A 57,671-nucleotide genomic window follows, 5' to 3' on the forward strand; every position below is an offset into this window, starting at 1 on the left:
GTGTCGCGGATGCGTTCGAAGTGCTTGCCGATGGCGACGTCGCCGGCGCAGAAGCGCGCGCGCGTGAGCGCCTGGTGTTCCCAGACCCAGGCCGCGCTGCCCTGGTAGCGCTCGAATGCCTGCACGCTGGAAACGAGCATACCCGAGGCGCCATCGGGGCGCAGGGCGATATCGATGTCGAACAGGATGCCGGCCGAGGTGTGCGAGGTCATCCAGGTGATGAAGCGCTGCGCCAGCTTGGCGTACAGGCCGGGCGCTTCCTGGTCGTCGTCGTCGAACAGGAAGATGACGTCCAGGTCGGAGACATAGCCCAGTTCCTTGCCGCCCAGCTTGCCGTACGCGATGACGGCGAATTTCGGCACCTCGCGGTGGCGCGCAGGTAACGTTTGCCACACGGCTTGCACGGTGGCGGCGACGATGATGTCGGCCAGCTGCGACAGGTAGTCGGCCAGCTTTTCCACGCTCAGGTCGCCCGCCAGGTCTTGCGCCAGGCACTGGAACAGCTGCGCATGGTGTGTTTCGCGCAGGATATCCATCTGCCGCTCCGTGTCGCCGGGCGCGTCGTCGAGCTGGCGCTGCAGGTCCAGCGCCAACGCGGCCGGGTCCGGCACCGTGTTGCGGATGCGTTCATCGAGCAGTTCGTCGAGCAGGATAGGATGTTGTGTGAGGAAGGTGGCGGCCCAGCCGCTGGCGCACACCATGCGCACGACCCGTTCCAGCGTATGGGGATATTCCGTCAGCAGCGACAGATAGGCCGAGCGGCGCGCAATCGCTTCCAAAAAGTCGAGCAGGCGGCCCAGCGTGGCCAGCTGGCTGGCGTTACCATTGGAAACGGAGCAATCGGTGATCAGGGGCAGGGCGGAATTGACGAGGGCCACCAGCCGCGTGCGGCTGGCCTCGGGCAAGGATTGCAGCCGCGGTGCCTGCCACGTGGCCAGCAAACGGCGCGCGCAGGCGGCTGGCTCATGGAAACCCAGCGCGGCAAAGCGCGCCTCGATGGCTTCCTGCTGGTCCGAGGCGGCGCAGTCGTTCGACGTCTGCGGGTCGATGCCCGTGTCGGCGGGCGGCGTGCCGCTGCTCTTGTCGCTGAACATTTCGTCAAATTGTCCCGCGACAAACACGCGGTGCGCTTCCAGCCGGGCCAGCAGGGTGGGTGTGTCGGGCAAGCCCATCATCTGCGCCACGATGAGGCGGTCGGCGTCATTCGCGGGCAGGGTATGGGTTTGCGCATCATCGAGGTATTGCAGCCGGTGTTCGAGGTTGCGCAGGAAAGTATAGGAGCCGAGCAGTTGTTCCACGATGGCCGGTTCCAATAAACCCTTGTCCGCCACCGTGCGCAGGGTGGCGCGCGTGGAACGCTCGCGCAGCTCCGCGTCGCGCCCGCCGCGTATCAATTGAAACACTTGCGCCAGGAATTCGATTTCGCGGATGCCGCCGCGGCCCAGCTTGACGTTGTTGCTGCGGTCGGGGTGCAGCCGCTCCTGGCGGTTGACCTCGGCGCGGATCTGGCCGTGCATGGTGCGGATGGCGTCGATGACGCCGAAATCGAGGTAGCGGCGGAAGACGAAGGGGCGCACGATGGCGTCGAGCGAGGCGATGTCTTCCGGCTTGCCCGTCACGGCGCGCGCCTTGACCCAGGCATAGCGCTCCCATTCGCGTCCTTGCACGATCAGATATTGCTCGACCATGCCCAGGCTGGCGGCCAGCGGACCCGAGTTGCCGTTCGGGCGCAAGGCCATGTCCACGCGGAAAGTAAAACCGTCTTGCGTGATTTCGGCCAGGGCGGCGATCAGTTTCTTGCCCATGCGAATGAAAAACTCGTGATTCGACAGGCTGCGCTGGCCCGGCACGGTGACTTGCGTGTCGCCATCTTCCGGGTAGACAAAGATCAGGTCGATATCCGACGAGACATTCAGTTCGCCGCCGCCCTGCTTGCCCATCGCCAGCACCATCAAGGCCTGTTCCTCGCCCGATTCCTCGCCGACGGGCATGCCGTGCAGGGCCACCATCTCGGCCATGATGGCGTCCACATGCGTGCGGATGGCGAAATCGGCAAAGCCCGTCATGGCTGTCACGACTTCGTTCAAGTCGGCCTGGCCGCCCAGGTCGCGCGCGATCAGGCCGCAGACGAGCAGGTTGCGCAGGCGGCGCATGGCCCGCTCGGGCGGCAGCGGCGGCGTGGCGGCGTTCGCCTGCTCGGCCAGCGCGGCGGCAAAATCGAGCCCGTCCAGCGGCGCGCGCACCAGTTGCGCTACCTGCGCGGCGCGCTCGGGGGCGGCGTCCAGCCAGCGCTGGTAGAAACGGGAGGCGGAGATCAAAGGCTGTGTGCTCATGGTATCGGTAAGGGTCTCGTGGATGCTGCGTGCATGTTCTTGTTTAACTTGGCTGCGAACGGCGGGGGATGCGGTAAAATTGTGCCGCCGGCCCCACCGCCGGTAGTGCGTGCCCTTCCGGACGATGGTAAGGGAGGCTTTGCTCAGACGCAAGCGCAAGGATGCAGGCGCGCACCACGAATGCAGACGATTTTTGCCATTATTTGACGCCGGGCCAGTTTATTAGCTTATTGATGCAAAAACCGCCAGAAGCAAGCGTGACAGAACATGTGCCATTGGCCCTGCGCTGGCAGCGGCTGCGTGCCGCCTATCGCATGGCGAATCTGGCCACCCACCATGTGTTGGGTTTTACCGTCAAACTGGTGCTGCTCGCGTATTTCGCCTTCGCCGTGCTGTTTTTATTCCTGCGCTACGCCATCTTGCCGAATATCGATTATTACAAGGGCGATATCGAGCGGGCGGCCAGCCGCGCGCTGGGCAACCCTGTCAGCATCGCGCGTATTTATGCCTCCTGGCATGGCGTGCGGCCGAATCTCTTCCTCGGCGACGTGAGCCTGCGCGACCAGGCGGGTCGCCAGGCGCTGAGCCTGCCGAGCATCTCGGCCACCGTGTCGTGGTGGAGCGTGCTCGGTTCCGTGCGCTTCGATACCCTGGAAATCACGCGGCCCGACCTGGACGTACGGCGCAGCAAGGATGGCAAGCTGTATGTGGCCGGGGTGCTGGTCGACAGCACGCAAGGCAGCGATGGCAAGGGCGCCGACTGGCTGCTGTCGCAGCATGAGATCATCATCCGCGACGGCAAGGTACGCTGGACCGACGAAGCGCGCGGCACGCCGGAGCTGGCTTTAAGCCAGGTCAACTTGCTGCTGCGCAACCACTGGCGCAGCCACCGGCTGGGCTTGCAGGCCACGCCGCCCGCCAGCCTGGCCGCACCCATCGATGTGCGCGCTCACTTCAGTCATCCGCCTTTCAGCACGCGCATCTCGGATGTGTCGATGTGGAAGGGCGAGTTGTACGCCGACCTGAAAAACGCCGACCTGGCCGCCTGGCGCCGCTACCTCGATTATCCGTTCGAGCTGAGCCAGGGCAAGGGCGCACTGCGCGCCTGGCTGAGCCTGGATCACGCGCGCCTGGCCGGTTTCACGGCCGACGTGGGCTTGACGGATGTGCAGGCGCAGCTGGGCCAGCATATCGCCCCGCTCGACTTGCTGTCGGTCAGCGGGCGCATTTCAGCAAAGGAAGAGCTGTCGGCGCAGGTGCCGGACGGCAAGCCAACCTTTGGCGCGAATGGACACCAGGTGGAGTTGACGAATTTTGCGGTGGAAACCCGCGATGGCCTCAGCTTGCCGCCCACGACCTTGTCCGAGCGCTACATTGCTGCCACCAAACGTAAGCCGGCGCGTACGGAAATCACGGCCAAGTCGCTCGATTTGCACACCCTGGCCACGCTGGCCGACAAGCTGCCGCTGGGCGAGCAGCAGCGCCAGCGCCTCGATACCCTGGCGCCGCGCGGGCGGTTGCAGGATTTTTCAGCGCAATGGGAAGGCGACATGGCCACGCCCGCCAGTTACCGCCTGCGTGGCAAGCTCATCGATCTTGGCCTGAATGCGCAGCCGGCGCGCCTGGCCGTGGCGAAGACGGCGACCAGCCCCGCACAGGCGGCGGCGCCGGCCATTCCCGGCTTCGACCACTTGACCGGCAGCATCGACGCCAATGACAAGGGCGGCAGCATCAGTATCGACGCGCAGGACCTGGTGTTGCAGTTCCCCACCTATCTGAGCGAGCCGGCCTTGCCGTTCGAACAATTCGCCATGCAGGCGCGCTGGACCTTCGAAGCGGGCAATATGCTGCAAGTCGGGCTGGACAAGCTTGATTTCGATCAGCAAGGCTTGCGCGTCGCCCTGCAAGGCACGCACCGCATGCCGCTCGACGGCAAGAATCTGGGCCAGGTCGACTTGACGGGCACGATCGATAATTTCCAGATCAACACCATCGGCCGCTATCTGCCACTGCAAACGCCCGAGCACCTGCGCCACTGGCTGACGGGCGCGCTGGAAGGCGGCGTGGCGCGCGATGTCAACCTGCGCCTGCGCGGCGAACTCGAACATTTCCCCTTCAAGGGCGATACGCCGGCTCAGCGCAGCCGGGGCGACTTCCGCGTGGCCGGCAAGCTCGAGAATGGCATCCTGAATTATGCACCGGGCGAATTGGCGGAAAACGGACCGCTGGCGGGCAAGGCGCCCCGGTGGCCGCAGGCGGAAAAAATCAAGGGCAGCTTTGTTTTCGAGCGGGCGCGCATGGAAATTCGCGGCGACACGGCCACCACGGGCGGCGTGGCTCTGACGAATGTCAAAGCCGTGATTCCCGACCTGACCGTGTTCGACACCTTGCTCGACATCGAGGGCAATGCGGCCGGCCCGATGCAGGAATTCCTCAAGTACGTGACGGCCAGTCCCGTGCTGGGCTGGATCGAGCATTTCACGGATGAAACGACGGCGACGGGCAACGCCAAGCTGGCCCTCAAATTGCACTTGCCGATCGAGCGCATGCTCGAGGCGACCGTGCAGGGCGGCTTGCAACTGGCGGGCAATGACGTGGTGCTGTTCCGCGACATGCCGCCCGTGCTGGGCACGCAGGGCAAGATCGAATTCAACGAAAAGGGCGTCAACCTGAATGGCTTGAACGGCAGCCTGCTGGGCGGGCCGCTGGCCATCTCGGGCGGCTCGCAGCCGGACAATTCCATCCAGGTGAAAATCGCCGGCAACATGACCGTCGACGGCTTGCGCAAGACGTATCCGGCACCCGTGTTGCAGCGCCTGGCGAAACATTTGAATGGCGGCGCGCGCTACAGCGGCCTGATCACGGCGCGCGACCACCAGGTGGTGGTCAATGTCGAGTCGCCGCTGACGGGCCTGGGCCTGGATTTCCCCGCGCCCCTGAAAAAGCCGGCCGGCGACAGCCTGCCCATAAAATTCACCCTGACGGGCAATGCGGCCAACGGCGCCGGCCTGCGCACGGACGATATCCGCATCGCGCTGGGGACCGGCATCGCCGCCCGCTACCAGCGCCAGAAGCAGGGCAAGGAAGCCTGGCGCCTGGTGCGCGGCGGCATCGGCGTGAACGTGCCGGCGCCGGAACCGGACAGCGGCATGATGCTCAACGTGAATATGAAAACCCTGGACGTGGACAGCTGGATCGCCGTCGGCAGCGAAATCGCCGGCAACGCCACGGCGCCAGCCGATGCGGGTGGCAATGCCGACGACGCACCCGATATCGCGCAATATGTGGTGCCGGACATGATGGCGGCGCGCGCCAGCGAACTGATGCTGGGCGAGCGCAAGCTGGAAAATGTGGTCGTGGGCGCCACGCATCAAAAGGATGTGTGGCAAGCCAATATTGACGCGAAACAAGTGTCGGGCTATGTGACGTGGCTGGAAACGCCGTCCGGCCTGGGCAAGATGACGGCGCGCCTGTCGTCGCTGATCATTCCGGAATCGGCCGCCAACGATGTGAAGAGTTTGCTGGAAGGCAAGAGCGGCGCCCAGTCGATTCCGTCGCTCGATATCATCGCCGAGCACTTTGAACTGTTCAACAAGAAGATCGGCCGGCTGGAGTTGCAGGCCTATAACACCATGGCGGCGGGCGGGCGCGAGTGGCGCGTGGGCAAGTTGCAATTGTCGAATCCCGATGGCGCGCTGAGCGGTAATGGCAAATGGGTCATCAAGGATGGCCAAAGCACGACCAGCCTGCGTTTCGGCCTCGATATCGTCGACGCGGGCAAGTTGCTCGACCGCTTCGGCTTTGCCGACACGGTGCGCCGCGGCAAGGGGCGCCTGAGCGGCGACATCGCCTGGAACGGCTTGCCGTATTCGCTCGACATTCCCACCCTGTCGGGGCAGATCGAGATGAATGTGGAATCGGGCCAGTTCCTCAAGCAGGATCCGGGCGCGGCCAAGCTGTTGGGCGTGCTCAGCCTGCAAGCCTTGCCCCGTTTGCTGAAACTCGATTTCCACGATGTGTTTTCCGAAGGGCTGGCCTTCGACGGCATCACGGCCAACGCCAGCATCAAGCGCGGCGTGGTGAGCACCGACAACCTCAAGATGCACGGCGTGGCGGCCACGGTGCTGATGGATGGCAAGGCCGACATCGCCAATGAAACGACGAATTTGCACGTGGTGGTGATCCCGGAATTTAACCTGGGCACGGGGCCGCTCGTGTATGCGCTGGCCGTCAACCCCGTCATCGGCCTGGGTAGTTTCCTGGCGCAATTGTTCCTGCGTGCCCCCGTGATGAAGGCGCTCACCTATCACATGCAGATCGCCGGCCCGTGGAAGTCGCCCGTCGTGACCAAGCTCGATGGTGGTAAATTGGAGCCTGTCGCCGTGCCTGCCGCCGCAGCCGGGGAGGCGGTGGCGAAATAGGCGAAGCGTTCGAATGGAGAAGAATGGCAATGATGCATACAGTGGCAGCAGTACAAATGATTTCCTCGCCGTCCGTGGAAGAGAACCTGGCCACGGCGCGGCGCCTGGTGGCGCAGGCCGCCGCCGCTGGTGCACAGCTGGTGGTGCTGCCCGAATACTGGGCCATCATGGGCCAGCAGGAAACGGACAAGCTGGCCCATGCGGAACAGCCCGGCAGCGGACCGATCCAGGATGGCATGGCGCAGATGGCGCGCCAGCACGGCATCTGGCTGATCGGCGGCACCTTGCCCCTGATTTCCGGCGAGGAGGGCAAGGTCTTGAATACCACGCTGGTGTACGACCCGCAGGGCGAGCCGGCCGGCCGCTACGACAAGATCCACCTGTTCGGTTTTACGCGCGGCACCGAGTCCTACAATGAATCGCGCACCATCGTGCCCGGTGCGCAGGTGCGCGCTATCGAGACGCCGTTCGGCCGCGTCGGCCTGTCCATCTGCTATGACTTGCGCTTTCCCGAACTGTACCGCGCCATGGGCGATTGCGCGCTGATCGTCGTGCCGGCCGCGTTTACCCATACGACGGGCAGCGCCCATTGGGAAGTGCTGCTGCGCGCGCGCGCCATCGAAAACCAGTGCTATGTGCTGGCCTCGGCGCAGGGCGGCTTGCATCCGAACGGCCGGCGCACCTGGGGCCACAGCATGCTGATCGACCCGTGGGGCGAAGTGCAAGCCGTGTTGCCCGAAGGCGAGGGCGTGGTCAGTGGCGAGATCGACCTGGTGTTTTTGGCTGGCGTGCGCGAATCGTTGCCGGCGCTCGCTCACCGCACCATGTAAATTGAATGTTGAGAAAAGATAGCCATGATTCCATTTGAACCCAATCTGTCCAGTCTGGCCGTGGCGCGCGAGATCCTGCTCACGCCGTTTGGCCTGGACGAAGACAAGCTGCTCAAAGCCCTGGGCACGATGTTTACGCACAAGGTCGACTATGCCGACCTGTATTTCCAGTCGACCAAGAGCGAAGGCTGGAGCCTGGAAGAGGGCATCGTCAAGACGGGCAGTTTTTCCATCGACCAGGGTGTGGGCGTGCGCGCCGTGTCCGGCGACAAGACGGCCTTTGCGTATTCCGACGATATTTCCGAGCGGGCCTTGCTGGAAGCGGCAGCGGCCACGCGCACGATTGCGCGCGCGGGTGCCGGCAGAGTCAAGATCGCGGGCCAGATGCAGCCGCAGGGCGGGCGTTCGCTGTACCTGCCCAATGATCCGCTCGCCTCGCTGGATGCCACGGCCAAGGTGCAATTGCTTGAGCGCGTGGAAAAGATGGCGCGGGCGAAAGATCCCAGAGTCGTGCAGGTGATGGCGGGGCTGGCCGGCGAGTACGACGTGGTGCTGGTGCTGCGCAGCGACGGCGTGCTGGCGGCCGACATCCGCCCGTTGGTGCGCGTCTCGCTGACCGTCATCGCGGAGCAGAATGGCCGCCGCGAAACGGGCTCGGCCGGTGGCGGCGGGCGTTTCAGCTATGACTATTTCAGCGATGACGTACTGGAACAATACGCGGCCGACGCCGTCAACTCGGCCCTGGTGAACCTGGAAGCGCGCCCCGCGCCCGCCGGCCCCATGACCATCGTGCTGGGACCGGGCTGGCCCGGCATCTTGCTGCACGAGGCGATCGGCCATGGCCTGGAAGGCGATTTCAACCGCAAGGGTTCGTCTGCGTTTTCCGGATGCATCGGCGAGCGCGTGGCGGCCAAGGGCGTCACGGTGGTCGATGACGGCACCCTGGCTGGCCGGCGTGGCTCGTTGAATATCGACGACGAGGGCAACCCCACGCAGTGCACGACCCTGATCGAGGATGGCATCCTGAAGGGGTACATCCAGGACACCATGAATGCGCGCCTGATGAAGATGCCCGTGACGGGCAATGCGCGCCGCGAATCATTCGCCCACCTGCCCATGCCGCGCATGACGAACACGTATATGCTGGGCGGCGACAAGGACCCGGGCGAGATCCTCGCCTCCGTGAAAAATGGTTTGTATGCCGTCAACTTTGGCGGCGGTCAGGTCGACATTACCAACGGCAAGTTTGTCTTCTCGGCCAGCGAAGCGTACATGATCGAAAACGGCAAGCTCAGCTATCCGGTCAAGGGGGCGACCCTGATCGGCAATGGTCCGGACGTGCTCAACCGCGTCTCCATGATCGGCAACGACATGCGCCTCGATTCGGGCGTGGGCGTGTGCGGCAAGGAGGGGCAGAGCGTGCCCGTGGGCGTGGGGCAGCCGACCCTGCGCCTGGACGGCATCACGGTCGGCGGCACGGCCTGACGTTTTGGATGGTTTGCGTAGGTCGGGTTGGTCGGCTTAGCGCGCAGCGCGTAAGCCGACACCATCAACGGTCGCGTAAGTGTCAACAATGGTGTCGGATTACGCGTGGCTTCGCCCCGCTAATCCGACCTACGCTCCCGCTTTTCCGATTTCTCAGAATTTGTATTTCACCCCTGCACTGAAAAAGCGTCCCGCCGCGCCCGCATAGTCGAGCGGGTTATAGCCCGTGGCGCCATACGTGAGCGGATCGAGCGGGGCGATCTTGTCGAACAGGTTTTGCACCGTTGCAAACACTTCCAGCTTGGGCGTGGCCAGCCAGCGGGCCGTCAGGTCCACCGTGGTGAACGAGGCGATGCGGCAGCCGCGCGGCGCGTCCGTGCCGTCGGCAAAGTGCGTGGCGCAGCCGTCCGGATCGTTCTTGAAGCTGATATTGTCGAGCGGTGCGCGGTAGTTGACATTGGCCGTGACGCGCCAGTTCTGACGCTCCCAGGTGGCGCTCAGGTTGACCCTGTCAGCGGGCGTGCCCATGCAGTTGGAGACATCGCAATTGCCGTGCGTGCCGGCGAAATCGCGCTGCGTGCCGTCCTGCTCCGTGCGCAGCCATTTGTACAGATGCGTCCACTTCACGTCGAACACCAGGTTGCCATAATCGCTGCCCAGGTCGAAGCGCTGGCGGCCGTCGATATCGATGCCGCGCACCGTGGTTTGCGCGGAATTGACATAGCTGGCCAGCACGGCCGTGATGGCGCCCGGATCGCCGGGAATGCCCGTGGCCGTGGATGGGTCGCGCGCCACGTGGCCCTGCGCAATCGCCGTGTCCGTCTGTTCCTGGTTGATCTCATTCTTGCGGCGGATTTGCCACAGGTCGACCGAGAGGCTGGTGCGCGGCAGCGGGTCCCAGATGGCGCCCACGGAATAGCTGCGCGAACGCTCGGGCGACAGTTTGGGATTGGGCGAGGTGATGACGGCGATGGAGGCGGGATCGCATGCCACTTCCACGCCCAGCGCGCAGCGCAGCGGATCGGCGGCGGTGGAAAACGCGGCCAGGCCGCCGACGCCGTTTTCCGCCGCGCTGGGCGCGCGGAAGCCCTTGGCGAAGGTGCCGCGCAGGGCCAGTTCGCGCAGCGGCGTCCATTTCACGCCCACCTTGGGCGTATAGGAATTGCCCACGTCGGTGAAGTGGTCGGCGCGCAGGGCGCCCGACAGTTCCACGGTTTTCAGCACGGGCGCCAGCACTTCGGCATACAGGGCCGAAGCGTTGCGGCTGCCCTTGTAGGCGGAATAGCCGAGGCCGATGATATTGCCCCGTTCCGTGCCTGTGGTCGGGTTGAGTTCCGTCGATTCGTGGCGGAACTCCGCGCCCACGGCCACGCCCAGCTTGCCACCCTCGAGTTGGCCCATTTCGCGGCTGGCCTTGAAGTCGATCTGCGCGATATGCGTCTTGGCGTCGTTCGAGATGCGCGGCGACAGGGCCGCGTACAGGGCGGGCGAATTGAGGCCCGCGTTTTCCGCGATGCGCCATACGCTGCCGGCGGGCAGGGTCGCATAGGCCGGATTCAGGCGGGCCGCGGCGATATTGGCGTCGCTGGGGTTGAGCAGGGCGAAAGCCACGTCGCGCTGCAGGAAGCCGCCTTGCTCGTTCGCGACCTTGTTTTGCGAGTACAACAGGGCGCTGTCGATATCCCAGCCCGCCACGCTGCCCTTGATGCCGGCGACGAAGCGCGCAAAGGTGGAATCGACTTCCGAGGTGCGCGGGCCAACGTCGGCGGCCAGGTAGCGCAGCCGTGCATCGCGGCCGAAGTAGGGATTGTCAGGATGGCCGGCGCCCAGCGCCACTGCCGCATTGCTGACCGGGCCGCCCGGAAAACCCACCGAGCCGCTGACGGTCGACGGCGTGGTGACGGAACTCGATTCGCTGTGATACAGATTCAGTTCCACATAGGTTTGCAGTGCCGGCGTCAGTTGCCAGGCGCCGCGGCCAAAAAAATTGATGTTCTTTTGCTTGGGCTGGATCTGGCCGTATTGCTGTGCCGCATCGGTCAGGCAGCCGCCGCCCGGATCGCCCTGCGGGTGGTTGGTGAAGTTGCCGCAGGCGGCGCCGGGGAAGGTGCGCGTAAAGCCCACGCCGGCCAGGTTGCCGCGGTTGTAGTAGTCGAAGGTGTCGGGATTGCGCACATTGCCGTTGACGGCGCTGCCGGCCGCGTTGTTGGTGGTGATGGCACCGGCGCCGCTGAGGGTTTCCTGCGCGCTGAAGCCCAGGTCGCGCAAGTCGCTGCGGCCGACGGCGCCCCGCCCGGCCCGGTCGCGGTTCGAGATCGCCCCTTTTTCGCTGTATTCGAGGTTCAGCAGCACGTTGTAGCGGTCAGCGTCGATATCGCCGAAACCATGCGTGATGGACGCGCGCGCCTCGCGCCCGTCCCAGTCCTTGGTCTTGCCATAATTGCCCTTCACGGCCGTGCCCTGGTAATCGCGTCGCAGGATCACGTTGACGACGCCGGCGATGGCGTCCGAACCATAGATGGCCGAGGCGCCATCCTTGAGGATTTCCACGCGTTCCACCGCTTCCAGGGGGATGATGTTCAGGTCGGTAAACACTTTCTGGCCGTCGTCGGCCAGGCCGTAGGGCGCCACGCGGCGCCCGTTCAGCAAGACCAGGGTCGACGCCGTGCCCAGGCCGCGCAGCGAGATGCCCGACGCGCCGGCGGCAAAGCCGCCGCTGAAGCTGGTAGGGACGGAGCCCTGGTTGTCGACGGCCAGGGTTTGCAGCAGTTCGGCCACGCTGGCCTTGCCCGATTTCTCGATATCGGCCGCATTCAGGGTTTGCACGGCCGAGGCTGTTTCAGCCTGGGCGCGGCGGATGTTCGAACCGGTGATTTCCACGCGCTGCAGGGGCGCAGGTGCGGCATTGTCCTGTGCCAGGACGGGTAGACTCAGCAGTGCACTGGCCAGTGCCAAGCCCAGGCGTGGTGGCGAAAAGGCAGCGGGCTGAAACAAGGGAGTAGGGCTCATTTTGTTCTCCGGAAAGGTCAGGCAATCAAAGGTTGTCGATGCGTCCTTGAGTCTTGTCCGTCCGGTCTGCCCGGGATTAGATCTTGATCAGTAGTGTGTCGTTTGCCGTCGCCGCCGTGGTGTGTGCGCCACGACGGGCTCAGCACTGGACTGACCATGCCGGTCGAATGGCGCGCAACTTTTTATGCTTTTTTACGCGCTTTGCCGTGTAAAACGGCAGCGGCATGCGGCTTTGCCGACAAATATGCTTGCCAACCGTTGCAATTTAGGTTTATAGTCGTTCATCACTTATGGATGACTCGCATGTTCGCTCGCCACTTTTTTACCGCTTATTTTTACTTTAGCAATTCCAACCCAAAGGCGGTGGAGTAGCGGTCGGTTCACGTAGCAGCAAAAAACGAGATCCCAGCAAATTCTAAAAAACCGCCACTGATGGCGGTTTTTTTTTACCCAGATGTTTTACCCATCCTTAAATTTTGGAGAAAATGATGCCCCGCACCGATGATTTGCGAATTCGCGAAATGAAGGAATTGACCCCGCCGTCCCACCTGATCCGCGAATTCGCCTGCTCGGAGCAAGCCGAACAGACCGCTGCCAGCGCCCGTATCGCCCTGCACCGCATCCTGCACGGCCAGGATGACCGCCTGATGGTGGTGATCGGGCCTTGCTCCATCCACGATACCAAGGCGGCGATGGAATATGCGCGCCTGCTGGTCAAGGAGCGCGCGCGTTTCGCCGGTGAACTGGAAATCGTCATGCGCGTCTACTTCGAAAAGCCGCGCACCACGGTGGGCTGGAAGGGTCTGATCAACGACCCGTACATGGACAACAGCTTCCGCATCAACGACGGCTTGCGCATGGCGCGCGAACTGTTGCGTGATATCAATGAGCTGGGCTTGCCTGCTGGCACGGAGTTCCTCGACGTGATCAGCCCGCAATACATCGCCGACCTGATCAGCTGGGGCGCCATCGGCGCACGCACCACGGAGTCGCAGGTGCACCGCGAGCTGGCCTCGGGACTGTCGTGTCCCGTCGGCTTCAAGAATGGCACGGACGGCAATGTGAAAATCGCCGTGGAAGCCATCAAGGCCGCTTCGCAGCCGCACCATTTTCTCTCCGTCACGAAGGGCGGCCACTCGGCCATCGTCTCGACCAACGGCAACGAGGATTGCCACATCATCTTGCGCGGCGGCAAGACGCCCAACTATGACGCGGCCAGCGTGGACGACGCGTGCAAGGCCATCGCGGCGCAAGGCCTGGCGGCGCGCCTGATGATCGACGCCTCGCATGCGAACAGCTCGAAAAAACCGGAAAACCAGATCCCCGTGTGCGCCGACATCGCCAGCCAGGTGGCGGGCGGCGACAGCCGCATCGTCGGCGTGATGGTGGAGTCGCACCTGGTGGCGGGGCGCCAGGATTTGATCCCGGGCAAGGAATTGATTTATGGCCAATCCGTCACGGATGGCTGCATCGACTGGAGCGCCAGCGTGGCCGTGCTGGAAAACCTGGCGGCGGCTGTCAAGCAGCGCCGCCTGCAGGGCGACAAGGAATGAAATGATGTGGCGCGCTGCATGAAAAAAAACCCCGGAAAGCTTAGCTTTCCGGGGTTTTTCAGTTTTCAGCTGACGGTGAGCTTAGAACTTGTAGGAACCGCTCACATAGAACTGGCGGCCCAGGGCGCTCGAGTACGATGGGTTGTAGCCCACTTGATGCGAACCCGTGTTACGCAAGGTGAACGGCGGGTCGCGGTCGAACAGGTTCAGGATGCCACCCGTGATTTCCACGTTCTTCAGCGGACGATAAGCCGTCTGGAAGTCGAAGGTGGTGTAGCTCGGCACTTCCAGCTGGATGCCATAGCATTCGCCAGGGCTGCCGGCGACGATCACGGCGCAACCATTTGCCGTCTGTTCCTTGTCCGTGTAACCATTGCGGTAGCTGGCGCTCAGCGTATGCGTGAACTTGGCCGTCTCGTACGTGCTGGTGGCACGGATGATGTTGCGGAAGCTGACCTTGTCGTTCGAACCGTAGCGATTCAGGCTGGTTTCCCATTGATCATTGGTGCCTGGCGTCGTGTAGCGCGAGCGCAGCAGGTAGGTACCCATCAGTCGGCTCGTCAGGCGGCCGTCCAGCAGCTTCATCTTGTGGGTGAAGTCGTAGTCGATACCGCGGTTTTCCACCTTGCCGATGTTGATTGGCAGCAGTTTGACGGCCAGCACGTCCTTGCCCGTCGAGGTGATGTGCTTGGTGGTGAACAGGTCGGCGTACTTGGCCGGATTGTTGAAGATCAAGCCTTCGGAGACCGCGGTCACCTGATCGTTGATCTGCACGTTCCACAGGTCGAACGACATCGACAGGCTGTCGATCGGCTCAAATACGGTACCGATGCTCCATTGCTTCGACGTTTCCGGTTTCAATTCCGGATTGCCGCCCTGGAAGGCTTCGAACTGCTGGCGCACCACGCCTTCGCAATAGTTGGCCAGCGGATGGCCGCCCATGCCGTTTGCCGCCGTCAACGGGCATTGGTAGTTACCGCCCGTGACGCCCCAGTCTTCCAGTGGGCCGGCGATTTCCTGCATGCTGGCGGCGCGGAAGCCGGTGCCGGCAGCGGCGCGGAACATCAGGTTCTTGGTCGCGGAATACTTGCCGCTGACTTTCCAGGTGGTGGCGTTTTCTTTCTTGCCTACCGTCTTGCCCGTCAGCTTGTCGTCGATGGCGCCGATCTGGTCATAACGCAGCGAGCCCGTCATTTCCAGTTTTTTCGAGATCGGCAGCATCAGTTCGGCATACGCGCCAGCGTTGTCGCGTGCGTATTCGCTGTCGACCTGTGCATTGTCAAACAGGATTTGCGCCTGCCTGGCGACGTCCGCCTGCTGCACCTTGTACGAAGTGTTGCGGTAGTCGGCGCCCACGCCCAGCATGGCGGTGCCGCCTGGCAGCGAGAACACGGGACGCGAAGCGCGGCCATCGATGCCCTTCATTTCCACGGTTTGCGTGTTGTAGGTGCCGCTGAAACCCGTGCCCATCAATGCCTGGCGCATGGCGTCCGGCATGGAACCTACAGGGTAGGCGAACGGGTCGATATTGCCGGCGGCGATTTGCGCGTCGAACTTGTCGGCCAGCGGGAAACCGCTGACATAGGTCTGCGTTTGCTTGTTTTTCGAGTACGTTACAGCCGAGTTGATATCCCAGCCGAATGCATTGCCATCGATGCCGGCGACAATATGGGTGGCTTTGGTGCCATAGTCGTAGACGCGGTTGCCCATTTCCGACAGGCGGTATTTGGCGACGGCGCCCGTGGCGTTGGCCAACTGCGCCGGCGTCAGGTTCGGCGCCAGGTACTTGTTGAACAGCGGCGAGCCGACATCGACGGAGAAATCGGCCGGGTACGGCGCAATGCTGGCGATGACGCGCGCTTCTGTGTAAGCAAGGTCATAGAAACCCTGGAAGCCGGTCTTGCCCAGTTTGACGGTACCCGAGCTGAAGATGGCGTCGCGCTTCGATTCGGGATTGATTTCGATGGTCGATGGCGAATCGAAATAGCAATTGCCGTCGCCATAGAAATCCATGTTGCTGGCGGCGCACTTGCCGCCATGGGCCAGTGCATACGGGTTCAGGTTGACGGTATCGACGAAAGGCTTGTTGGTCTTCGGATTGATGACCACCTGACCCGTTACCGGGTCGGTACGGTTGTAATCGACAGCCGCATTGCCCGGGGCCGAACGCGAGGAACCGTTGATGAATTGCAGCGCCTTGCCGGTCTTCGGATCGTTGAAATTGATGATGCCGCTTTTCGCGAAGCTGCGCTGCGATGCTTTCAGCGATTTTTGTTCGTCATGGCTGGCCGACACGAAGATGCTGTAGCCGTCTTCGTCGATGTCGCCGAAGCCCTTGCTGATCGAAATGGAATTGCTGGCGCCGCCTTTTTCTTCAGGACGCGAGTACTTGGCGTTGATTTCCAGCGGCGCCGCACCTTTTTTCAGGATGAAGTTGACCACGCCGGCGATGGCATCGGCGCCGTACAGGGCCGAGGCGCCGTCCGTCAGCACTTCGACGCGTTCGATGGCCGACAGGGGGATCGAGTTCAGGTCGATGGTGGTGCCTGAATTGGACGGCGCCACACGGCGGCCGTTCAGCAGCACCAGCGTGTAGGCTGCGCCAATATCGTGGATCGAGGCCGTGGTGACGCCGCCGCCGCCGCCGCCCACCGAATCGGCCGCCACGGAGAAGCCCTGCATCGCCGGGATTTGCTGGATGAAATCGGTGACCGTGGTGACGCCCGTTTTCTTGATATCTTTTTGATTGAACGTCTGTACCGGCAGCGACGCTTCGGAAGCGATGCGCTTGATGCTCGAACCCGTGACTTCCACGCGTTGCATGGTGCCATCTGTTGTTTCTTGTGCATACGCAGCGTGCATGCTCAGGGCCATGCCGCCTGCAAACATCAGGCGCAGCGACCGCGATATTACATTTTCTATCATCATCTGAAATTCCTTGTTATTGTGATAAAGGCGGCAATTATTTTGAAATAACTTGTTGCTTGCCAACAATTTATTTGCCTTTTTGAAAATCTACCAATGAAAATTCTGTAAATTTTCTGGGCCCTCATCAAAACATTCATGATTCAGATTGTCAATTTCGTGCGGACTTTTTGGATGAAATGCAACATATTCCTGTTTTTTTCATAATCCTTCAGTAATAAAATATCGTGAACCCTTGTCAGGCGTGCTCAGATGGGTAAAATAAAACGGCGCACATCATCGCTGATGGCGCCGCTTTTCTGTTGCTGGCACGCTGTTGCCAGCGCTGCCTGTTTTATCTGTCGCCCTGAAAATTCCCCTTAAAACGTATAGCTGCCGCGCAGGTAATACGCGCGCCCGATCGGATCCGTGTAGCGCGGGTCATAGCCTTTCTGGAACAGGGTGCCCTGGTTCGAGAACGGTGGTTCCTTGTCGAACAGGTTTTTCACGCCGGCCGTCAGCAGCAAGCCTTTCCACACGTAGCTGCCCGACACGTTCAGCAGGCTGTAGGAGGGCACATCGTGGCGGTATTGCGGATCGACCTGATTCTGGTCCGTGTAGCCGGACTTGAACGATTGCGACACGGTGGCGCCCCAGTTGCCCTTGCGCCAGTTCAGCGCGGCCGTGTGTTTCCAGCGGAACACGGGATTGTTGTCCGCATAGCGGCCCACGTTGGCGATGAATTCGCCGCCGCGCTCGTTCTGGTAGTCATACTTGTGGGTCCAGGTGCCGTCCACCGACACGCTGAAATCGCCATAGGCGCCGCGTCCCAGGCGTGCATTCAGGCTGACGTCGATGCCGTCGGTTTTCACTTCGCCGAGGTTGTCGTTCAGGTCGAGAATCGCAAAAGGCGAGCCGTCGGGATTGCGCAGGAACAAGGCCTTGTATTTCTCATAGTTGCCATAGATGGATTGCTCCGGCAGCGAAGAAATCTTGTCTTTCAGGTGGATGTTCCAGTAGTCGATGGCAACCGTGACTTCCTTGACCGGTTCGAGCACCAGGCCGAAGGCAAACGTGGTGGATTTTTCCGGTTTCAGCTTTGCATTGCCGCCTTGCAGCTTGAATTGCTGCAAGTCGCAATCGCGCAGCGGATTGGCGCCCGGCTGCGGCACGCCGCCCGGGCACAGAATCGGGTCGTCGTAGGAATCGTTGGTATCGTTCTTCGACGGCGGCGCGTTCTTTTCAAACAAGGTCGGGGCGCGGAAGCCCGTGCTGGCCGAACCGCGCAGCACCAGCGCACTGCTGGCCTGGTAGCGCAGGGCCAGCTTGGGATTGGTGGTGCTGCCCACGTCGCTGTAATGGTCGAAGCGGGCGGCCAGCTGCACTTCCAGATCCTTGATCAATGGCAAGTTGACTTCGCCGAAGACGGCCTGGATGGTGCGCGAACCGCTTTTCGACAGCGAACCGGACAGGCCGGAACTGGCGGCCTGGCTGGCGATATCGCGGTTGACATTGAAGTCGGCTTTTTCACGCCGCAGCTCGCCGCCGAGAGCGATGGCCAGCGGGCCGCCGGCCAGCTGCATCAGTTCGCGGCTGCCCTTGATGTCGAAGCCCGTGGTGGTGACCTTGGCATTTTGCACTTCGCCGCGCAGAGCCGTGCTGTCCAGGTAAGCCTTGCCGGCCGCGTCCTGCATGCCGAAGGGGTTCAGGATGCCATTGAGCACGCCAGCGGCAAAGCCCGCATCCTGCACGTAGCCGCCCGTAAATTTCTCGGACGACTTGCTGATCGCATGGCTCAGGCCCGTCTTGTAGTCCCAGCCAGCCAGCTCGCCTTCGAGGGCCAGCACCAGGCGGTCCGCCTTGCCGGTGGAATCGATCTGCCGCTGGCCCGCTTCCACGGGGCGCCAGTTGACGCTCAGCGGCTGTCCCGACAGCCCCGGCTGGGCCGGCACGCCGCCCGCATTGCCCGGATAGTATTTGCTGGTATTGGGCAAGATCAAGCCCGTTTGCGGCGGCGGCGCCGTGCGCGCCTCCACCTTGTTTTCCGAATGCAGATATTCCACGGTGGCCAGGTGCCCGTCGCCCAGCTTGAAGGCGCCCTTGCCGAAGAATGCCACCTGCTCCTGTGCCGGCAGGTCGTCGATCTGCCGCGTGTAGTCCTGGCGACAGGTGCCGTTGGCAGCCGCCACGGACAGGGGCGGGTTGCAGCCCGTGGCCGCATACGGATTGCCGGCCAGGCCCTTGCCGCCGTTGGCCGCCGCATCGAAGTAGTTGCCGGGGAAAGTGGTGCCGCTGGTGAGCGACAGGCCGCGCTCGGGAATGATGCCCGTTGCCGAGAAGGCGCGGTCTTGCGAGGTCAGCACATTTTGCTTGTGGTAATCGACCACGCCGAAAATATTGTAGCCGTCCGTATCGAGCTTGCCGAAGCCCGTCGACAGGTTGATGCGGTGTTCGCCAGCCCCCTTGTGCTCGGGCGCGACGACCTCGGCGGTGATATTCGTGACGTTGACGGAGCGCTTGGTGATGAAGTTGATGACGCCGCCGATGGCGTCCGTGCCGTAGATGGCCGAGGCGCCGTCGCGCAGCACTTCGACGCGCTCCAGCGCGGCGATGGGAATGATGTTCAGGTCGACGCTGGCGCCGTCATACGGATGGTTGGCGATGCGCCGGCCATTGAGCAGCACCAGGGTCTTGTCGCCGCCCAGGCCGCGCAAGTCGGCGCTGGCCTGGCCGCCCGTGGGCAAGCCGCTGGTATTGCCGCCGACGGCATTGCCGCTGCCCATGCTGGAGGAATTCGAGGGTATCTTGCTGAGGACTTCTTGGGCCGTCGTCAAGCCTTGTTTGGCGAAATCCTCGGCCTTGAAGATCGAGAGAGGGGTGGCTGTTTCCGAAACGAGCCGCTTGATGGACGAACCGGTGACTTCTACGCGCTGCATGCCGGCCGTTTCACCGGTTTCCTGGGCCAGTGCCGGCTGGCTGAGGATGCCGGCGGCGAGGCCGCTGGCGCAGATCAAGCGGATGGAGCGGGACAGGCATATTTCTCTAATCATGTTCAAGACTCCTGATGAAGCGGTTGGCTAAAAGGGCAAGAACGGCCGCGCCGGTAAGCACGTCCGAGAATATTGAAAATGCGAAATGATTTATCTCTTTTCAATTGATTGAATGTAATGATTAACAAAACTCTTTGTCAACAGGGTGTTGTACTTTGTGTTTTTAAACAACGGCTTCCATTCAGTGATATTGATTTGAAACAAAGTGTCCTCGTTTGGTGATGTATTCCCCTCCGAAACTGTTTTTTGCTGCGTAGCGTGCGCCCCGGCACTCAATGCTGTACTGCAGCGTAGATGTCGGGCCGGTCTTTTCCTTGCCGATGAAAATCGGGTGTGGTGCAATGCAGCAAAATCGGACGGGTAGCGGGCCGGGAGTGGCGGCCCCTGCATTTCTCTTTGTCGGCGAGGGGGAAACTGCGTTATCGTTACGCGTTTTTCAGGCAGTCGAGACGGCTGCGAACAAGGCACAGATCTTGCGAGGATGGACTGGTTTTGGCGGTGGACTCCTGTATCCCAGGGGGAAGCCAGTACAAGCGCACCAATACGGTGCGACAGATAATCGAGATGAAGGGTATTACATGAAGTCACCATGGATGCGGCGCGTGGCGCTGCTCGCCTGCCTGGCCACCCTGCCGCTGGCGGCCGTTGCCGTTGCTGCGGATGCCACCCCGGCCCCCGCGGCCGCGCCGGTGAAAACCTTGCGCTATATCCTGCCGGCCGCCGAGACGGGTTTCGACCCGGCCACCGCGCGCGACCTGTATTCGAACCACATCACGCAGGCCGTCTTCGACACCCTGTACACGTATGACTACCTGGCGCGCCCCGTCAAGGTGGTGCCCGGCGCGGCGGCCGCCATGCCGGAAGTGTCGGCCGACGGCAAGACCTACACCATCCGCCTGAAAAAAGGCATCCTGTTCACGCCCGACGCCGCGTTCGGCGGCAAGCGCCGCGAACTGACGATGGCCGATTATGTGTATTCGTGGAAGCGTTTGTTCGACCCGCGCCTGGCCTCGCCGCACAGCTGGCTGTTCGAAGGCAAGGTAGTGGGCCTGGACGATCTGGCCAAGGAAGCGGTCAAGTCGAACAAACTCGATTTCAATAAAAAGGTGGCGGGCCTGGAAATCCTCGACCCGTACACCCTGCGCATCTCGCTGACCAAGACCGATTTCAATTTCCCCATGATCCTCGCCTATGTGCCGACGGCCGCCGTGGCGCGCGAAGTGGTGGAAAAATACGGCGACGTGAAGGGTGAAGTGGGCTCGAATCCTGTCGGCACCGGCTACTACACCTTGGGCGAATGGACGCGCGGCAACCGCATCGTTTTGAACCGCAATCCGCAGCACTTGCCCGAGACGTGGAATTTCATGGCCGGCGACGACCCGGACGACCAGCGCATCGTGCGCCAGATGCAGGGTAAGCGCATACCCGCCATCGACCGCATCGAAATTTCCGTGATGATCGAAGACCAGTCGCGCTGGCTGTCTTTCCAGAGCGGCGGCACGGACGTGTTCTGGCTCGATGGCCCGCTGGCGCCGAAAGCCTTGCTGAACGGTAAACTGCGCCCCGAGCTGGCGGAGAAGGGCGTGCAACTGTCGCGTCTGCTGGACCCGGAAATCAGCTATTACTACTGGAATATGCAAGACCCGACCCTGGGCGGCTTCAGCAAGGAAAAGATCGCCCTGCGCCGCGCCATTGCCATGGCGCACAATATCGACGAGGAAATCCGCATCATCTGGAATGGCCAGGCCAAGCGCCTCGACTATCCGATACCGCCCGGCGTGGTCGGCTACGACCCGCACTACAAATCCCTGCTGCAATACGATCCCGTGCTGGCGAATAAACTGCTCGATAAATTCGGCTACAAGAAGGGCGCCGACGGCTGGCGTACTTTGCCAGATGGCAAGCCGCTCTTGATCCGCTACGCTTCGCGCAACGAAGCCAATGGCGTGCTGCAGGCGGAAATGTGGCGCAAGACGTACAACTCGCTGGGCATCCGCATGGAAAACGACCGCATGATCTTTTCCGACATTCTGAAGACGGAAAAGCAGTGCAAGATGCAGACGCGCACGGCACCGTGGCTGGCCGATTATCCGGACGGCGACAACTTCATGCAGCTGTTCTATGGCCCGAACACGCACCAGAACAACAATGGCTGCTACCAGGATCCCGAGTACGATAAATGGTATGCGGCCAGCCAGGCCATGCCGGCCAGCCCCGAGCGCGACGAGCTGTTCCACAAGATGGCGCGCCGCCTGGAGGTCAATGCGGGCGCCCTGATCGGCTATGCGCGCTACCGCAACATGCTGGCGCAAAAGTCGGTGCTCGGCTACAAGAAGCACCCGATCCTGTTCCAGGAGTGGGCGTATATGGATATCGACAGCACGGGCATGCCAGTGGCGCCTGCGGCTGACTCGGCAAAAAAATAAGCGCAGCTTATAAAAACAAGGAATCATTATGTTTGCTTATATCCTGCGCCGCCTGTGGCAGATGCTGCCTACCATGCTGGGCGTCGTCCTGCTGGTGTTTATATTGTTCAACTGGGTGGGCGGCGACCCCGCCTACATTTTGGCCGGCAAGATGTCGAGCGCGGAAAGCATCGCCAACATCCGCCGCCAGCTCGGTGTCGACCAGCCGTACTACGTGCAGCTGTGGATCTTCATCAAGCAGATCGTCACGTTTGACTTCGGCCAGAGCTGGGCGACTGGCGAGTCCGTGTCGCACATCATCACCTCGCGCCTGGGGCCGTCGATGATGGTCTTGATCCCGCTGACCGTGATGGAAACGTTTTTTGGCGTGGCGCTGGCGCTGGCCATCGCCTTCGTGCGCGGTTCGCTGACGGACCGCATGGTGATGATCGCCTGCACGGTGGGCATGTCGATTTCCATTCTCGTCTACATCATCGTCTTCCAGTACGGCTTCGCCTATAAACTGGGCCTGTTCCCCGTGCAGGGCTGGGGCGACAGCTTCTGGGAAAACCTGCTGCGCTATTCGACCTTGCCGATTCTGATCGGCCTGGCCGTGTCGATCGCGCCGACCCTGCGCCTGTTCCGCACCTTCGTGCTGGACGAGGCGAACCAGGATTACGTGCGCACGGCGCGCGCCAAGGGCCTCAAGGAAGGCCGCATCATGTGGGTGCACGTGCTGCGCAACGCCGGCATCCCCATCATTACCTATGTGATGTCGAACTTGCCGGCCCTGCTGATCGGCGCTTTCCTGCTCGAGCGCTTTTTCGGCATCCCCGGCATCGGGCGTGAAGTGATTCTGGCCGTCGAGCGCAGCGACTTTCCGGTGATCAAGGCGATCACCGTGTATGTCGCCGCCGCCACCATGCTCTTCAACCTGCTCACCGACCTGCTGTACCAGGCGGTCGATCCTCGCGTACAACTGAAGTAGAAAGAGACGATGTCGAAACCTCATACATCGCCCGGCCTGTGGGCCCTGGCGTGGCGCCGTTTGCGCGGCGACAAGATTGCAATGGTATCGCTGGCCGTGGTCGGCGCCTTTTTCCTGCTGGTGCTGGCCTCGGCCAGCGGCCTGGTGGCCTCGAACTGGGAAGATGAAGTGGCCGTCAGCTATGCGCCGCCGACCTTCGTCGGTGCCGACAAGGACGCGGCCGCGTCCGGCGACGGCGCCATTCCCCAGTCCGACGAGCGCAGCACGCCGACACCCGTCAATGTGCTCGACCCGCTGGCCGACGATATCGCCGAACTGCGCGCGCAGATGGGCAGCAATCCTTCTGCCGGCGTGGACATGTACGGCGTCACCGACCCGCTGGCCGACGACTTGACGGCCTTGCGCGCCGGCATGGGCAAGGCCAAGAAACTCGTCACGCACAAGGCGGCAACCTTGCCGTTCGGCGCCGACAAGTGGGGCCACGATATCGTGCAGAAAACCATCAAGGGCGGCGAGACGTCGATCGTCGTGGGCCTGGTGGCGGCCTTGCTGGCCGTTGTGCTGGGCACACTGTTTGGCGCCGTGTCCGGCTACTTCGGCGGCATCGTCGATGACTTTTTCAATTGGTTCTACAGCATTTTCACGTCGATTCCGTCGATTTTGATGATCTTGACGGTGGCGGCCGTGCTGCAACAGAAGGGCGTGCTGACCATCGTGCTGATCCTCGGGCTGACGGGCTGGACGGGGCCGTACCGTTTGATCCGCGCCGAATACATCAAGCACAAGGCGCGCGAATACGTGATGGCGGCCGACGCCATCGGCGCCTCGCACTGGCGCAAGATGTTTTCGCATATCTTCCCGAACGTCAGTCACGTGGCGCTGGTGCAAATGTCGATTCTGGTGGTGGGCTTCATCAAGGCGGAAGTAATCTTGAGTTTCCTCGGCTTTGGCGTGCCGGTGGGCACCGTCTCGTGGGGCAGCATGCTCAACGAGGCACAAAATGAACTGATCCTGGGCAAATGGTGGCAGCTGACAGCCGCCGCCACGGCGATGGCCGTGCTGGTGACGGCGTTCTCGCTGTTTACCGATGCCTTGCGCGATGCGCTCGACCCCAAAGTGAAATAGGAGTTGCTCATGGACCAGAATAACCTGTTGGAAGTGCGCGACCTGCGCGTCACCTTCCGCCTGGACAAGAAGACCACGTTCGAAGCCGTCAAGGGCATCTCGTTCAACGTGCCGCGCAACAGCACCGTCGCCCTGGTGGGCGAGTCGGGCAGCGGCAAGTCCGTCAGCTCGCTGGCCGTGATGGGCTTGTTGCCGTCAGATAACACCATCATCGATCCCGCGTCCAGCATTCATTTCGGCGGGCGCGACCTGCTCAAATTGTCGATCGCCGAGCGGCGCACCATGTGCGGCAAGGATATCTCGATGATCTTCCAGGAGCCGATGTCGTCGCTGAACCCCGTGTTTACGGTGGGTTTCCAGATCGCCGAAGTGCTGCGCCAGCACATGGGCATGAACCGCAAGCAGGCGCGCGCCCGTACGCTGGAGTTGCTCGACGAAGTGGGCATACCCGACCCGGCCACCAAGATCGACGCCTATCCGAGCCAGATGTCGGGCGGCCAGCAGCAGCGCGTGATGATCGCCATGGCGATCGCCTGCGAACCGAAATTGCTGATCGCGGACGAACCGACGACGGCGCTGGACGTGACGATCCAGAAACAGATCATGGACCTGATCGCGGCGCTGCAAAAGAAGCATCAGATGTCCGTGCTCTTCATTACCCACGACCTGGGCCTGGTGGGAGAGATCGCCGACCAGGTGATCGTCATGCGCCACGGCGAAGTGCGCGAGACGGGGGAAGTGCGACAAGTGTTTGAAGCGCCGGCCGACGCTTATACCAAAGCCCTGCTGCATTGCCGCCCGTCCCTGGACCAGCGCCCGTGGCGCTTGCCCGTCATTGCCGATTACATGGACGGCAAGGCCGGCCCCGGCATCGAAATGCAACAGCGCACGCGCGGCTACACGCCGGGCGACGAACCGGTGCTGGTGGTGAATAACCTCAGTAAAAGCTTTTATACGCGTGTAGGCCTGTTCGGCAAGCGCGAATTCCAGGCCGTCAAGGATGTGTCGTTCACTTTACCGCGCGGAAAAACCCTGGGCGTGGTGGGCGAGTCCGGTTCCGGCAAGACGACGGTGGGCCTGACCTTGCTGCGCCTGCACCAGGCAACGAGTGGCACGGCCATGTTCCACGGCAAGGACCTGATCGCCATGCCGAACAGGGAGTATTTGCCGTATAAACGCCGCATCCAGATCATCTTCCAGAATCCGTATGCGTCCCTGAACCCCCGCTTTACGGTGGGACAGATCTTGCTGGAGCCGATGCGCATTCACAAGATCGGCGCGAATGACCAGGAACGCATCGCCAAGGCCTACTGGCTGCTCGACAAGGTGGGCTTGCCGGAACAGGCTTTCCACCGCTATCCGCATGAGTTTTCCGGCGGTCAACGCCAGCGCATCGCGATTGCCCGCTGCCTGACCATGCAGCCGGAAATTCTGGTGTGCGACGAATCCGTGTCGGCGCTGGACGTGTCGGTGCAGGCGCAGGTGCTCAACCTGTTGCAGGATTTGCAGGATGAATTCGGCTTGTCGTACATCTTCATCTCGCACGACTTATCCGTGGTGAAATACATCGCCGACCAGGTGATGGTGATGCACAAGGGGCAAGTGGTGGAGCTGGCCGATTCGGATGAGCTGTACCGCAATCCCGTGCATCCGTACACGCGGACCTTATTGAGTGCGATCCCCAAGGGCGTCCAGGTGTAAGGGGATTTTTACGGTAAGATAGCGGCCATGCCCAACCTCATTTACCTGCTCGAACATTACGGTGTCCTGATTGTCTTTGGCATCGTGCTGGTGGAGCAGCTCGGCTTGCCGATTCCCGCCTTTCCCATCCTCGTGGTGGCGGGGGCGCTGGCCGTCGATGGCGACATGAATGGGGGGCTGGTGCTGGCCGCCGCCTTGGGCGCTTGCCTGATCAGCGACTTCACGTGGTTCCGCGCGGGCCGGCATTTCGGCAAGCGCATCCTGCGGCTGCTGTGCCGCATCTCGCTGTCGCCCGATTACTGCGTCAGCCAGACGGAAGACAAATTCAAGCGCTGGGGCCCGAAAGCCCTGATCGTTTCCAAGTTCGTGCCGGGATTCAATACCGTGGCCGCGCCCATGTCGGGCGCGCTGGGCACGCCGCCGGGCCTGTTCTTCCTGTACGCGGGCCTGGGCGCCTTGCTGTGGAGCGGCACGGGCATCGTCGTCGGCGTGATTTTCCATGCCAGCGTGCAGCAGGTGCTCGATTTGCTCAGCACCATGGGCAGCACGGCCTTGCTGATGCTGGCCACCTTGCTGGGCTTGTTCCTGCTGTATAAATTCCTCGAGCGTCGGCGTTTCCGCCAGGCCTTGCAGATCGAGCGCATCGGCATCGAAGAATTGCTCGAACTCATAGAGCAGGGCGAAGAGCCGCTGATGGTCGACGCGCGCAGTGCCACGGCGCAGGCGCTGGAGCCGGCCGTGCCGGGCGCCTTGTTCTTCAATGGCAAGGAACCCGTGCCGGCCATGATCGGCATGGACAAGGACCGCCACATCATCGTGTATTGCAGCTGTCCCAACGATGTGACGGCCGCGCAAGTGGCCAAGTTGCTGCACCAGCACGGCTTTCACCGGGCCAAGCCCCTGCATGGCGGCCTCGATGCGTGGAACGCCGCCTACCGTTCCGACCAGCCGGCGCCCGCCAGCCTGCTGGGCGAAGGCATGCCCTCCTGATCAGTAAAAACCGGTAGTAATAATACGAAAACACCATCGCCGGGCCACCGGGACGGCAGCGCCACGCCTGCGCCGTTCCATACAAAGCGGCTTTGCGCAAACTGCGGCATACTCTCCGTGAAGGGCTATTCCTGCTGCTGTGCAGCATGCTTTTCGCGCGCTTGTCGAGTGCAAGTACTTACTATAAATCATTGTTTTTGAGCAATTTTGGCGCCGCCTGTTGCATTTGGAGTGGAACTACCAATAAAGGCCTGATTTGATGTACTTAAACTACAAACTTTGCTTGCCTCCGGGCGCATTCATCCTTTAAGCTTGGCGTCCCATGCGTCCCACTTCATCATTTAAAATCATGAGCGCTTCGTCTTCTCCCGTACTGCCGACTTCCGCCTTTGCCGATGGACCGCGCCTGCTGGCCGACGTGGGCGGCACCAATGCCCGTTTCGCCCTGGAAGTGGCCGCTGGCCACATCACCCTGGTGGAAGTGCTGCCCTGTGCCGATTACCCGAGCCTGTCCGCCGCCCTGCAAGCCTATCTGGCCCTGCCGCACATCGCCGCCGCTGGCGGGCAAGCCGTGCGCCATGCCGTGATCGCCATCGCCAACCCGGTCGACGGCGATTTCCTCAGCATGACGAATCACCACTGGTCGTTCTCGATCCGCGCCATGCGCGAAGAGTGCGGTTTCACGACTCTGGACGTGGTCAACGATTTCACGGCCCTGGCGCGTTCCTTGCCACAGCTGTCGAGCGAGCAAAAGCACCAGGTGGGCGCGGGCACGGCCCGTCCGAACACGGCCATCGGCCTGATCGGCGCCGGCACTGGCCTGGGCGTGTCGGGTCTGATTCCCTCGCACGGCGGCTGGATCGCCCTGCAAAGCGAAGGCGGTCACGTCAGCTTCGCGCCGTTCAATGAAGTGGAAGTGAGCATTCTGCAATTCGCCTGGCGCGAATACGAGCACGTCTCGGCCGAACGCCTGATTTCCGGCGATGGCCTGGAACTGATCTACCGCGCCCTGGCCGACCGCGCGGGCGTGCCGGCGGAAGCCTTGCCGGCGGCGGAAATCACGCGCCGCGCGCTGGCCGGCGAATCTCAGCTGTGCGACGACGTCATCGAAGCGTTCTGCTGCATGCTGGGCACGGTGGCGGGCAACGTCGCCGTCACCCTGGGCGCGCTGGGCGGTATTTATATCGGCGGCGGCATCGTGCCGCGCCTGGGCGCGCGTTTCGATCGCTCCGGCTTCCGCGCCCGTTTCGAGCGCAAGGGCCGCTTCGCCAATTATGTCTCGCAAGTGCCGACCTTCGTCATCACGGCGCAGTACCCGGCTTTCCTGGGTGCATCGGCCATTCTCTCGGAGAAACTCGCCTCCCTGTGATGCGGGCAGCGGGCGATATGTCGCGCCAGAACCGGGTAAAACGCGTGTTTTGCCCGGTTTTGCGCTTTTCCGCTTTTTATCAGGTACAATTGGCATCGTTGGATGAAACGACGACTGTCGCTCTCCTGTCTGGCTGAATCTTCGCCACGGGAATAGCAGCGGCTCAGGAGTTCGTTTCATTGCTGGTTATTTAAGGCCAGCACCATGGATGGCAGGACTTTCACTGCATCCGCTTTAATCCCGCTTTGCGCGCATCGGCCAAGGCGTCGGAAAAACAGCCTCAACTTGTAACCCAGCACGGCGTCATCATCGATGTCTGCCATCTGTTACGTTGAAATGAACGTTTTTGATTTCTTTCTCTGCCTACGAATTGCAATACACATCCGCACAGAATTGCTATGAATACAATTGAGGCTAAAAAAGTCCTCGAAACCGCGTTGCTGTGCGCTCGTGAATCGCTGACGATCCACAGCCTGAAAAAGCTGTTCGTCGATGCGGACGAGAACGGTCGAGTGCGCGGTGTCGGCGTCGGCGCCGACACGATCAAGCAATTGCTGGAAGAATTGCGGCAGGAGTGGGAAGGGCGCGGCATCGAGATCGTCAGTCTGGCTTCGGGCTGGCGCTTTCAAAGCCGCCCGGAAATGAAGATGTATCTTGACCGCATGACGCCCGAGCGGCCGCCCAAGTATTCGCGGGCGACCCTGGAAACCCTGGCCATCATCGCCTACCGCCAGCCGGTGACGCGCGGCGATATCGAGGAAATCCGCGGCGTTGCCGTCAATTCGCAGACGATCAAGATGCTGGAAGACCGTGGCTGGGTCGATGCCATCGGTTACCGCGACGTGGTGGGACGGCCGGCCTTGCTGGCCACCACCAAGCAGTTTTTGGATGACCTGGGTTTGCATTCGCTGTCCCAGCTGCCGCCTTTGCAGCAAATCAGTGAAATGCAGGGCAATGGGCTCGAAGCCCTGGAAGCGGCCCTGCAAGAAAATTTTGACAAGGCAAGCAACGAGCTTGTCCCCCAGCTTGGTGCAGGTAGCAATACGGCTGTGACAGATGTAGATGTGACAGCAAGCCTTGATGCCGGCCCCGATGCTTCGCCCACGGACGAAGCCTACACTCACGACCCTGCGCCAGAACTAACGGTTGACGCTGCGCCAGGTCAGCACAGCCAAGAAACGAAGAATGAATAATCCGAACACACCCGAGACAGTAATCGCCAGCGACGAAGCCATCGTTGCCAAGCCCAAGCGCCGCACCAAGGCCCAGATCGAAGCTGATACGGCCGCTGCTGCCGTTGCCGGCGACGCCGTCGCTGCCAAGCCGAAGCGCCGCACGAAAGCCGACGTGGCCGCCGACGCGCCCGTCACCGCCGCTGCGGAAACTGAAGCTGCGCCAGCGGTCAAGAAAACCCGCGCCAAGCCGGCCCTGAAGGCCGTGGCCGACGCCGCCGAAGCGGCCGCCGAAGCGGTCGCCGAAGTTGCCAGCACCCCGGCGCCGCGTCCGCCGCGCGCGCGCGCCGCCGCCAAGGCCGCCGCCGCCGAGGCGGAAGCCGCGCCGGAAGTCGTCGCCGACAAGCCGGCCGAAGCACGTCCGACCCGTGGTCCGCGCCAGATGCGCGGCGTGCAGGCGGAACGCGCATTGCGCCAGCCGCCGCGCGCGGAAGCGCCGCAGGCGGCCGAAGCCGTTGCGGCAGCGCCTGCCGCAGAGCAAGCCGCCGCGCCTGTCGCCGATGTGTTCGATGCCGAAGGCAACCTCGTTTCCGGTCCGCGCCTGCCGCGCGGTCCGCGCAACGACGTGCCGGGCGCCGGCAAGAATGCCGGCAAGAGCCGTAAAAAGGGCAAGGGCCGCCAGGCTGCGCCGGGCAAGCTCAGCGACGCTGACGCTGTCTTCTCGTTTGTCACCTCCGACGCGTTCGACAGCGAAGAAGGCGGCACGGGCCGCGTGCAGAAAGTGGCCGTGCGCCGCGACCTGACGTCCGACGACGACGCGCCGAAGCTGCACAAGGTGCTGGCCGAAGCCGGTCTCGGTTCGCGCCGCGACATGGAAGACCTGATCATGTCGGGTCGCGTGTCCGTGAATGGCGAGCCGGCCCACATCGGCCAGCGCATCTTGCCGAGCGACCACGTGCGCATCAATGGCAAGTTGATCCAGCGCCGCGTCAGCAAGAAGCCGCCAAGGGTGCTGGTGTACCACAAGCCAGCGGGCGAAATCGTCAGCCACAACGACCCGGACGGCCGTCCATCCGTGTTTGACCGCCTGCCGACCATGAAAGCGGGCAAATGGCTGGCCGTTGGCCGCCTCGACTTCAACACGGAAGGCTTGCTGCTGTTTACCACCTCCGGTGACCTGGCCAACCGCCTGATGCACCCGCGCTACGGCATCGACCGCGAGTACGCCGTGCGTACCCTGGGCGAGCTGGAAGAGGGCATGCGCCAGAAGCTGCTGGCTGGCGTCGAGCTGGAAGACGGCCTGGCGCAATTTTCGAAGATCGCCGATGGCGGCGGCGAAGGCATCAACAAGTGGTACCGCGTGGTGATCGGCGAAGGCCGTAACCGCGAAGTGCGCCGCATGTTCGAGGCGATCGGCCTGACCGTTTCGCGCCTGATCCGCACCCGCTACGGCGCCATGACCCTGCCAAGCGGCTTGAAGCGCGGTCGTTGGGAAGAAATGGAAGAAAATACCGTGCGCGATCTGTTGACCGCCTACGGCATTGAAAAGAAAATGCCGGCATCGGGCGACCCCCGTGCCGCTGGCGCCGCCAAGGGCCGCGAAGCGCGCAAGGTCGAACGCAAGGACCGCGATGACGAGCCGAATGGCAACCGCATCGATGTCAGCAACCGCAACGCCGATCCATTCCCGGTCGCGCCGCGCCGTGGCCAGCCGCAAGGCCAGTTTGCCCGTCCGCAAGGCCAGGGTCGTCCAGGCGGCACCGGCCGTCCAGGCGAAGCGCGTGGTCCTGGTCGTGGCCAGCCGCAAGGTCCGTTCCAGGGTGGCCAGCCGCGCTCGTCGGCATCGTTCGACGGTGCGCCGCAAGGCCAGGGGCGTCCGCCGCGTGCGGCAGGCCAGGGTCAGGGGCGTCCGGCCGGTGGCGAAGGCCGCGCGCCGCAGCGTGGTCCGCGCCAGCCCGATCCGCTGCAAACGACCTTCGGCTTCGCCAACACGGGTCCGCGCCGCAATGCGGGCGGTGCTGCCGGTGGTCAGGCGCGCTCCGCTGGCCAGCCGCGTGGCGGCATGGACCGTGGCGGCATGGATGGCATGCCGCGCCGTCGCAGCAAAGGTTAAATCAGAGGATTTCTTCTTGCGCGCCCGATAATCCGCTGCGGGCGCGCGCTCTTGTAACTGTTGTAAGCCGGGCCGCTCCTTGTGTGCGGCATTGCGGCGAAGTTAATAAGAGGTTATAATCTGCAGCCTAATAAAAGTTCTCCGCAGGGTTGTTTGGCGGGGAGTGCTTATCTGGTTGGGGAAATACAGGAAGATGGGCAGATGCCCATTTTTTTTTTGTTGAACCGTTTGTCATGGCTCCGCAAGGGGCCATATATGACTTGAATGCGTGTTTTTGCATGTTGTCGGCGCTCAATGCGGCGCTGTCATGCCGAAAACGGGCCTTATTTCTGGAGAATTTCTTGCAGCAGTTGGGATTAATTGAAAAGACAGTTACAGGTCTGGGCTATGAGCTCGTTGATGTCGAACGTGCCGAGCGCGGAATGCTGCGCGTCTTTATTGATTTCAGCGCCGCCGATGCCGCTGAAAAAGGTCCGATCACGGTCGAAGACTGTGCCACGGTGAGTCACCAGTTATCGCATGTGTTGACGGTAGAGAACGTTCCTTACGAGCGTCTCGAGATTTCTTCCCCGGGTCTCGATCGTCCGGTGCGCAAGCTGGAAGACTTTGTCCGTTTCGCAGGCCAGGAAATCATCGTCAAGCTGAATGTGGCGATGCCGGGTACGAACAACCGGAAATCGTTCCAGGGGATCTTGCAAGAACCCGTGGGCGATAAATTGTCGTTGGAATTTGAAGGTAAGGATGGTCCGGCGATGTTGGAATTTACGCTCGCGGATGTGGATAAGGCACGCTTGGTGCCGCAGGTGGTTTTTAAGGGACGCAAAGCATGAGCCGCGAAGTTTTATTATTGGTTGACGCGCTGGCGCGCGAAAAAAACGTCGATAAAGATGTCGTCTTCGGCGCCCTCGAATTCGCGTTGGCGCAAGCCACGAAGAAACGGTATGAGGGTGAGGTAGACATCCGCGTTTCGATCGACCGCGAAACGGGCGAATTCGAATCGTTCCGCCGCTGGCACGTGGTGCCCGATGAAGCTGGCCTGCAATTGCCGGATCAGGAGATCCTGCATTTCGAGGCAAAAGAACAGATTTCCGATATCGAAGTCGATGACCACATCGAAGAGCCGATCGAATCCGTTGAATTCGGCCGCCGTTTCGCCCAGGATACCAAACAGGTTGTCCTGCAGCGCGTGCGTGACGCCGAACGTGAGCAGATCCTGGTCGACTTCCTGGAACGCGGCGATTCGCTCGTCACCGGCACCATCAAGCGCATGGAACGCGGCGACGCCATCGTCGAATCGGGCAAGATCGAAGCGCGTCTGCCACGCGACCAGATGATCCCGAAAGAAAATCTGCGTATCGGCGACCGCGTGCGTGCCTACATCTTGCGCATCGACCGCAACATGCGCGGCCCGCAAGTGATCCTGTCGCGCACCGCGCCAGAATTCATCATGAAGCTGTTCGAACTGGAAGTGCCGGAAATCGAGCAAGGCATGCTGGAAATTAAATCCGCAGCCCGCGATGCCGGCGTACGCGCCAAGATCGCCGTCTACACGGCCGACAAGCGCATCGACCCGATCGGTACTTGCGTCGGCATGCGCGGTTCGCGCGTGCAGGCTGTCACCGGCGAGCTCGGTGGCGAACGCGTCGACATCGTGCTGTGGTCGGAAGATCCGGCGCAGTTCGTTATCGGCGCCCTGGCGCCGGCGAACGTGTCGTCGATCATGGTCGATGAAGAAAAACACGCGATGGATGTCGTCGTGGATGAAGAAAACCTGGCAATCGCGATTGGCCGTTCCGGCCAGAACGTGCGCCTGGCCTCGGACCTGACCGGCTGGAAGATCAACATCATGACGGCCGAAGAATCGGCTGACAAAGCTGCCCAGGAAACGGCTGCCGTGCGCATCCTGTTCATGGAAAAGCTCGATGTCGACCAGGAAGTGGCCGATATTCTGGTGGAAGAAGGTTTCGCCAGTCTGGAAGAAATCGCTTACGTGCCAATTTCCGAAATGCTGGAAATCGAATCGTTTGACGAAGATACCGTCAATGAACTCCGTACCCGTGCGCGTGATGCGCTGGTTACCGAAGCGATTGCTTCGGAAGAGGGTCTGGAAGGCATGGACGAGGCGTTGGTGGGTCTGGAAGGCATGGACCGCATTACCGCCGGCAAGCTGGGTCTGGCTGGTATCAAGACCGTTGAAGCATTTGCAGCACTGGCATACGACGAATTTGGCGCAATCCTGGCCTTGTCTGCGGACCGTGCGCGTGAACTGATTACAAGTGAATTTAAAGATGTGACCGACGATGAGATGAAGTTGGTTGACTCGAAATATGACGATCGTGCCAAGGCGTTGCAAGCCAAGGCATGGAGTCTGGCCGAATCCGCAAAGGCTTAATTTGAGTATCTTTATCATCTCCGCGACACATAGAAAAGAGGACTGAATGGCGAGTAACAACGTAGCCCAATTTGCCACCGAACTGAAGATGCCTGCAGATTTGCTGCTGACGCAGCTGCGTTCTGCCGGCGTCGAGAAAAGTTCGACGTCAGATCCATTGTCGAAAGATGATAAGGACAAGCTTTTGGATCATCTGCGCCGCACACACGGCGCAGCGGCTGACACAGAAAAGAAAAAAATCACCGTGACCCGCAAGGAAACGACTGAAATCAAGCAAGCTGACGCCACCGGCAAGTCGCGCACCATCCAGGTGGAAGTGCGCAAGAAACGCACTTTCGTCCAGCGTGACGAAGCTGTGCCGGTCGCGGCAGAACCGGTCGCGCCTGCCGCACCGGTGATCGATCCCGCCGACGTGGCGCGCCGTGAAGAAGATGCCCGTAAACAGGCTGAACTGATCGCCCGCCAGGAAGCCGATCTGCGCGAAAAGCAAGAACGTCTGGCCAAGCTCGACGCGGAAAAAGAAGCCCAGGCGAAAGCCACGCAACAGGCTGAATTGGCTGCGAAGAAAGAAGCTGACGCGGAAGCGAAGAAAGCCGCTGCCAAGGCTGCTGCCGCGCCTGTCGCCAGCGCCGCTGCGCCTGTCGTTGACGACGCCGCTGCCGAAGCGAAAAAAGCTGCTGCCGCTGAAGAAGCGAAGAAGAAAGCCGCCGCCGCTGCTGTTGCCGCCAAGGAAGCCGCTGACAAAGCGGAAGCCACGGACCGTGCACGCAAGGCCGTTGCCGACGAAGTCGCCCAGATCAAGGCCATGATGAACGCGCCACGCCGCGCCATCAAAGCTCCTGAACCCGTACCGGTTCCGGTCAAGCCGAAGGCGCCGGAAGGCACCCTGCACAAGCCTGCTGACAAGAAACCTGGCGACAAGCCGGGCGACAAGAAGCCTGCTGTTGCAGACAAGAAATCCATCAAGTCGGCGAATGTGTCGTCCACCTGGTCCGATGACGCGAAAAAACGCGGCACCACCGGTGGTCCCAAGCCACGCGGCAATAGCGGCCCAGGCGGCCGTGACAGCTGGCGCGGTGGCGCGAAGGGCCGTCGCCCGACGCACCATGACGACCGTGAATCGAACTTCCAGGCGCCTACGGAAGCCGTCGTCAAAGACGTGCACGTACCGGAAACGATCACCGTGGCCGAACTGGCACACAAAATGTCCGTCAAGGCATCCGAAGTCATCAAGCATTTGATGAAATTGGGCCAGATGTGCACGATCAACCAGGTGCTGGACCAGGAAACCGCCATGATTCTGGTGGAAGAAATGGGCCACAAGGCGTTCGCCGCCGAGCAGGATGATCCGGAAGCGTTGCTGGCCGATGTGGGCGAGCACGCGCACTTCGAGTCGAAGCCGCGCGCACCGGTGGTCACCGTCATGGGTCACGTCGACCACGGCAAGACCTCGTTGCTCGATTACATCCGTCGCGCCAAGGTTGCCTCCGGCGAAGCGGGCGGCATTACGCAGCATATCGGCGCATACCACGTCGATACGCCACGCGGCATGATCACCTTCCTCGACACCCCGGGCCACGAAGCGTTTACCGCGATGCGTGCCCGTGGCGCCAAGGCAACCGACATCGTGATTCTGGTGGTTGCCGCCGACGATGGCGTGATGCCGCAAACGAAAGAAGCGATTGCCCATGCGAAAGCAGCCGGCGTACCGCTGGTGGTGGCGATCAACAAGGTCGACAAACCGGGTGGCAACGTGGATCGCGTGACGCAGGAACTGGTCGCCGAGCAAGTCGTGCCGGAAGAATACGGTGGCGAATCGCCATTCGTGCCGGTCTCGGCCAAAACGGGTCAGGGTATCGACGATCTGCTGGAACAAGTGCTGTTGCAAGCCGAAGTGCTGGAACTGAAGGCACCGGTCGATGCGCCTGCGCGCGGCCTGGTTGTCGAGGCGCGTCTGGACAAGGGCCGTGGTCCTGTCGCGACGATCCTGGTGCAGTCCGGTACATTGAAGCGCGGCGACGTGATTCTGGCTGGCTCTTCGTATGGCCGTGTTCGCGCCATGCTGGACGAGAACGGCAAAGCCATCGCTGAAGCGGGTCCGTCGATTCCGGTCGAAATCCAGGGCTTGACGGAAGTGCCGGTTGCCGGTGAAGAAGTCGTCGTCATGGCGGACGAGCGCAAGGCGCGTGAAATCGGTCTGTTCCGTCAAGGTAAGTTCCGCGACGTGAAACTGGCCAAGCAGCAAGCTGCGAAACTGGAAAACATGTTCGACCAGATGGCCGAAGGCGAAGTGAAAAACTTGCCGCTGATCATCAAAACCGACGTGCAAGGTTCGCAAGAAGCGCTGGTCGGTTCGCTGCAGAAACTGTCGACCTCCGAAGTGCGCGTACAAGTTGTTCACGCGGCAGTCGGCGGCATCACGGAATCGGACGTCAACCTGGCAGTCGCCTCGAAAGCGGTCATCATCGGCTTCAACGCCCGTGCTGATGCCCAGGCACGCAAGCTGGCCGAGTCGAATGGCGTGGACATTCGCTACTACAACATCATTTACGATGCGATCGACGAGATCAGGTCGGCGTTGTCGGGCATGTTGGCACCAGAGAAACGCGAAACCGTCATCGGCCAGGTCGAGATCCGCCAGGTTATCCTGGTCTCGAAAGTGGGCGCGATTGCCGGTTGCCTGGTCACCGATGGCGTGGTCAAGCGTGCTTCTTCCGTCCGCCTGTTGCGCAACAACATCGTGGTGTGGAGCGGCGAGATCGACTCCCTGAAACGCTTCAAGGACGATGCGAAAGAAGTTCGCGCCGGTCTGGAGTGCGGCCTGTCGCTGCGCAACTACAACGACATTCAGGTTGGCGACACCCTGGAAGTGTTCGAAGTCCAGGAAATCGCTCGTACCCTGTAATCTCAGCAAGAACAATGGCGCGGACATAGTGATGTCCGCGCAAACACGTGGGGCGCATTGGTCAACGGGCAACCGTTTGACTCATGCGCCCTGCGGCACTTAGGACAGCATAAAATCATGGCTAAACATAGCAAAACCATGCCAGCGCGCGGCTTGCGCGTGGCCGACCAGATCCAGCGCGATCTGGCTGAAATCGTCGCCTACGAATTGAAAGACCCGCGCGTGGGCACGATGATCACCATCACCGAAGTGCAGATCACGCCCGATTACGCGCATGCCAAGGTGTTTTTCACGATGTTGAAAGACAGCAAGGAAGCCATCAAGAACACCACCGAAGGCCTGATGGCCGCGTCTGGCTTCATCCGTGGCTTGCTGGGCAAGCGCCTGCACATCCATACCCTGCCGATGCTGCATTTCGTGCACGACAGTTCGACCTCGCGCGGTATGGAAATGTCCTTGCTGATCGACAAGGCCAATGCCACGCGCGCGGCCGACGCCGAGCCGGACGAAAAGCCGGCAGACAAAGCGGACGAGCAATAAACGTGGCAGGTCCGAAGAAACCGCCCGGCATCAAACGGGTGCGCGACCTGGTCGACGGCGTCTTGCTGCTCGATAAGCCCGTGGGCTGGTCCAGCAATGACGCCCTGATCAAGGCCAAGCGCGTGCTGAATGCGAAAAAAGCGGGCCATACGGGCACGCTGGACCCGTTCGCCACGGGCTTGCTGCCGCTGTGCTTTGGCGAGGCGACGAAGTTCTCGCAGGACTTGCTGGAAGCCGATAAAACTTACGAAACCCTGGTGCACCTGGGGCTGACGACGGATACGGGCGATACCGAGGGCGACGTGCTGGAAACGCGCGACGTCAACGTCACCGAAGAGCAGATCGAAGCCGTGCTGGCGCGGTTCCGCGGACCGATTTTGCAGACGCCGCCCATGTACTCGGCCTTGAAAAGGGACGGCAAGCCCTTATATGAGTATGCAAGGGCAGGCATCACCCTGGAGCGCGAAGCGCGCCCGGTGACCATCCACAAGCTCGAGTTCCTCGGCTACGAAGCCCCGTTCCTGAAATTGTCCGTGATGTGCAGCAAGGGCACGTATATCCGCGTGCTGGGCGAAGACATCGGCCATGCCCTCGGTTGCGGCGGCCATCTGAATGCCTTGCGCCGCACGCAGGTGGGCAGCCTGACGTTGGACGGCGTCGTGACGCTCGACGAGCTGACGGCGCATGCCGCGCCGCTGAGCCTGCTGGCGCCCGTCGATGCATTGTTGTCGAGTTTCCCCGCCGTCCAGTTGACGGAAGAATTGGCCAAGCGTTTCCTGCATGGCCAGCGCATCGCACTGGGCAAGGAAGAGGTCGCCGTACCAGCCGAGCCGGGCAGGGTGCGCGTATATCACGACAGCAAGCTGCTGGGCACGGGCCAGTTGCAGGAATACAGCATCCTGGCGCCGGAACGCCTCATTGCCACGGCGCATCAATAAAAGCTGGGGTCAGACCCCCTCGACCGTTGGTGCAAGCCTCTGAGTTGGCGGTATTGAGGGTCTGACCCCGGCATACACTCGTTAAACAGTGTCGCTTTTTTAAACAAATCGTCCCCGACTGTGGGAGCCGCCAGCATTTTTAGATAGCGCTACAACGCAACATGCTATACTACGCGGTTCCAGTTTCAGTCAGCACCAAAACGCGACGTACACCCCGTACGCACCCTGCAGTTTTTCAGTAACTACTACGACCATGTCAAATACAAAACGCGCAATTCGTAATATCGCCATTATCGCCCACGTTGACCACGGCAAAACCACGCTGGTGGATCAGCTGCTGCGCCAATCCGGCACCTTCCGTGAAAACCAAGCGGTCGACACCCGAGTCATGGACTCGAACGACCTGGAAAAGGAGCGCGGCATTACGATTCTGTCGAAGAACTGCGCTGTTGAGTACGAAGGCACCCACATCAACATCGTCGACACCCCAGGCCACGCCGACTTCGGCGGCGAAGTGGAACGTGTTCTGTCGATGGTTGACTCGGTTCTGCTGCTGATCGATGCACAAGAAGGCCCGATGCCGCAAACCCGTTTCGTCACGCGCAAAGCGCTGGCACTGGGTCTGAAGCCTATCGTCATCGTCAACAAGATCGACCGTCCAGGCGCACGTCCGGACTGGGCCATCAACCAGACGTTCGAACTGTTCGACAAACTGGGCGCTACCGACGAGCAACTGGATTTCCCTATCATTTACGCTTCGGGCCTGAACGGCTATGCCGGCCTGACCGAAGACGTGCGCAGCGGCGACATGAAGCCGATGTTCGACGCCATCCTGCAACACGTGCCTGTCCGTGATGACAATCCGGAAGGCCCGCTGCAAATGCAAATCACCTCGCTCGACTACTCGTCGTACGTCGGCAAGATCGGCATTGGCCGCGTCAACCGCGGTACCGTCAAGGTCGGCCAGGACGTACTGGTCATCAACGGTCCAGGCGCCACGCCTATCAAAGGCCGCATCAACCAGGTACTGAACTTCAAGGGCCTGGAGCGCGTGCTGGTAGACGAAGCTGTTGCCGGCGACATCTGCCTGATCAACGGTATCGACGAAATCGGCATCGGTTCGACCCTGTGCGCACTGGATACTCCGGAAGCGCTGCCTATGCTGACCGTCGACGAGCCAACCCTGACCATGAACTTCATGGTCAACAACTCGCCACTGGCTGGCCGCGAAGGCAAGTTCGTGACCTCGCGTCAATTGCGTGACCGTCTGGACCGCGAACTGAAAGCCAACGTTGCTCTGCGCGTAGCGCCGACCGACGACGACACGATCTTTGAAGTGTCGGGCCGTGGTGAATTGCACCTGACGATTCTGCTCGAAAACATGCGTCGCGAAGGCTTCGAGCTGGCCGTATCGCGTCCGCGCGTGGTCTACAAGATGGTCGATGGCGTGCGCCACGAGCCGTTTGAAAACCTGTCGGTCGACGTGGAAGAAGTCAACCAGGGCGGCGTCATGGAAGAGCTGGGCCGTCGTCGTGGCGACCTGCAAAACATGGAATCGGATGGCAAGGGCCGCGTGCGTCTTGAGTATCTGATCCCGGCGCGTGGCCTGATCGGCTTCCAGGGCGAATTCATGACCCTGACCCGCGGCACCGGCTTGATGAGCCACGTATTCAACGAATACGCGCCAGTCGACAACACCCGTGGCGAAATGGCTGGCCGTCGTAACGGCGTGCTGATCTCGCAAGATGACGGCGCTGCTGTTGCCTACGCCCTGTGGAAACTGCAAGATCGCGGCCGCATGTTCGTGGTCCACAACGATCCAGTGTACGAAGGCATGATCATCGGCATTCACTCGCGCGACAACGATCTGGTCGTCAACCCGATCAAGGGCAAACAGCTGACCAACGTGCGTTCGTCGGGTACCGATGAAGCAGTGCGCCTGGTACCACCAGTGCAAATGTCGCTGGAATACGCGGTGGAATTCATCGCCGACGACGAACTGGTGGAAATCACGCCTAAATCGATCCGTCTGCGCAAGCGCTTCCTGAAAGAAAACGAGCGTAAGCGCGCCGGCCGCGACGCGTAATTGTTGTAGTGAGTGGTGCGGCGCTGCGTCGCCGCGCCAACCAGACCCGCTGTGCTTGCATGACCTTGCGGTGATGCGACGCAGCGGGTTTGCCGTTTGCAGTCCCTGATTTGTATTGAGATTATGACTTCGTCTTCTCTGCCTTTCTGTCGCCTCGATGATGGATTGGACGGATATATCAGTGTTTATAAAGCCTGCTCCGGCAGGGGCTAACAGGGGTGGCGATGCGATGAATACAAGGACATTGATGGATAACCTAATTGAACAGTCCAGCGCCAGCAGTGACGAAAGTGGTCGCTCCTTGGCGTTGTTTCCAACTGAGCCTAGTGGGCGAGCGGTCGAGGAAGGGTTTGTGCCATTGACGGAGGGATTTCAAGTCCAATATGCACATCCAAATGGCCGGCTGTTCCAAGGCAATTCATTCGACTGGTTAGAGTCGCTTGATGATGCGAGCGTTGATCTAGTGTTTGCCGACCCGCCGTACAACATCAAAAAAGCTGAGTGGGATAATTTCGATAGCCAAGAAAAGTACATCGAATGGTCTATAAGGTGGATTACGCAAGCCTCCCGAGTTTTGAAGCCTACGGGTTCGCTGTATGTCTGCGGTTTCTCTGAAATTCTCGCTGACCTGAAGCATCCAGCATCGAGGTACTTTAAGTACTGCCGTTGGCTAATTTGGCACTATAAGAACAAAGCCAATCTGGGCAACGACTGGGGCCGCTCGCACGAAAGTATTATCCATCTGCGTAAGTCGGACGCGTCTAAGCTAAACATTGACGATGTGCGTATGCCGTATGGTGCGCACACGCTGAAATACCCTTCGCATCCCCAGGCTGACACAAGTGCGTTCAGTAAGGGGGCGGAGAAAAAGCGGGATGCCTGGACGCCGCATCCGAAAGGGGCAAAGCCTAAAGATGTGATCGACATTCCAACAACCTGCAATGGCATGGGGGAAAAGACGCCGCATCCTACCCAGAAGCCGGAAGAGCTTGTACGCAAGTTTGTTCTGGCATCTTCCAACGTTGGGGATGTGGTTCTTGATCCATTTTCCGGTTCGGGCACTACCGCCGTTGTTGCTGAGCAGCTTGGCCGTAAATGGATGGCATGCGACCTTGATCCGCAATACAACCGATGGGCAATTGAGAGGCTTGAACGCGTTCGGCGCATGTCGAAGGACGATTGGATCGCACATGACCGAAAAACTGCAGAAAGAAGGGAATCAATCCGATGATTTTGGCCACGTTGGTGAGCAATGTTGTAGACAAGACGCGTTTCTTAACCATTCAGAACTATATTGATTTCTGTGCTCGCTACTTGGAGTTTGTTGAAACTGGTTTGCAAGCGCGTATCGTGTCTCAAAACGAGCAGCACTATCAGTTCTTCCAGTACACCCAAGATGGTCATTACAACATTACACGTCCATTGAATTCGCGTTTGTTGTATAGCGCGGATGAGTTCGCTGGCGCCGCCGCACAGTTTCGTCTGACGTTAGAGCAACTGAGGGATGGCGTGCGCCCTTCCGGTGAGATGCGTGAAAACCTCTGCCGCACTATCTACACGCTTCAGCAATCAATCGGAGCGGCGCTTGATGCCTTGCCATCTGGGCGGTCGAACCAAGCAAGGAAGGTGAACGGGGACCTATTTGAGCGCCTTATTCGTCTTCTGCTAATTTCGATGAATGTAGAATGTGTGGAGGGCACCGTGAAAGTGCCGGTACGGGATTTGGATGGGTCGGAGTTGTTTAAGTCCAGCTACCAGCATGACCTTTTGTTGAGTAAGGACGACGAGCTAAAAGTTATCGGCTCCGTCAAAACATCTAGTAAGGATCGCATTGATAAGGTCTTTATGGACAAGTTCCTTTATAGCCGTTTGACAGACACGGCGCTGCCTCACATCGCAATTTTCCTGAATGATGTGCAGCGGAAAAAATCGAGGCGTGAGAACGAGTACGGCATTAGCTCCACGTTCTTGCCGGGGCACTTCAAAGCGTACACGGTCAAGCTGAATGCATTGGACGGTGTTTACTATTGCGATATTCGTCCGAACATGATCACGGACCCGTTGCTGTCGCAGCACATTAAGACTATTGACCACTTGTTCTATTCTGACCTTTGGGCACTGCTTGATCGCGAAGGGCAAACGCTGGACGAGATCGCTATCGAGACGGATCAGGAAGAGGCTATGGCGGATGCTGAACAGATCAACGCTCTGGCGGACGGTGACGAATAAATCTCTGTCAATTTGGTCTCACCCGCATACTAGATTTGCTTGAACGCAGTTGGCAAATCCATGCATGGCGTGGGTGGGGGTGTTTGGTCTTCCCGCCCATGTTGCATTCTTGAGTGTAGCCATCTATTAGATTTCCTACACTGTAATGATCTGCAACTGGCTGGTAGCCGTTCGCAAATGTGTTCTGCTTGTACCTCCACTTGAGATGCCCATGCTTGTGCGTCACGTTTGGGCGTGAAAGTCTCCCCGCGATATATTTCGTCTTTTCGTACTTGTATGCACCGCTTACCGCTTGAAAGTTATGTGATAGCAACTATAGGTGCAATCTCTGTGTGTTGACTTATGCTCGGACTATGCTCCAACTAACAACCTCATGTGCATCTGGTGTGCACATATAACTGCACATGAATAAAATGAATGAAATAAAATCCAATAAACACAAGAGGTTAGTAAGTGTCGCCCCCATGATGGACTGGAGCGACCGCCATTGCCGCAAGTTCCACCGCGAAATTACGCGCCATACCTGGCTGTACACCGAGATGGTGACGACCGGCGCGCTGGTGTACGGCGACGTGGAACGCCATCTGCGCTTCAACGAGGAAGAGCATCCGGTGGCGCTGCAGCTGGGCGGCAGCGACCCGAAGGACCTGGCCACCAGCGCGAAGCTGGGCCAGCAGTGGGGCTATGACGAAATCAACCTGAACTGCGGCTGCCCGTCCGAGCGCGTGCAGAAAGGCGCGTTTGGCGCCTGCCTGATGGCCGAGCCGCAACTGGTGGCCGATTGCGTGAAAGCCATGCGCGACGTGGTCGACATCGACGTCACGGTCAAGCACCGCATCGGCATCGATGACAGCGAGTCGTATGACTTCGTGCGCGATTTCGTCGGCACCGTGGCCGATGCCGGCTGCAAGACATTTATCGTGCATGCGCGCAATGCCATCCTGAAAGGCCTGAGCCCGAAGGAAAACCGCGAAGTGCCGCCCCTCAAGTATGACTATGCCTACCGCTTGAAGCGTGATTTTCCCCAGTTCGAGTTCATTATCAATGGCGGCATCAAGACGCTGGACGAGATCGACCTGCACCTGCAGCACCTGGACGGCGTGATGCTGGGCCGTGAGGCCTACCACAACCCGTACGTGATGGCGCAGTTCGACCAGCGCTACTACGGCGACGACACGCCTGTCAAAACGCGCGATCAGGTGCTCGAAGCGATGATTCCGTATATTCGCGCGCAGCTGGAAAAGGAAGCGGGGCGGCTGAAGCTCAACAGCATCACGCGCCACATGCTGGGCCTGATGCAAAACCTGCCTGGCGCGCGCGGTTTCCGCCAGACCTTGTCCGACTCGAAGAAGCTGGCCTCGGGCGACCCGCGCCTGCTGCTGGAAGCGGCGGCGCGCCTGTCTCTGCCCGCCTGATGAACGGTGACTGCCACAGCCTTGCGCGCCTGATCGACGGCTACCTGCTGGCCGTCAGCGCGCTCAAGGATGATGGCAGCCTCTTCGCGTGTACCTATCTGGGCGCGCAGCCGCCGCAGGCATCCTTTGACGCGCTGTGCCGCGCGCTGCAGATAGCGCCGGACGGCCTGCGCCTGCAGCCGATCGAAACGGTCGTGTGCAGCGGCGCCCTGTGCACGCCGCGCCAGTGGCTGCTCGAGCGCTTGCACCCGATCAGCGAAGCGGACCGCCAGCCGCTCGATGCGCGTTTATATGACGGTTTCGCGCGCGAACTGGCCGAACTGCTGGGCAGCGAGCCGCACTGGTATCAACTGGTATCATCGGGTCGGCGCAGCCTGGCCGGAAAATTGGGCGCCATCTGGAGCGTCTTTGTCTTTGGCACAGAGTGCCACGCCTATGTGATGCATTGCAGCTGGGACCGCTGATCCAACTTGTCTATACCGCTGCCCCGGCGCAGTGGTATTGTCCGCACTCCCCCTTCCTCTGAGTCCCCCTCCCGAAACGATGCCATATGGTTATGCCATGTGTTGTAAATGCGCTGTTTCGGCGCACGCGCGCACTGCCTTGGGGCATTTCTAGTAGGCAAGAAACGGCGTTGTTGCCATTTCCCCGAAGAAAGTTAATCAGGCATTTATTCAGGTACTTATTGCTTGCTTTGAGGCAAAATTTACACCTATAATTGATTATAGACAAATATTTCTCATATGAATGTTTGATGTTGATCTCACATCAACGGTGTCAATAATTCAGTGTGTGGAACAAATTTGCATTCGCAGTCACTGGCGTTTTCAGGGCTGTTGTAGACCAGGAAGTACCCCAGGCTGCGTGCGGCCGGATACCGCCAGCATACCAATGGGTAAGGGCGGATACCGGTGTCTCGCGGCCTTCGTCTTGTCGTGCCGGGCAAAAATTCTTATCAATAGTTTCATTTACGAAGAGCCGAAATGAATTTAGCAAAAATGAAGGTTGGTACCCGCCTGGGCCTGGGATTCGCCCTGGTACTGGTTCTGCTGGTGGCCGTGACCGTCCTCGGCATCGCGCGCATGGCGCAAATCCAGGAACGTCTCGATCACGTGATCAATGTCAACAATGTCGTCACCCGCCTGGTGATCGACATGCGTGGCAACGTCAGCGACCGCATCACCTCGCTGCGCATCCTCACCCTGATGACCGACGCGAGCGATATGGAGCCGGAAATGGCGCGTATCAAGACGCAGACCAGCACCTATCAGGAAACGCAGAAAAAGCTCGAAGAGAAATTCGCCGCCGAGTCGACTGCTGAAGAAAAAACCTTGCTCGCTTCGATCAAGGAATACGAGGCGGCAGCCATGCCGGCCATCGCCAAGGCGTCGGCACTGTGGATGGCCAACGATGCGGAAGGCGCCACGCGCGTGATGATCAAGGAAATCCGCCCGGTACAGAAAAAATGGATGGATGCGCTGGAGCAACTGGCCACCCTGGAAGACAAGTTGAACGAGCAGATGCAATCGGATGCCCGCAAGGCGTTTGACAGCGCGCGCCTGTTCATGATCATCCTCGGCGTACTGGCCGTGGCGATGGGCGTGGCGGCGGCACTGGTGATTACCCGCGGCCTGCTGAAACAGCTGGGCGGCGAGCCTGACTACACGGCATCGATCGCCGGCAGCATCGCCAATGGCGACCTGTCGATCGGCATCCACACCGAGCCATCCGATACGTCCAGCCTGCTGGCGGAAATGAAGGAAATGCGCAACAGCCTGGTAGGCATCGTCGGCCAGGTACGCATCGGCACGGAAACCATCGGCACGGCGTCGCGCGAGATCGCCGATGGCAATATCGACTTGTCGTCGCGTACGGAAATGCAGGCGAGTGCGCTGGAAAAAACGGCATCGGCCATGGAAGAGCTGACCTCGACCGTGAAGCAGAATGCGGACAATGCGCGCGAAGCCAACAAGCTGGCCGCCACCGCCTCGGACGTGGCCCTGAAGGGCGGCTCCGTGGTGTCGCAAGTGGTTGACACCATGAGCTCGATCAATGAATCGGCGAAGAAAATTGTCGACATCATCGGCGTCATCGATGGCATCGCCTTCCAGACCAACATCCTGGCGCTGAACGCGGCCGTGGAAGCGGCACGTGCCGGCGAGCAAGGCCGCGGCTTTGCCGTGGTGGCCTCGGAAGTGCGCAACCTGGCCCAGCGCTCCGCTGGCGCCGCGAAAGAAATCAAGATCCTCATCGACGATTCGGCCGAGAAGACGGAACGCGGTACGCGCCTGGTCGGCCAGGCCGGCGTGACGATGGGTGAAGTGGTCGACAGCGTGCGCCGCGTCACCGACATCATGAGCGAGATCGCCAGTGCCAGCCAGGAACAAAGCGCCGGCATCGAACAGGTCAACCTGTCGATCATCGAGATGGATGGCATGACGCAGCAAAATGCGGCCCTGGTGGAACAGGCGGCCGCTGCGGCGCAAAGCTTGCAAGACCAGGCGGCGGAACTGGCCCACGTGGTCAGCATCTTCAAACTGGTCGAAGGCGAAGAGAAGCCGGCAGCGTATGTGCCGGCACCGGTGGCCGCCGCACCCGTCGCCGTGCGCAAGCCGGCGCCGGCATTGCGCCCGGTCAAGTCGCTGACCCGCAAGCCGGAAGCTGCCGCTCCCGTGGCGGCTCCTGCGCCACGCAAGGCGGCAGGTGGCGGCAGCAATGACGAGTGGGAAGAGTTTTAAGCGCGGCCAACAGCGCACAGGGAATTGTAATTACCGTATCTGATAATCATGGGGAAGCACATGTTTGAGAATAAGCGTTTGATGAGTGTTGCAGCAGCCTTGCTGGTGTCCGTTTCTTCCGCCGCCTTCGCGGCCGAGGTGCCTGCGTCGTTCGATGCCAAGAGCTGCAAGGCCGACTATCCAAAAGCCTCGCTGATGAACGAAGAGCAGGGCACCGTGTCGATGTCCTTCCTGGTCAATGCCGATGGCAGCGTTGCCGATTCGAAACTCGACAAGAGCAGCGGCTTCAAGAACCTGGACAAGGCCGCCATCAAGGCCCTGTCCGCATGCAAGTTCAAGCCGGGCACCAAGGATGGCGCCGCGGCGCAAACCTGGACCAAGGTCGATTACGCCTGGAAGCTGGACTGATCCACCTAGCGCCGGGAGCGGGTCTCCCGGCATGGCCGTATCCGCCACGGGCGGCGCCTGCAAGGGTGCCGCCCGTTCTGTTATGTGCGCCAACCAACGGCACCGTCGCTGCCGATTCTGTTACCCTCGAAACATACCTTCGGGAAATCCCATCACAAGAGGCTTACCATGCTGCGCATCCTGACACTTTCCTCCCTGGCCGCCACCGGCTTGCTGCTTTCCGCTTGCACATCGCTGGGCACGCCTGCGGGCTTGCAGGAGGGGCAGACGGTGGCCGTCGTGAATAGCCTGAGCTGGGACAATCCCCTGACGGGCAAGCGCGACGGCGTGCGCACCAGTTGGCCCATCAAGGATGGAAAGATTGCCCCTGAATATTTTCCGCTGGCGCAATTGAAGCAATGCGCTGCGGATGGCAAGCCTTGCGCCTGGGGCGTGATGCGCGCGCAGCGCGGCGCACCCACGCTGGCCTATGTGGACGGCGGGGTGGACCTGGCCGTGAGCGTATCGATCGACGTGGCGCGGCGCCAGGATGCGCGCCAGGGCGAGACGCAAACGGCGATGGCGATTCCCCAGGATGTGGCCGCGTTGGCGGGCAAACAGCGCGTGCAGCCCAGCTGGAAATTGAAGTATGGCAAGGTCGAGCAAGTCGAACTCGATTACGGCGTGCGCTACCAGGTGTGCGTGCAGCGCTACGATGCCGCCGGCAAGGCTATCGATAGCTGCGCGATTCCATTTATCTGAGGAAACCTGCTGCGCAGGCCGCTTGTGGCGCCATTGCCACATTTCATGTTGCGGCGTGCGTCGGGGTGTAACAATCGGTAAAAGCGCAGCAAAGCTCGGCGTAATTTCTTATAGTACTTACTTAAAGTAGTAGATATTAGGAGAATTGCGATGAAAACCCTGTTGGCAGTAATCTCGCTGGCCGCTTTGGGTGGCTGCGCCGTGGCGCCCCCCGGTCCCGCGTATTACGGTTCGCGCGCGCCGCAGGGGGCCTACAATCCCTATGACTGGCATACGGTCTCGTCCGAGCCGGTGCAGTCGGGCCGCGTGATGAGCGCACCGCGCGTGGAATACACGAATGAACCCGTCTACGTGCAGCAGCAACCTGTGTACGTGCAGCAACCTGTGTATGTGCCGGCACCCGTGTACGCGCCACAACCGTATTATTACAATCCACCCGTATCGATCGGGCTGGACTTCATGTTTGGTTTTGGACGCTACGGTGGACACCGTGGCGGCTGGGGCGGGCACGGACGCTACTACGGCCGCCGCTAGCATGTGACGATGTGACGCCAGAAAGCGCGCCACGAAGCGGAATCAGTGGAAATATACCGAATTCTGGTGCAGCACATCCGCCGAGCACAGGATATACACCGCCGCCGCTGCCAGACCTATTTGCAAGGCGCCAAAGCTGATCGGGATGAGGCGGGACATGTCGTACTCCTGAGTGGTGGGAAATGTGTGGTCAGGCTTTCATCATAGGTTGAGTTGATGCTCTCGGGCATCGGATGAATGTCCGCCGCGATGTAGGACAACACCTCGCGCCGGGCGCCCCGCCTCGCTCTCCCGCCGCCTAGCGGTTTTTCCAGCGCACCACCGGCTCTTCCGGCGCCGTGTCCGGCACGTTCGAGAGCGCCAGCCAGTGCGTCAGGCGCTCCGGATGCTTGAGATTGATGCCCATGCCATCGATGATGCCGACCTGTTCCAGCATGCGCGCATCGATTTTCGCCTTCGACACCGTGGGCGCGCCCATGACCATGCGGTCATACGCCTTGCGCGCCTTGTGTTCCCACTTGTGCAGACTGCTTTCGTCGAAGCGGTTCGCTTCGAAATACACGGTCAGGGTGCCATCGAGGTTGCCGAAGCCGACGATGCCAGCGCCCTTGCGGATGGTGGTGGTGTTGGCGATGTCAAATTCTGCCGTGGGCACGAAAATGCCGGCGCGGCCATCGATATCGGGACGTCCCACGGGCGTGTCCTTGCCGTAGGAACTGGTTTCGGTAATGGTTTTCTCTGCAGACATGTGCGTGTGTGGCGGCCGTACCGGGAGCGCAATCGGGCCCGGCAGCGCCAGTCATCCTGTTCAAAAAATGCGTGCTGATGATCAGGGCGGGGTAGGGGCCCTGGCGGAGCGATGCTTGGCATTGCTTGATACCCCGCTATTGTAGCGCCAATTTAATTCTTCTTGGCAACATCTGCTGGGGTAATGCACCCGTTTGGCCATGAAAAAGCCGCCCGGCCAGGTGGGCACTGGCAGACGGCACGCTTGGGCTCAGCAGCATCATTGCGACATGGCGGACGTAAAAAAACCTGCATCGACATTGCAACGATGCAGGTTTTTTGTCGAGCCCGTGCCAGGCGCGCTGTCACAGGTTAAAACGCCAGGCGGCCCTGCAGATAGACCATGCGCGGCGCGCCCACCAGCTTGCCCAGGTTGCCGTCCGAGGTGCGCGTAAAGTAGCGCTTGTCGGCGAGGTTGTTGACGCCGGCGACCAGTTCCAGGCCCTTCTGGCCCGGCACCTTCCATTTTACTTGCGTGTTCCAGGTGCGAAAGCCAGGAATCACGCCCAGGTTGCCGGCCGGGTTTTCCGCCACGGTGTTGGCTTCGTCGGCGAACTGGCGGCTCTGGTGGCTGCTCGACAAATCGAAGCCCCAGGCGCCCAGCTGGTAGTGGGCGCCGACGGTGTCCGTGGTGCGCGAATAGAAGGGCACGTCGTTGCCCGCGTTCGCGCCATCTTGCAAGGTCGCCTTGGTGTAGGCGTAGGTGGCGTAGGCATTCAAGCCGGCCAGCGGGCCGGCTTTGTCGAAGCGGTAGTCGATGGCCGATTCCAGGCCCCGGTGATGCGTGGCGCCCACGTTGTAGAAGACGACGTTTTCGCCGCTGCCGACGGACTGGATCTGGTTGTCGAACTTGATGTTGAACAAGGTCGCCTCGGCCGACAGCTGGCCACTCTTCCAGCGCGCGCCCAGCTCGACTGTTTTCGCCAGTTCCGGCTGCAGCGGGTTCTTGCTCGACTGCGCATTGAGCTGCGTGTTTTGCACGGCGCCAAACGAGCTGTTGTAGTTGCCGAACAGGGTCACGTTGCTGCTCAGCAAGTAGGCCACGTTCAGCGAGGGCAGGGCCTTGTTGTTGAGCAGTTCGATCTTCTGGTCGACCGGCAAGTGGTTGTAGCGTTCCGTCTTGATATGTTCATAGCGCACGCCGGGCGTGATGCGCCAGGCGTCGATGGCGATCTTGTCGTCGATATACACGGCTTGGGCATCGGTGGCATTGTCGGCGAAGCGCGTCGGCGCCTGCCGCACGCCGCTGGCGATGACCACGTTGTAGATGGCCTCGTCGGCGCGCTCGGCCAGGTAGCGGTAGCCGACGGTGATGTCCTGCGAAACCTTGCCGGCGGTAAAGCGCTGCGTGTAGCGGGGCTCGATGGCCGTCGTTTCATAGTTGCGCGGCTGGTGGCCCAGGCCTTTCAGGTTAGCGCTGATCAGCGTGCTTTCGCGCGAGCTTTTGTTGTAATAGGCGCGCACCTCGAATTCCTGCGTGCCGGACAGGGCGTTCAGGTAGCCGATGTCGAAGGCCTTGCGCTCGCCGCTCCAGAAGTCGGTCGGGCGCGTATTCTGGAACGGGTCGGCCTTGTATTGCGCCGCGGTCAAACCGCCCGGCGTGCGCGACGTCACGTCGTAGTAGGATAGCTTGCCGTACACCTCGGCCGTGGGGCTCAGGTCGTAGCGCAATTTCAGGGCGAAGTCGTTGACCTTCTCGTCGCTGCCGACGCGCCAGTCGCTGCCGCGGATGCCGGAATACAGCACCGCAAGGCCCAGGCCGCTGTCGAGCTGGGTGCCGGCAAACACGCTGGCCTGCGTGTTGTGGCCCACTTCGCTGTACGTGTTGTAGCGCACGGTGGCGTCGCCCGTGATGCCTGGCGTGGTGGGCACGCGGCGCGTCTTGAAGTTGATGATGCCGCCCACGTTTTGCGGGCCGAAGCGCACGGCGCCGCCGCCGCGCACCACGTCGACCGTCTCGACATTGGCCAGGCTGACGGGCGCGAACGACAGTTGCGGCTGGCCATACGGCGCGACCGACATCGGGATACCGTCCAGCAACACCGTGCTGCGCGGCGAATAGCGCCCGGCCAGTCCCCGCACGCCGATGTTGAGCGACACGGCGCTGCCGGCGCTGCCCGAGTTGTCGCTGATCTGCACGCCGGGAATGCGGCGCATCACGTCGCTGAGGCTGGCCGCGCCCGAGTTTTCGATGTCATCCTTCTGCACCACCGTGCGGGCGCCGGCGAAATTCTTCGTGCTGGCGGCCATGCTGGTGCCCAGCAGGTTACCGCTGACCTGGATCGATTCCAGGATGGGGCCGGCGCTATCGGCTGTACTGGCGCTATTGGCATCCTGCGCCTGCGCGGCGAGGGAAGCGCCCAGGCAGGCAAGGGCGATGGCCAGCGCGCACGGGCGCAGGGAAAACGGCAATGGGGAAAAAGTGGCGGCCATGCATGGATCTCCGTAATGACAATGTTTGCGCGTTCGCTCAGGCGGCGCGACAACATCGTGGCGTAGGCATCCGGCGCAAGGGGATAGGAATGATAATGATTCTCATTTTATCCGTCAATTGCGCAAACTGCGTAGCGCTGGCTTTCTCCGCGCGGGGTGGGGAAGTGTTGCTGGCGCGGTACAGCGGGGCGTCTGGATTGCTGCTTGGCACTATTGCTGGGGTGCGGCGGCATTGCGCGCGCTTCTTGTATACTGCCGCTTTTGCAGCCCTCAGACGTGAACGTACAATGAGCCAGACAACTGAAACGACACCAGGTAGTTCCTCCGTGGAGCGCCGCCAGGGCGACCAGCCGGCAAGTGCTGCGCGCAAACTCAATCTGCTGGTGGTCGACGACAACCAGGAAGTGGGCGAATCGCTGGCCATGCTGCTCGAAGCGCTGGGCCACCACGCGGTGGTGGTGCGCAACTGGCAGATGGCCGTCGAGCAAGTCAAGCTGTGCGTGCCCGACGCCGTCTACCTCGACATCGAAATGCCCGGCATCAGCGGCATCGAAATCGGCCGCCGCCTGCACCACAATCCCGAAACGGCCAACGCCGTGCTGATCGCCGTCACCGGCCACAGCCTGCCCATGTACATGGACGACGCGCTGGCCGTGGGTTTCCGCCACTTCCTCGTGAAACCCGTGCGCCTGGACGACCTGGCGACGACGGTGCAGTCGGTGCTGGCGGGGTAGGTATCCTGCAGTAAAAGACGAAGAGAGCCGGCTGCATGCCGGCTTTTTGCAAGAATGCGCAAACAGTTGTGCTTGCTTAAAAGCGCAGTCCCTGATCCGGCATAGAGTGGCATGACATCTATCTCAAGGAGATGATTTATGCCTTATATTTATTCCAATGTCGCCGAGTTGAAAGGCAGGCCCGTTGTCGGTAGTCGCCACTGCGTCGCTTTGGTGCAGTACTATGCTCGCGCGCCAGTCACGGCAAACTGGCGCGAGGGTCAAGCGGTGTTGGGGAACGCCATCATCAAACCGGGAACCGCGATCGCCACATTTGTCAGGGGGCGTTACCCGAACCGACCACATGGCAATCATGCCGCCTTGTTCATCGGCCAGGCGATAGGCGGCATCTATATTGCAGACCAATGGAAAGCCGACGGCAAGACCGAAATTTCGGTGCGGCTGATACGCTCGCAAGGCAAGGACAAGCGCGGTAATTACATCCACGCCAGCGATAACGCCGATGCATTTTCCGTGATTGAATGAGGTTGGTCATGGCATACTCAAAAACGACAATGGCAGCACGGACCTGCTGGCCTGCAATGGCACTGCTGGCCATATCGTGCCTGCAATCGACAGCCAGCGCCGCGCCCGTTGCCTGCCCAGTGTCGATTTCCCAGGGCTCGCTGCAGCTTGCCGATGTACCGCAAGGCTGGACCAGCTATGTCGGTTCGCCACTTTACCTGCATGCGGCGGCGCCAATGAACGGGCCACCGGAGCAGTTGGGCGAGCTGTCGGACTTCCGGCAAAAGCGCTTGAAAAAAGGTTGGGTAGATACTTATCGGCTCGATGGCAAGTTTCCGGAGGGGAAATGGCTGGCCTGTCGTTACGGCGGCACGGGTCAGCTGACTTTGGCGATGCGGCTCGACGACAGTATCGACAGCTGTACTTTTACTTATCGGCAAGGTGAGCATGTCGGTGAGCGCAACATCGCCATCCTGTGCAGATAGTCATGGTGTTTGATTTACGCCATAAAAACCTGCTCTGAAATAGAAAAAGCCCGGTTCGAAAACCGGGCTCTTCTTTATTCTGTGGGGTGGCTGATGGGGCTCGAACCCACGACAACAGGAATCACAATCCTGGACTCTACCAACTGAGCTACAGCCACCACTGTCTTACTTACCTGTTTAGCTGTTTTGCTGAACAGGTGCCGAATTATACAAAGAACTCGGCGAAGTGGCAAATCTAAATGCAGTCTTTTTGAAAGAATCGAAAGATTGCATGAAAACGCTCGCTTTTGCTCACACCGCTCACACGGACAGGTGTGTGACGGGCGGCTGCAAGTCCAGCAAGCCGGCGAAGGCTTGCGTCAGGGATTCGACCTTGGCCGTCGTGTAGCCCTGCAGTTGCGGGGCGTCGTTGTCGATGCGACGCAGGCTTGCCGCGTCGAGCAAGCGGGCCAGCTGGCGCGCCACGGCGTCGCCTGTGTCCACCAGGGTAATCGTTTCATGCGTATGCGCACGCACCGTGCGTTCGATGGCGTCCTGCACGAACGGGTAGTGCGTGCAGCCGAGCACCAGAGTGTCGACGCCTTGCGCCAGCATGGGCGCGATGTAGCGTTCGAGCATGGCGCTGGTGGCGTCCGTCGGATCATTGCCCAGCTCGCATTGCTCGATGCGGTCGGCCAGGCCTATGCAGGGCTGCAAGATGAACGTGGCGCCCGTGGCGGCGCTCACCTGTTCGCGCAGGGCCAGCAGCTTGTCGCCGCGCAAGGCGCGTTCCGTGGCCAGCACGGCGATCTTGCCGTTGCGGCTGATGCTGGCCGCTGGTTTGAGGCCCGGTTCGACGCCGACGATGGGCAGGTCGGGGTAGCGCGCGCGCAGCGCCTTGATGGCGGCGATGGTGGCCGTGTTGCACGCCACCACCAGTGCTTTCGCGCCTTGCTGCAATAAGAAGGCGGTGATGGCCAGCGAACGGTCGACCACTTGCTGTTCCGTCTTGTCGCCATACGGCGCATAGCCGGAATCGGCAAAGTAAATCAGGTCTTCCTGCGGCAGCTGCGCGCGGATATGGCGCAGCACCGACAGGCCGCCCACGCCGGAATCAAAGATGCCGATGGGCGCGTCCGGGCGGGCAATGCTTGCAGTAAAAGTCATAGGGAACCGTTGAAGATAAAAAAACGCCGCGCTGATGTTGCCGCGCGGCGTCTATGGTAGAGCTTGTTTAAGCGACCGTCACGGGAATCTTGCTGACGCTATTGAGTTGCTCGATCTTCGCCTGCCATTCTTTCGGGCCCGTGTTGTGCACCGAAGTGCCTTTCGCATCCACGGCCACCGTCACCGGCATGTCGACCACGTCGAATTCGTAAATCGCTTCCATGCCCATGTCGGCAAAGCCCAGCACCTTGGCGTGCTTGATGGCTTTCGACACCAGGTAGGCGGCGCCGCCCACAGCCATCAGGTAAGCCGACTTGTGCCGCTGGATCGATTCGATGGCGACCGGGCCACGCTCGGCCTTGCCGATCATGGCGATCAGGCCCGTTTTTTCCAGCATCATGTCGGTGAACTTGTCCATGCGCGTGGCGGTGGTGGGACCGGCCGGGCCGACGGCTTCGTCGCGCACGGGGTCGACCGGACCGACGTAGTAGATCACGCGGTTCTTGAAGTCGACCGGCAACTCTTCACCCTTGGCCAGCATGTCCTGGATGCGCTTGTGCGCGGCGTCGCGGCCCGTCAGCATCTTGCCGTTCAACAGCAAGGTCTGGCCCGGCGTCCACGAAGCGACTTCTTCTTTCGTCAGGGTGTTCAGGTCGACGCGTTTGGATTTTTCCGTGTCCGGTGTCCAGTGCACTTCCGGCCACGACGACAGCGATGGCGGCGTCATGTAGGCAGGGCCGGAGCCGTCGAGCACGAAGTGGCCGTGGCGCGTGGCGGCGCAGTTCGGGATCATGGCGACCGGCTTCGACGCGGCGTGCGTCGGGTGCATCATGATTTTCACGTCGAGCACGGTCGTCAGGCCGCCCAGGCCTTGCGCGCCGATGCCCAGCGAGTTGATCTTGTCGCACAGCTCGATACGCAGTTCTTCCAGTTTATTCTGCGGGCCGCGCTGTTTCAGCTCAAACATGTCGATGTCTTCCATCAACACCTCTTTTGCCATCAGCATGGCTTTCTCGGCCGTGCCGCCAATGCCGATGCCCAGCATGCCAGGCGGGCACCAGCCGGCGCCCATCGTTGGCACCGTCTTCATGACCCAGTCCACCAGCGAGTCGGACGGGTTCATCATGATCATCTTGGATTTGTTTTCCGAACCGCCACCCTTGGCAGCGACTTTCACGTCGACGGTATTGCCTTCGACCAGTTCCATGTGCACCACGGCTGGCGTGTTGTCCTTGGTGTTCTTGCGGTCGAAATGCGGGTCGGCCACGATGGAGGCGCGCAGCTTGTTGTCGTCGAAGTTGTACGCGCGGCGCACGCCTTCGTTGACGGCGTCGGTGACCGTGCCGGAGAAGCCTTCGAAGCGCACGCCCATGCCGATTTTCAGGAAGACGTTGACGATACCCGTGTCCTGGCAAATCGGACGCTTGCCTTCCGCGCACATGCGCGAGTTGGTCAGGATTTGCGCGATCGCATCTTTTGCCGCCGGGCTTTGCTCGGCCGCGTAGGCGCGCGCCAGGTGCTCGATGTAATCAGCAGGGTGGTAGTAGCTAATGTACTGCAACGCTGCGGCGACGGATTCGATCAGGTCTTCTTGCTTTATGACAGTCATGGTGTTCTCGCGGTGGATAAGAAGGGTAGGACTTTGATGCTGTTTGCTAATCAGTATGGGAGCGCCGGAACTTAATGGGGTGCTCTGGCCTGGTTTTGCGTGACCGTCATGATGCGGTCCGTGTACGCAATCGCCATCGCCGACAGGATGAAGACCATGTGTATCACCGTTTGCGCGATGATCACTTCGATCTTGTACGAGTTGGCGTTGATGAAGGTCTTCAGCAGGTGGATGGACGAGATGCCGATGATGGCCATCGCCAGTTTCGTCTTCAGCACGGACGCATTCACATGCGACAGCCATTCCGGCTGGTCCGGATGGTCATCGAGGTGCATGCGCGAGACAAACGTTTCATAGCCGCCGATGATGACCATGATCAACAGATTCGAGATCATGACCACATCGATCAAGCCCAGTACCACCAGCATGATGGTCGCTTCATTGAGCTTGGTCGGCAGGGCGCTGCCTGGTACGGCCACGGCCGTCAGGACGTGCTGCAGGGCCGCATCATTGCCGAATACGGCGCCGATCAGGTCCGACAGTTCCACCCAGAAGTGAAATACGTACACGCATTGCGCGAGGATCAGGCCCAGGTATAGTGGCAGCTGCAGCCAGCGCGACATGAAGATGAAGGCGGACAGGGGATGCAGTTTGCTATGTTTGGGTTTTTGTGAATGGTCGATCATCTGGAGTTTCCTGGGGGTAAATACCAATTTTTGGTATGCCCGACATTTTACACTTGCTGCTGATCCCTGCGCATGCCCTCGATTTCGATTCTTGGCCTTGATGAAACACAAAGTGGCATCAAGTAGTTGGTGAGTTATCAGTTTTTCCATTCAGAATGCTGGACGGCGCGCCCTTGACGCCCATCGCCGGTGGCGATTATGGTTAGAATGGATCGAGGAAAACGCTGCATGTAAGGCGTCCGTAAGACAGCAGGAATATGGTGTTACCAAACAATTACTACACTGGAGACTAGCATGGCCGCTATAGAGAACCAAGGGCAGGGCACTGAGCAGCAGGGACCGGAAGAGTCGCGCGTATTTCAACCGTCGGCAGCGTTTGCCGCACAGGCAACGATTTCCGGCATGGACGCCTACCGCGCCATGGTGGCCGATGCCGAACGCGACTACGAAGGCTTCTGGGCCAAGCTGGCGCGCGACAACCTGAGCTGGAAAAAGCCGTTTACCCGCACCCTGAACGAAGACAACGCCCCGTTCTACAAATGGTTCGAAGACGGCCTGCTGAACGTGTCCTACAACTGTCTGGACCGCAACATCGAAAATGGCCTGGGCGACAAGACGGCCATCATCTTCGAAGCGGATGACGGCACTGTCACCAAGGCAACGTATACAGAGCTGCACGAAAAAGTCTGCAAGTTCGCCAACGGCCTGAAAGCCAAGGGCATCGCCAAGGGCGACCGCGTGATCATCTATATGTCGATGTCCGTCGAAGGTGTTGCCGCAATGCAAGCCTGCGCGCGCATCGGCGCCACGCACTCCGTCGTCTTCGGCGGCTTCTCGGCAAAGTCCTTGCAGGAACGCATCATCGACGCGGGCGCCGTGGCCGTCATCACGGGCGACGAGCAATTGCGCGGCGG

General features: G+C 60.9%; 39 protein-coding genes and 1 tRNA gene (1 of these 40 cut by a window edge). 30 read left to right on the forward strand and 10 right to left on the reverse strand.

The genetic code is table 11. The annotated features are described in order from the left end of the window. A partial coding sequence (glnE, locus tag K0F86_RS03960) for a bifunctional [glutamate--ammonia ligase]-adenylyl-L-tyrosine phosphorylase/[glutamate--ammonia-ligase] adenylyltransferase (RefSeq protein WP_257571976.1) occupies positions 1-2,333 on the reverse strand: 2,333 nt, incomplete at its 3' end. Positions 2,334-2,566: 233 nt separating this feature from the next. On the opposite strand from glnE, the gene K0F86_RS03965 reads away from it, so the two are divergent. From K0F86_RS03965 to tldD, 3 genes are read left to right on the forward strand one after another with little or no spacing between them, the layout of a single operon-like run. Beyond that, the gene (locus K0F86_RS03965) at positions 2,567-6,754 is read left to right on the forward strand and encodes a YhdP family protein (protein ID WP_219133058.1); all 4,188 of its coding nucleotides are present in this window, start codon (positions 2,567-2,569) and stop codon (positions 6,752-6,754) included. 29 nt (positions 6,755-6,783) lie between these two features. After that, positions 6,784-7,584 (forward strand): carbon-nitrogen hydrolase family protein, encoded by an 801-nt coding sequence (locus tag K0F86_RS03970; protein WP_219133059.1) that lies wholly within the window; start codon positions 6,784-6,786, stop codon positions 7,582-7,584. Positions 7,585-7,608: 24 nt separating this feature from the next. After that, entirely contained in the window at positions 7,609-9,069 is a 1,461-nt protein-coding gene (gene tldD / locus K0F86_RS03975) for a metalloprotease TldD (protein WP_219133060.1), read from the forward strand. Between the two features lie 153 nt (positions 9,070-9,222). Here the strand turns inward: tldD and K0F86_RS03980 are convergent, their stop codons facing one another. Beyond that, a complete protein-coding gene (locus K0F86_RS03980; RefSeq protein WP_219133061.1) occupies positions 9,223-12,078 on the reverse strand; it encodes a TonB-dependent receptor in 2,856 nt (951 codons plus the stop codon). A 488-nt stretch (positions 12,079-12,566) separates the two neighbouring features. Here K0F86_RS03980 and aroG point away from each other — a divergent pair, with 488 nt between their 5' ends. Then, the gene (aroG, locus tag K0F86_RS03985) at positions 12,567-13,631 is read left to right on the forward strand and encodes a 3-deoxy-7-phosphoheptulonate synthase AroG (protein ID WP_306823176.1); all 1,065 of its coding nucleotides are present in this window, start codon (positions 12,567-12,569) and stop codon (positions 13,629-13,631) included. Positions 13,632-13,712: 81 nt separating this feature from the next. Here the strand turns inward: aroG and K0F86_RS03990 are convergent, their stop codons facing one another. Both K0F86_RS03990 and K0F86_RS03995 read right to left on the reverse strand, forming a co-directional pair. After that, positions 13,713-16,559, reverse strand: coding sequence for a TonB-dependent receptor (locus K0F86_RS03990; RefSeq protein WP_219133063.1), 2,847 nt, complete (start codon positions 16,557-16,559; stop codon positions 13,713-13,715). 356 nt (positions 16,560-16,915) lie between these two features. Next, the gene (locus K0F86_RS03995) at positions 16,916-19,585 is read right to left on the reverse strand and encodes a TonB-dependent receptor (RefSeq protein ID WP_219133064.1); all 2,670 of its coding nucleotides are present in this window, start codon (positions 19,583-19,585) and stop codon (positions 16,916-16,918) included. 578 nt (positions 19,586-20,163) lie between these two features. Between K0F86_RS03995 and K0F86_RS04000 the strand changes: the two genes are divergently transcribed. The 22 genes from K0F86_RS04000 to K0F86_RS04105 all read left to right on the forward strand — a co-directional run bounded on the left by K0F86_RS04000 (position 20,164) and on the right by K0F86_RS04105 (position 48,374). Further along, complete coding sequence (locus tag K0F86_RS04000) at positions 20,164-22,011, forward strand: ABC transporter substrate-binding protein (protein WP_257571977.1); 1,848 nt, start codon at positions 20,164-20,166, stop codon at positions 22,009-22,011. Positions 22,012-22,039: 28 nt separating this feature from the next. Further along, on the forward strand, positions 22,040-22,978 hold the full coding sequence (locus tag K0F86_RS04005; RefSeq protein ID WP_219133065.1) for an ABC transporter permease: 939 nt from the start codon (positions 22,040-22,042) through the stop codon (positions 22,976-22,978). Between the two features lie 9 nt (positions 22,979-22,987). Then, a complete protein-coding gene (locus K0F86_RS04010; protein WP_219133066.1) occupies positions 22,988-24,103 on the forward strand; it encodes an ABC transporter permease in 1,116 nt (371 codons plus the stop codon). Between the two features lie 9 nt (positions 24,104-24,112). After that, complete coding sequence (locus tag K0F86_RS04015) at positions 24,113-25,804, forward strand: ABC transporter ATP-binding protein (protein ID WP_219133067.1); 1,692 nt, start codon at positions 24,113-24,115, stop codon at positions 25,802-25,804. Positions 25,805-25,831: 27 nt separating this feature from the next. After that, positions 25,832-26,794: a VTT domain-containing protein gene (locus K0F86_RS04020; protein WP_219133068.1), complete on the forward strand. Its 963-nt coding sequence runs from the start codon at positions 25,832-25,834 to the stop codon at positions 26,792-26,794. A gap of 349 nt (positions 26,795-27,143) precedes the next feature. Continuing rightward, a complete protein-coding gene (locus K0F86_RS04025) occupies positions 27,144-28,163 on the forward strand; it encodes a glucokinase (protein WP_219133070.1) in 1,020 nt (339 codons plus the stop codon). 398 nt (positions 28,164-28,561) lie between these two features. Beyond that, entirely contained in the window at positions 28,562-29,356 is a 795-nt protein-coding gene (gene scpB / locus K0F86_RS04030) for an SMC-Scp complex subunit ScpB (RefSeq protein WP_034782524.1), read from the forward strand. Beyond that, on the forward strand, positions 29,349-31,448 hold the full coding sequence (gene rluB / locus K0F86_RS04035; RefSeq protein WP_219133071.1) for a 23S rRNA pseudouridine(2605) synthase RluB: 2,100 nt from the start codon (positions 29,349-29,351) through the stop codon (positions 31,446-31,448). Before scpB ends, rluB begins: the two co-directional genes overlap by 8 nt. Before the next feature lie 341 nt (positions 31,449-31,789). Beyond that, positions 31,790-32,278, forward strand: coding sequence for a ribosome maturation factor RimP (gene rimP, locus K0F86_RS04040; protein ID WP_071079329.1), 489 nt, complete (start codon positions 31,790-31,792; stop codon positions 32,276-32,278). Next, the gene (nusA, locus tag K0F86_RS04045; RefSeq protein WP_071079176.1) at positions 32,275-33,840 is read left to right on the forward strand and encodes a transcription termination factor NusA; all 1,566 of its coding nucleotides are present in this window, start codon (positions 32,275-32,277) and stop codon (positions 33,838-33,840) included. Before rimP ends, nusA begins: the two co-directional genes overlap by 4 nt. Before the next feature lie 46 nt (positions 33,841-33,886). Continuing rightward, positions 33,887-36,745 carry a translation initiation factor IF-2 gene (gene infB, locus K0F86_RS04050; protein WP_219133072.1) on the forward strand — a complete coding sequence of 953 codons (2,859 nt, stop codon included), beginning with the start codon at positions 33,887-33,889 and terminating at the stop codon, positions 36,743-36,745. Between the two features lie 117 nt (positions 36,746-36,862). Then, positions 36,863-37,285 carry a 30S ribosome-binding factor RbfA gene (rbfA, locus tag K0F86_RS04055; protein ID WP_034782531.1) on the forward strand — a complete coding sequence of 141 codons (423 nt, stop codon included), beginning with the start codon at positions 36,863-36,865 and terminating at the stop codon, positions 37,283-37,285. Between the two features lie 2 nt (positions 37,286-37,287). Next, complete coding sequence (gene truB / locus K0F86_RS04060) at positions 37,288-38,223, forward strand: tRNA pseudouridine(55) synthase TruB (RefSeq protein WP_219133073.1); 936 nt, start codon at positions 37,288-37,290, stop codon at positions 38,221-38,223. Between the two features lie 253 nt (positions 38,224-38,476). Then, entirely contained in the window at positions 38,477-40,309 is a 1,833-nt protein-coding gene (gene typA, locus K0F86_RS04065; protein WP_116743332.1) for a translational GTPase TypA, read from the forward strand. A gap of 247 nt (positions 40,310-40,556) precedes the next feature. Beyond that, positions 40,557-41,540, forward strand: a complete 984-nt coding sequence (locus K0F86_RS04070) for a site-specific DNA-methyltransferase (protein ID WP_219133074.1) — start codon at positions 40,557-40,559, stop codon at positions 41,538-41,540. Then, complete coding sequence (locus K0F86_RS04075) at positions 41,537-42,538, forward strand: hypothetical protein (protein ID WP_219133075.1); 1,002 nt, start codon at positions 41,537-41,539, stop codon at positions 42,536-42,538. The genes K0F86_RS04070 and K0F86_RS04075 overlap by 4 nt, the downstream gene beginning before the upstream one ends. Before the next feature lie 464 nt (positions 42,539-43,002). Next, the gene (dusA, locus tag K0F86_RS04080) at positions 43,003-43,953 is read left to right on the forward strand and encodes a tRNA dihydrouridine(20/20a) synthase DusA (protein WP_374197263.1); all 951 of its coding nucleotides are present in this window, start codon (positions 43,003-43,005) and stop codon (positions 43,951-43,953) included. Beyond that, positions 43,953-44,417: a hypothetical protein gene (locus K0F86_RS04085; protein ID WP_219133078.1), complete on the forward strand. Its 465-nt coding sequence runs from the start codon at positions 43,953-43,955 to the stop codon at positions 44,415-44,417. Before dusA ends, K0F86_RS04085 begins: the two co-directional genes overlap by 1 nt. A 519-nt stretch (positions 44,418-44,936) precedes the next feature. Beyond that, complete coding sequence (locus K0F86_RS04090) at positions 44,937-46,691, forward strand: methyl-accepting chemotaxis protein (protein ID WP_257571978.1); 1,755 nt, start codon at positions 44,937-44,939, stop codon at positions 46,689-46,691. 81 nt (positions 46,692-46,772) lie between these two features. Then, the gene (locus K0F86_RS04095; RefSeq protein ID WP_257571979.1) at positions 46,773-47,099 is read left to right on the forward strand and encodes an energy transducer TonB; all 327 of its coding nucleotides are present in this window, start codon (positions 46,773-46,775) and stop codon (positions 47,097-47,099) included. A 168-nt stretch (positions 47,100-47,267) separates the two neighbouring features. Beyond that, positions 47,268-47,840, forward strand: coding sequence for a hypothetical protein (locus tag K0F86_RS04100; RefSeq protein WP_219133080.1), 573 nt, complete (start codon positions 47,268-47,270; stop codon positions 47,838-47,840). Positions 47,841-47,990: 150 nt separating this feature from the next. Next, positions 47,991-48,374 (forward strand): hypothetical protein, encoded by a 384-nt coding sequence (locus tag K0F86_RS04105; RefSeq protein ID WP_219133081.1) that lies wholly within the window; start codon positions 47,991-47,993, stop codon positions 48,372-48,374. 298 nt (positions 48,375-48,672) lie between these two features. On the opposite strand, the gene K0F86_RS04110 is transcribed toward K0F86_RS04105, so the two are convergent. Together K0F86_RS04110 and K0F86_RS04115 are read right to left on the reverse strand one after the other, a co-directional pair. Beyond that, a complete protein-coding gene (locus K0F86_RS04110) occupies positions 48,673-49,122 on the reverse strand; it encodes a hypothetical protein (protein WP_219133082.1) in 450 nt (149 codons plus the stop codon). 350 nt (positions 49,123-49,472) lie between these two features. Further along, positions 49,473-51,593, reverse strand: coding sequence for a TonB-dependent siderophore receptor (locus tag K0F86_RS04115; RefSeq protein WP_219133083.1), 2,121 nt, complete (start codon positions 51,591-51,593; stop codon positions 49,473-49,475). A gap of 287 nt (positions 51,594-51,880) precedes the next feature. On the opposite strand from K0F86_RS04115, the gene K0F86_RS04120 reads away from it, so the two are divergent. The 3 genes from K0F86_RS04120 (at position 51,881) to K0F86_RS04130 (ending at position 53,316) form a co-directional block, all read left to right on the forward strand. Then, the gene (locus K0F86_RS04120) at positions 51,881-52,327 is read left to right on the forward strand and encodes a response regulator (protein WP_219133084.1); all 447 of its coding nucleotides are present in this window, start codon (positions 51,881-51,883) and stop codon (positions 52,325-52,327) included. Positions 52,328-52,465: 138 nt separating this feature from the next. Then, positions 52,466-52,852, forward strand: coding sequence for a BPSL0067 family protein (locus K0F86_RS04125; RefSeq protein ID WP_219133085.1), 387 nt, complete (start codon positions 52,466-52,468; stop codon positions 52,850-52,852). Between the two features lie 8 nt (positions 52,853-52,860). After that, positions 52,861-53,316: an STY0301 family protein gene (locus K0F86_RS04130; RefSeq protein ID WP_143451715.1), complete on the forward strand. Its 456-nt coding sequence runs from the start codon at positions 52,861-52,863 to the stop codon at positions 53,314-53,316. A gap of 82 nt (positions 53,317-53,398) precedes the next feature. Here K0F86_RS04130 and K0F86_RS04135 read toward each other — a convergent pair. The 4 genes from K0F86_RS04135 to K0F86_RS04150 all read right to left on the reverse strand — a co-directional run bounded on the left by K0F86_RS04135 (position 53,399) and on the right by K0F86_RS04150 (position 56,757). After that, positions 53,399-53,474: transfer RNA gene (locus K0F86_RS04135), tRNA-His, on the reverse strand. Between the two features lie 142 nt (positions 53,475-53,616). After that, a complete protein-coding gene (gene murI, locus K0F86_RS04140) occupies positions 53,617-54,462 on the reverse strand; it encodes a glutamate racemase (RefSeq protein WP_219133087.1) in 846 nt (281 codons plus the stop codon). Between the two features lie 67 nt (positions 54,463-54,529). Then, positions 54,530-56,071: a fumarate hydratase gene (locus K0F86_RS04145; protein ID WP_096234100.1), complete on the reverse strand. Its 1,542-nt coding sequence runs from the start codon at positions 56,069-56,071 to the stop codon at positions 54,530-54,532. Positions 56,072-56,142: 71 nt separating this feature from the next. Continuing rightward, a complete protein-coding gene (locus tag K0F86_RS04150) occupies positions 56,143-56,757 on the reverse strand; it encodes a YqhA family protein (RefSeq protein ID WP_219133088.1) in 615 nt (204 codons plus the stop codon). A 294-nt stretch (positions 56,758-57,051) separates the two neighbouring features. On the opposite strand from K0F86_RS04150, the gene acs reads away from it, so the two are divergent. Continuing rightward, a protein-coding gene (gene acs / locus K0F86_RS04155) for an acetate--CoA ligase (RefSeq protein WP_219133089.1) crosses the window boundary here: on the forward strand, positions 57,052-57,671 show its 5' end (the start). It continues 1,387 nt past the right edge of the window; only the first 620 of its 2,007 coding nucleotides appear in the window; its start codon is at positions 57,052-57,054; its stop codon lies off the right edge, out of view.

Origin of the sequence: Janthinobacterium sp. UMAB-60 (genome assembly GCF_900095235.1) — a bacterium.
GTDB lineage: Bacteria > Pseudomonadota > Gammaproteobacteria > Burkholderiales > Burkholderiaceae_D > Janthinobacterium.

What these genes read in the sequence shown, in the direction of transcription:
- K0F86_RS04025 (WP_219133070.1), top strand. Translation starts at nt 27,144, where the DNA reads ATGAGCGCTTCGTCTTCTCCCGTACTGCCGACTTCCGCCTTTGCCGAT.
- typA (WP_116743332.1), top strand. Translation starts at nt 38,477, where the DNA reads ATGTCAAATACAAAACGCGCAATTCGTAATATCGCCATTATCGCCCAC.
- aroG (WP_306823176.1), top strand. Translation starts at nt 12,567, where the DNA reads ATGCCCCGCACCGATGATTTGCGAATTCGCGAAATGAAGGAATTGACC.
- infB (WP_219133072.1), top strand. Translation starts at nt 33,887, where the DNA reads ATGGCGAGTAACAACGTAGCCCAATTTGCCACCGAACTGAAGATGCCT.
- K0F86_RS03990 (WP_219133063.1), bottom strand. Translation starts at nt 16,559, where the DNA reads ATGATGATAGAAAATGTAATATCGCGGTCGCTGCGCCTGATGTTTGCA.
- K0F86_RS04010 (WP_219133066.1), top strand. Translation starts at nt 22,988, where the DNA reads ATGTCGAAACCTCATACATCGCCCGGCCTGTGGGCCCTGGCGTGGCGC.
- rbfA (WP_034782531.1), top strand. Translation starts at nt 36,863, where the DNA reads ATGGCTAAACATAGCAAAACCATGCCAGCGCGCGGCTTGCGCGTGGCC.
- K0F86_RS04100 (WP_219133080.1), top strand. Translation starts at nt 47,268, where the DNA reads ATGCTGCGCATCCTGACACTTTCCTCCCTGGCCGCCACCGGCTTGCTG.
- tldD (WP_219133060.1), top strand. Translation starts at nt 7,609, where the DNA reads ATGATTCCATTTGAACCCAATCTGTCCAGTCTGGCCGTGGCGCGCGAG.
- K0F86_RS04095 (WP_257571979.1), top strand. Translation starts at nt 46,773, where the DNA reads ATGAGTGTTGCAGCAGCCTTGCTGGTGTCCGTTTCTTCCGCCGCCTTC.
- rluB (WP_219133071.1), top strand. Translation starts at nt 29,349, where the DNA reads ATGAATAATCCGAACACACCCGAGACAGTAATCGCCAGCGACGAAGCC.
- K0F86_RS04130 (WP_143451715.1), top strand. Translation starts at nt 52,861, where the DNA reads ATGGCATACTCAAAAACGACAATGGCAGCACGGACCTGCTGGCCTGCA.
- murI (WP_219133087.1), bottom strand. Translation starts at nt 54,462, where the DNA reads ATGACTTTTACTGCAAGCATTGCCCGCCCGGACGCGCCCATCGGCATC.
- K0F86_RS04000 (WP_257571977.1), top strand. Translation starts at nt 20,164, where the DNA reads ATGAAGTCACCATGGATGCGGCGCGTGGCGCTGCTCGCCTGCCTGGCC.
- K0F86_RS03995 (WP_219133064.1), bottom strand. Translation starts at nt 19,585, where the DNA reads ATGATTAGAGAAATATGCCTGTCCCGCTCCATCCGCTTGATCTGCGCC.
- K0F86_RS03970 (WP_219133059.1), top strand. Translation starts at nt 6,784, where the DNA reads ATGATGCATACAGTGGCAGCAGTACAAATGATTTCCTCGCCGTCCGTG.
- K0F86_RS04005 (WP_219133065.1), top strand. Translation starts at nt 22,040, where the DNA reads ATGTTTGCTTATATCCTGCGCCGCCTGTGGCAGATGCTGCCTACCATG.
- K0F86_RS04085 (WP_219133078.1), top strand. Translation starts at nt 43,953, where the DNA reads ATGAACGGTGACTGCCACAGCCTTGCGCGCCTGATCGACGGCTACCTG.
- K0F86_RS04020 (WP_219133068.1), top strand. Translation starts at nt 25,832, where the DNA reads ATGCCCAACCTCATTTACCTGCTCGAACATTACGGTGTCCTGATTGTC.
- dusA (WP_374197263.1), top strand. Translation starts at nt 43,003, where the DNA reads ATGATGGACTGGAGCGACCGCCATTGCCGCAAGTTCCACCGCGAAATT.
- K0F86_RS03965 (WP_219133058.1), top strand. Translation starts at nt 2,567, where the DNA reads ATGCAAAAACCGCCAGAAGCAAGCGTGACAGAACATGTGCCATTGGCC.
- K0F86_RS04075 (WP_219133075.1), top strand. Translation starts at nt 41,537, where the DNA reads ATGATTTTGGCCACGTTGGTGAGCAATGTTGTAGACAAGACGCGTTTC.
- K0F86_RS04145 (WP_096234100.1), bottom strand. Translation starts at nt 56,071, where the DNA reads ATGACTGTCATAAAGCAAGAAGACCTGATCGAATCCGTCGCCGCAGCG.
- K0F86_RS04070 (WP_219133074.1), top strand. Translation starts at nt 40,557, where the DNA reads ATGGATAACCTAATTGAACAGTCCAGCGCCAGCAGTGACGAAAGTGGT.
- nusA (WP_071079176.1), top strand. Translation starts at nt 32,275, where the DNA reads ATGAGCCGCGAAGTTTTATTATTGGTTGACGCGCTGGCGCGCGAAAAA.
- K0F86_RS04115 (WP_219133083.1), bottom strand. Translation starts at nt 51,593, where the DNA reads ATGGCCGCCACTTTTTCCCCATTGCCGTTTTCCCTGCGCCCGTGCGCG.
- K0F86_RS04120 (WP_219133084.1), top strand. Translation starts at nt 51,881, where the DNA reads ATGAGCCAGACAACTGAAACGACACCAGGTAGTTCCTCCGTGGAGCGC.
- scpB (WP_034782524.1), top strand. Translation starts at nt 28,562, where the DNA reads ATGAATACAATTGAGGCTAAAAAAGTCCTCGAAACCGCGTTGCTGTGC.
- K0F86_RS04090 (WP_257571978.1), top strand. Translation starts at nt 44,937, where the DNA reads ATGAATTTAGCAAAAATGAAGGTTGGTACCCGCCTGGGCCTGGGATTC.
- K0F86_RS04110 (WP_219133082.1), bottom strand. Translation starts at nt 49,122, where the DNA reads ATGTCTGCAGAGAAAACCATTACCGAAACCAGTTCCTACGGCAAGGAC.
- K0F86_RS04150 (WP_219133088.1), bottom strand. Translation starts at nt 56,757, where the DNA reads ATGATCGACCATTCACAAAAACCCAAACATAGCAAACTGCATCCCCTG.
- K0F86_RS04125 (WP_219133085.1), top strand. Translation starts at nt 52,466, where the DNA reads ATGCCTTATATTTATTCCAATGTCGCCGAGTTGAAAGGCAGGCCCGTT.
- K0F86_RS03980 (WP_219133061.1), bottom strand. Translation starts at nt 12,078, where the DNA reads ATGAGCCCTACTCCCTTGTTTCAGCCCGCTGCCTTTTCGCCACCACGC.
- K0F86_RS04105 (WP_219133081.1), top strand. Translation starts at nt 47,991, where the DNA reads ATGAAAACCCTGTTGGCAGTAATCTCGCTGGCCGCTTTGGGTGGCTGC.
- K0F86_RS04015 (WP_219133067.1), top strand. Translation starts at nt 24,113, where the DNA reads ATGGACCAGAATAACCTGTTGGAAGTGCGCGACCTGCGCGTCACCTTC.